Genomic DNA, 57,671 nt, shown 5'->3' on the forward strand with positions numbered 1-57,671 from the left:
GCCAACTTGGGCTGGGCCGAAGCCTTGATCGTCATCGTCTCGCCGGTGCGCGGGTTGCGACCGGTCGACGCCTTGCGCTGCGAAACGGAAAATGTGCCAAAACCAACCAGGCGCACTTCGTCGCCCTTCTTCAACGCACCGGTGATGGCGTCGAATACACCTTCGACGGCCTTGCTGGCGTCGCTTTTGCTGAGACCGCTGCTGTCCGCGACAGCGCTGATAAGATCCTGCTTGTTCATGCCTTGGGAACCCCCTGTGCTATTTGGTTGTATAGGAATCGCGGCGTAGGCGGCGCAATAAGGCGCAGCTTCCAGCGCCTGTCAAAGAGAAAGCGACGAAGTCACCGGCTTCGATGCAAATTATCGCTCCCAGGCGTACAATCGATCGAAACCGGCGGATATGCGCCGCTTTTCCCTCCCATCAATGCCGCAGTGCAGCATCCCCATCCCGACTCGACCCGCTGCTTGGCTGCGCGGCAAGGTCATCCTCTTCGGTCCAGGCAATGGCTTCGGGCACCGAAACCAGCGCCCGCGAAAGCACTTCATCGACATGCGACACGGGCACGATTTCCAGCCCGTCACGGATGTTGGCCGGAATTTCCGCTAGGTCTTTCTCGTTTTCCTGCGGGATCAGCACCGTCTTGATGCCCCCGCGCAACGCCGCCAGCAGCTTCTCCTTCAGGCCGCCGATCGGCAGCACCCTGCCACGCAACGTCACCTCGCCGGTCATCGCCACGTCCTTGTGCACCGGGATGCCGGTCAGGGTGGACACGATGCAGGTGACCATGCCGATACCTGCCGAAGGCCCGTCCTTGGGCACCGCCCCTTCGGGCAGATGGATGTGGATGTCCTTGCGATTGAACAGGCTGGGCTTGATCCCATAGCCGGGCGACCGCGCGCGTACATAGGAGAAGGCCGCCTGGACCGATTCGTTCATCACCTCGCCCAGCTTGCCGGTGGTCTTGATCATGCCCTTGCCCGGCACGGTCACCGCCTCGATCGTCAGCAATTCGCCGCCAACCTCGGTCCAGGCCAGACCCGTCACCGCGCCGATCTGATGCTCGTCCTCACCCACGCCGTGGCGGAACTTACGCACCCCGGCATAGTCGGCCAGATTGTCGGGCGTAATTTCGACCTTCTCGTAGACGCCCTCCAATATCTTGCGCAGCGCCTTGCGGGCGAGACGCGCAATCTCGCGCTCCAGCGTGCGGACACCCGCTTCGCGCGTATAATAGCGAATGAGGTCGCGCACGGCCGCTTCTGTCACGACGAACTCGCCGTCCTTCAGGCCATGGGCATCGATTTGCTTGGCGATCAGATGGCGTTGCGCGATCTCGACCTTCTCATCCTCGGTATAGCCCTCCAGCCGGATGATCTCCATGCGGTCGAGCAAAGCTTGCGGCAAATTCAGCGAGTTGGCCGTCGTCACGAACATGATGTCTGAAAGATCGACGTCGATCTCCAGATAATGGTCCTGAAACTTGTTATTCTGTTCAGGGTCCAGCACTTCCAGCAGCGCCGACGCGGGATCACCCCGGAAATCCTGGCCCAGCTTGTCGATCTCGTCGAGCAGGAACAGCGGGTTCATCGTACCGGCCTTTTTCAGGTTGGTCACGATCTTGCCCGGCAGCGATCCGATATAGGTGCGGCGGTGGCCGCGAATTTCCGCCTCGTCGCGCACGCCGCCCAGCGACTGGCGCACGAATTCGCGCCCTGTCGCCTTGGCGATCGAACGGCCAAGCGATGTCTTGCCCACGCCCGGCGGGCCGACGAGGCACAGTATCGGCCCCTTCAGCTTGTTGGTGCGCGCCTGCACGGCCAGATATTCGATGATCCGGTCCTTGACCTTCTCCAGCGCGAAATGATCCTGGTCCAGGATATCCTGCGCCTTTTTCAGGTCATTCTTGACCTTGCCCTTCTTGCCCCAGGGCAGGCCCAGCAGCACGTCCAGATAGTTGCGCACGACCGTGGCTTCGGCCGACATGGGCTGCATGCCCTTCAGCTTTTTCAGCTCCGCCGTCGCCTTGGCGCGGGCTTCCTTGCTCAGCTTGGTCTTGGCGATCTTCTCGGTCAGTTCGGCAAGCTCGTCGCCTTCCTCACCATCGCCATTGCCCAGTTCGCGCTGGATCGCCTTCAACTGCTCGTTGAGATAATATTCGCGCTGGGTCTTTTCCATCTGGCGCTTCACGCGGCCACGTATCTTCTTTTCGACCTGCAGGACGCCCAGTTCGCCTTCCATGAAGGCAAATACCATCTCCAGCCGCTTGACCGGATCGGCCTCCACCAGCAACGACTGCTTGTCGGACACCTTGACGTTGATGTTGGCGGAAATCGCGTCCGCCAACCGCCCGGCATCCTCAATCTCGCGCAACTGCACCGGCGTTTCGGCAGGCAGCTTCTTGTTGAGCTTGGCGTAATTTTCAAACTGTTCGGCAACCGAGCGCATCAGCGCGGCCGCTTCCGGTCCCTCGGCCTCGATATCCTCTATCGTCTCGACATCTGAAACCAGATAGCCGTCCTTGCTCTCCATCGTCTGCAACCGGGCGCGATGCTTGCCCTCCACCAGCACGCGAACGGTGCCGTCAGGCAGCTTGAGCAGTTGCAGCACCATGGCGACGACGCCAGTGTCATAGAGGGAATCGCGGCCCGGATCATCCTCTGCCGGGTCAAGCTGCGACACCAGGAAGATTTCCTTGGAGCCTTCCATCGCCGCTTCCAGCGCGGCAACGCTCTTGTCGCGACCCACGAAGAGCGGGACGATCATCTGCGGAAAAACGACAATGTCACGCAGCGGCAGAAGGGGATATTGCACGGTCATTCACTCTCCGGGGCCAAAAGAAGCGGCCCTGTCCTACGGTTCACCGCCTTTATGGGGATGACCGTCGCACCAATCAATCGTCACATGTCATAATGCCGCAACGATGAACCGATGGTTATCGGAATTCGGCAGGGCAGACAGGCCCCTGATTCCATCAGAAAGGCAGCTTGAAGCCGGGGGGCAAAGGCAGGCCGGACGTCATCTTGCCCATCTCGGCATTGCTGACTTCATCCGCTTTCTTGCGCGCATCGTTGAACGCAGCGGTGATCAGATCCTCCAATATCTGCTTTTCGGACGGCGCGAGCAGCGTGTCGTCGATCGAAACGCCGATGATCCGGCCCTTGGCCGACGCCCGGACCTTGACCAGCCCGCCACCGGCCGCGCCTTCGACTTCCAGCTTGTCCAGATTATCCTGCGCGCGCTGCAATTCCTCCTGCACGCGGGTGGCCATGCCCAATATTTCGTTCAGATCCTTCATGCCTCATGCACTCCATTGTTCCGGCTGATCGGTTTCGACCAGCGCAGCATCGGGGAAAGCGGCCATTGCCGCCTTGACCACCGGAATTTCCAGAATTTCGGCGCGGGCGTCGGCCTTGGCCGCTTCCTCCCGTTCCAGCAAGGTCGGTTGCGCCGCCGCATCGCTCGCCGCCACGCGCCAGCCGATGCTCGTCATCTCCCGCAACGCCTGGGTCAGTCGCGCCGCGAAATCGGACGGCAATTGCGGCGTCGCGCGATAATCCAGTTCAGGCGGCGCATAACGGACCAACCCGACGCAGTCATGCAGTTCCTGCGCCAGTTGCCCCTTGCCCCTTTGCCACAGCGCCTCGATCAAATCCTCGAACGTCGCAGGCAGCTTCGCGGCAGGGCCAGCCGATGGCGCGGCGGCAACCGCGCCCGGCGTCGCGGCTGCGACAGGCCCGCCCTCGCGCAATAGCCGCGCCAGTTCGCCCGGATCGGGCATGGTCGCCGCGTGCATCACCCGCAACAGCGCCATTTCGCAGCTTTCGATCGGCAGGATCGCGCCCGCCACCTCGTCATGGCCTTTCAGCAGCAACTGCCACAAGCGATGCAGGGGCGCGAAGCCGAGGTGCGACGCCCAGTCGGCCAGCATCTCGCGCTCCTCAGCCGACTGGCCGGGGCTGGCAATGTCGCGCCCCGCCTTCACCAGCGTTACGGCATGCACCAGTTCCAGCAGCCCGCGCATCAGCGCCAGCGGCTCCACCCCCAGCGCATATTGATCGCGCACCCCGCCCAGCAAGGCGGCGGTGTCGCCCTCCAGCAACAGGCCCAGCAACCGGCGCACCGATCCGCGATCCGACAGGCCCAGCATGTCGCGCACCTGGGTCGCTGTGACCATCGGCTCGCCTTCGCCCATCTCGGCATGGGCAATCGCCTGGTCGAGTATCGACAGCCCGTCGCGGGCCGATCCTTCGGCCGCCTGCGCGATCAGCGACAGCGCATCCGCCTCCGCCGCGACGCCTTCAGCCTCCACCACATGCGCGAAATGCGCCGCCAGCAATTCAGCCGGAATCCGGCGCAGATCGAACCGCTGGCAGCGCGACAGCACCGTCACCGGCACCTTATTCACCTCGGTCGTGGCGAACAGGAATTTCACATGGGCAGGCGGCTCCTCCAGCGTTTTCAACAGCGCGTTGAACGCATTTTTGGAGAGCATGTGCACTTCGTCGATGATGTAGATCTTGTAGCGCGCCGATACGGCGGCATAGCGCACCGCCTCGATGATCTCGCGCACATCGTCGACGCCGGTATGGCTGGCTGCATCCATCTCGACCACGTCGATATGCCGCCCCTCGGCAATCGCGCGGCACGGCTCGCACACGCCGCACGGGTCGATCGTCGGCCCGCCCTGCCCGTCCTCGCCAATGCAGTTCAGGGCCTTGGCGATCAGCCGCGCGGTCGATGTCTTGCCGACCCCGCGCACCCCGGTCATCAGAAAGGCATGGGCCAGCCGTCCCCGCCTGATCGCATTGCCCAGCGTCTGGACCATCGCGTCCTGGCCGATCAACTCGCGAAAATTGCGCGGCCGATATTTGCGCGCAAGGACGCGATAGGGCTGGGGGGAATCGGACATGGGGCTTGTCTAGCCGTTCGGATGGCTATTGTCGAAGCTGGATGATGGCTGGAAGGTGGGAGCCGGAACGACCCGCGGCAAAATCACTGTGGCTGCTTCCGTCAGGACCTGACCAGGTTGGCGACGACCTCGTCCGCCCGACTCCCGGCGCGGCATATGGCGAAGAAGGATGGGGATGGCAAGGGGCCACACACCATGTCCGTTCGTGTCAAGCGAAGTCGAGACACAACAGCGCAACGGCTTCTCGACTTCGCTCGAAGCGAACGGACTGTGGTCAATCCAGCCCGCTCTTCTGCGCCTTGGCCAGAAAATCGAGCGCGGCCTGCGCCGCCTGCGCGATCGCGGCCTCCGCCGCCTTGGCATCCACGGTCGGTCGATCGAGATAGATGGCAAGGATATATTCCTCGCCCGACGGCGCCTTCACCAGCGCCACGTCATTATAGGCGGTGCCGCACGATCCGGTCTTGCTGCCCGACGTCCAGCCTTCGGGCAGCCCCGCCTTGATCCTGTTGTCGCCAGTGGTGCTGGCGTTGAGCCAGCCACGCAAGCGATCTGCGCTCTCGCCCTTCATGTCGCGGAACAACAACCGCCCCATCAATTCCGCCATGGCGGCGGGGGTGGTGGTGTCGCGCGGATCGTCCGGGGCATTTTCGTTCAATGCCGGTTCGTTGCGGTCCAGCCGGGTCACGCTGTCGCCATGGGCGCGCATGAAGGCGGTCAACCCCTGCGGCCCGCCCACCATCGGCAGCAGCAGGTTCGCCGCGCTGTTGTCGCTCACCTCGACCGCCGCCTGCGCCAGTTCGGCCATGCTCATCCGGCCGCGTTTCCTGTTCTTTTTCACCACCGGCGCATAATCAAGTATGTCGTCCTTGCCGAAGGGGATTTCCCCCTCCAGCCCGAATTTCCCGCCTTCCGCGCCGATCAGCACGGCAGCGGCCAGCGGCGCCTTGAAGGTCGAACAGAGCGCAAAGCGATCGTCCCGGTTGAACCCCAGGATCAAGGCGCCCTTGCTGTCGACCAGCGCAATGCCGAGCCGCCCGCCCGTTTCCTCTTCGATCGACCGGGGATTGCGCACCGACGCCAGCGCCGATTGCGGCACCAGATAGCGGGGTGGCGGCGGCAGCAGCGAATCGAGCCGCCCTGTTGGCACTGGCTCTGGCGCGGCCTTCTTCGGCGCGGCGGGCGCGGTTGTGGCCATGCACATAAGAGCGGCCAGCGCGGCGATGCGGAATGGTCGGCCCATGACGATGCTCACATGCCCTGCATGTTGTAGGATTCGGACGGGATACGGACGGTCAGGCTTTCCAGCCCTTCCGGCAGCACGATCTGGCAGGACAGGCGGCTGGTGCGCGTGGCGGATGCCGCCAGGTCCAGCATGTCCTCCTCATCCTCGCTCGCCCGGCTGAGTTGCGGAAAATCCGCCGCGTCGACGATGACATGGCAGGTGGAACACGCCATCTGCCCCTCGCACGTACCCTCCAGTGGCTGGCCCGCGGCCTGCGCTACATCCAGCAGGATCGACCCCGCCGGAGCATCGACTTCCTGCCGTCGCTCGCCATCGGCGCTGATGAAAATGATCCTGGTCATTGATGCGACGCTCCCTGTCACGGCGCCGCTTGTGCGGCTGCCGCCATGTTCAATGCTTCCGCAGCGCTCTCCAGTTCGGCCGGTGTCGTGTAGCGGCCAAAGCCGATCCGCACCGATCCACGCGCCTGTGCATCGGTCAAGCCCAGCGCGCGCAGCACATGGCTAGGACGCCCGGACCCGCTTGCGCAAGCGCTTCCCAACGAAAAAGCAACATTGCGGCAATATGACAACAACCGCGCGCCGTCGATCCCGTCCCTGCGCAGGTTGAGATTGCCGGGATAGCGCGCGTCCGCGCTGCCATTGAGCGTCCAGTCGGTAAACAGCCCGCGCGCCAGAGCGGCAAGCGCTTCGACATGCGCCCGGTCCGCCTCCGCCCGCTCCCGCATCAACCGCGCCGCCACCCCAAACCCCGCACACAGCGCAGGCGACAGCGTACCGGACCGCAATCCGCCCTCCTGCCCGCCGCCATGGATCAGTGGGACGGGCTTCACCCCGTCGCGCAGCCACAATGCGCCCACTCCCTTGGGACCATGAATCTTGTGCGCGCTGATCGCCACCATGTCGCATGTGTCGGGGATAGGCACCCGGCCATAGCCCTGCACCGCATCGCACAGGAACAGCGCGCCTGCCTCATGCGCAAGGTCGGCGAGCGCCGCGACCGGCTGGATCACGCCAATCTCGTTATTCACCAGCATCGCCGCCACCAGCGCGACACCCGGCCCGATCGCCTGCGCGGCGGCATCCATATCCACCAACCCATCGCGCCCAACCGGCAAAATAGTGACCGTCCGCCCCGCCCTGCCCAGTGCCTCCACCGTATCCAGCACGGCCGCATGTTCCGTCGCGATCGTCACAATGTCACCCGCTGGCGCACCCTGTATCGCGATATTGAGCGCCTCGGTCGCCCCGGACGTGAAGATCAGCCGTCCGCCGCCCGGCAGCAATCGACCTATCTCCTCCCGCGCCACCTCTACCTGCGCCGCCGCCGCCCGGCCCAGCCGGTGCGCGCTGTGCGGATTGGCGAACTGGTCACGCAGCAACGGCACCATCGCCTCGAACGCTTCGGGGGCCAGCGGCGTCGTCGCCTGATAATCCAGATAGATCATCGGCCTGCCCGCGCCGCCATGGCGGTCCATTGCCCCAGAAACCGATCGACATCGGCCTCATCCGTTTGCGGCCCGAAGCTGACCCGCACTACCTCGCCCGCCGCCGCCTCGTCCCAGCCCATGGCGTGCAACACATGGCTGGTCTTGAGCGACCCGGACGAGCAGGCGCTGCCCGCCGACACCGATATGCCCGCCAGATCGAACTGTATCAGTTGCGCCCGCGCCGACAGGCCCGGCATGCGGTAACTGGCTATGGCGGGAATGCGCGGCGCGGCGCGCGCGACCACCTGCCCGCCCGCGGCCTCGACACCCGCGTCCAGCCGTGCGCGCAGCCGCTTCGCATCGGGCAACCAGTCCGTGCGCGCCTCCAAGGCGGCTGCCATCGCCAATATGGCAGGCAAATTCTCCGTCCCCGCCCGATAGCCCTGCTCCTGCCCGCCCCCGGCGTGCAGCAGCCCCAGATCACGCACCAGCAAGGCGCCGATACCCGGCGGTCCGCCAAATTTATGCGCGCTGATCGCGATCATGTCCGCATTCGGCATTGGCAATTTTCCAGCACTCTGGGCGCAATCGGCAAACAATAACGCGCCGTCACGGTCCAGCGCTTCGAGCGGCTGTATCACCCCGGTTTCATTATTGACGTGCTGGATGGCGACAATAACCCCGTCATCCCCGCCTTCGGGAGAATGACGAAACCTACAAACGCACCCGTCCGCGTCCACAACCAGCCGCTCCGCGCCCGGCGTCACCCGCAATACCGAATCATGCTCGACCGGCGACGTCATCACCCGCGCCGCCTTTGCCCGCGTCAGCCCAATCGCAATCGCCTCGCTGGCCCCGGACGTAAAGATCACATGCCCCCGCCATCCCAGCGCCCCGGCGATCCGCGCGCGCGCCGTTTCCAGCGTCGCGCGCGCCGCGCGTCCGTCGGCATGGGGGCTGGACGGGTTGGCCCAGCGGTCCATCGCATCCACCATCGCCGCCTTGGCGGCGGGCAACATCGGCGTGGTCGCGGCATGGTCAAGATAGAGGCGTTGGGCAGCCACGATGCGATGCTACTCATTGATTGCGGAAATGGCGGCGGCTTCTATATAGGCGGTCTGCCGCGCAGCGCCAGCTTATGGCGTGGCGCGCGTCCTTTTGCCACCGACCGCCGGCCTGACAATGGTGTTCGGTGGCCATAACGATAACAGGTACCATGCCCGACGTAATCTTTACCGGACCCGAAGGTCGTCTCGAAGGCCGCTTCAGCCCCCCGCCCCGCCCGCGTGCGCCGGTCGCCATGATCCTGCATCCGCACCCTCAGGGCGGCGGCACGATGAACGACCGCATCACCCAGGCGCTCTACAAGACGTTCGTAAAGCGCGGCTTCGCCGTGCTGCGCTTCAACTTCCGCGGCGTGGGCCGCAGCCAGGGGACGTTCGACAACGGCATTGGCGAACTGTCCGACGCCGCAGCGGCACTCGACTGGGTGCAGAGCTTCCATCCCGAAGCGCAGACCACCTGGATCGCGGGCTTCTCCTTTGGCGCATGGATCGGGATGCAACTGCTGATGCGCCGCCCGGAAATTCGCGGCTTCATCTCGGTTGCGCCCCCCGCCAACATGTATGACTTCTCCTTCCTCGCCCCCTGCCCCTCATCGGGCATCATCGTGCAGGGAACCTCGGACGAAGTCGTGACCGCCAGCGCCGTGCAAAAGCTGGTCGACAAGCTGCGCACGCAAAAGGGCATCACCATCCACCACGACGAAATCCGTGGCGCGAACCATTTCTTCGAACATGAACTCGACCAGCTGATGAAGTCGGTCGACAATTATCTCGACATGCGCCTGTCCCCGGATTCGCCGATCCGCTGAGGATAGTGGGAGGCAAGGGGCTTCCCCTCCCTATGCCCGTTCGCCCTGAGCGAAGTCGAAGGGCTTGGCTGAGCGCAGTCGAAGCCACTTCGCTTCGCTCAATGCAGGGCTTCGACTTCGCTCAGCCCGAACGGTGTTAACACGGGCCGTTTGCCCCTTGCTCGGCCTTGCCCGTATGGCTCAGCGCTGCTCCAGCCCCGGCAGGTCCGGCCCGGGAATCGCCGTGATCGCCACATTGCCGAACATAACCAGCCCCGCGACGATCATCAGCGCGCCGCGCTTGCGATCGCGCAGCTTGACCATCACATACAGCCCGCCGCCTGTCAGCAGCAGCCCGGCCAGCATCAATATGGATAAAATCGTGCCTGTCATGGCCCTTCCCATAAGCGCGGCGGTCCAAGGTGGCAATTGCCGCCCTCACCCCCTATGAGGCGCGGGAACGAATCACCCCCGTGGTGAAGGGACACATTCCATATGAAAATCGCCATCGCATCCGATCATGCCGCCGTCGATCTGAAAGCGGAACTAGCCCAATGGCTGCGTGATGAAGGGCATGATGTCGCCGATCTGGGTCCGGCCACTGCCGACCGGGTCGATTATCCCGATTATGGTTACAAACTGGCGACAGCCATAGCGTCTGGCGACGCCGAACGCGGCATTGCGCTCTGCGGCTCCGGCATCGGCATCTCGATCGCGGTCAATCGCAACCCGGCCTGCCGCGCCGCGCTGGTCGGCGAACCGCTGTCCGCCGCACTGAGCCGCGAACATAATGACGCCAATGTCCTCGCCATGGGCGCGCGCCTGACCGGCGTGGACATGGCCAAGGCCTGCGTCACCGCTTTCCTCACCACCGAATTTGGCGGAGGCCGCCACACCGGCCGCGTCGAAAAACTGTCCCAACCCGCAATCTGACCCGCGCTCTGAAAGGAATTTTCGATGAGCATCGACACCCTCGCCCCCGCCATCCGCCAGGACGGCTTTTTCAGCGAAAGCCTTGCCAGCGCGGACCCGGAAATCTTCGGCGCGATCGGCAATGAGTTGAAGCGTCAGCAGGACAAGATCGAGCTGATCGCGTCGGAAAACATCGTGTCGAAGGCGGTGCTGGAAGCCGCTGGCTCCATCTTCACCAACAAATATGCCGAAGGCTATCCAGGCAAGCGCTATTATGGCGGCTGCGAATATGCCGATGTGGTCGAAACGCTGGCGATCGAGCGCGCCAAGCAATTGTTCGGCGCCAATTTCGCCAATGTGCAGCCCAATAGCGGCAGCCAGATGAATCAGGCCGTGTTCCTGGCGCTGCTCCAGCCGGGCGATACCTTCATGGGTCTCGACCTGTCGTCGGGTGGCCACCTGACCCATGGGTCGCCGGTGAATATGAGCGGCAAATGGTTCAACCCGGTTCCCTATGGCGTGCGCGCCGACGATCATCTGATCGATATGGACGAAGTCGCCCGCATCGCGCGCGAGTGCAAGCCAAAGCTCATCATCTGCGGCGGCACGGCCTATTCGCGCGTATGGGATTTCCCGCGCTTCCGCGAGATTGCCGACGAAGTGGGCGCCTATCTGCTCGCCGACATGTCGCATTTCTCCGGCCTGGTCGCGGGCGGCGCGCATCCCTCGCCCGTCCCTCATGCCCATGTCACCACCACCACGACCCACAAGTCGCTGCGTGGCCCGCGCTCCGGCATTGTCCTGTGCAATGACGAAGCGATCGCCAAGAAGATCAACAGCGCCATCTTCCCCGGCATGCAGGGCGGCCCGCTGATGCACATCATCGCGGCCAAGGCGGTCGCATTCAAGGAAGCGCTCAGCCCTGAATTCAAGGCCTATGCCCACCAGATCGTCGCCAATGCGCGGACGCTGGCCGCCACGCTGGCCGATGCTGGCCTGTCGATCGTATCGGGCGGCACCGACAATCATCTGATGCTGGTCGATCTGCGCGCCAAGAACACCACCGGCAAGGCCGCTGAAAAGGCGCTCGACCGCGCTTTCATCACCTGCAACAAGAATAACGTGCCGTTCGACACCGCCAGCCCGTTCGTGACGTCGGGCGTCCGCCTTGGCACCCCCGCCGGCACCACCCGCGGTTTTGGTGAAGCGGAATTCCGCGAGATCGGCGAACTGATCGCGCAGGTCGTCGAAGGTCTCAAGCGCAACGGCGACGAAGGCGACGGCCAGGCCGAAGCCCATGTGCGCGACAAGGTGCTGGCCCTGACAAGCCGCTTCCCGATTTATTGAGCAACGTGAAGCCCCTCTCCTTCAGGGGAGGGGTTGGGGTGGGGACTGTCCGGCTTAGGCAGCGTTAGGACAGGCCCACCCTCTGGCCCCCTCCCGCAAGCGAGAGGGGGAACTTGTGGGAGAATGTGAATGCGCTGCCCCTTTTGCGCCCATGAGGACAGTCAGGTGAAGGACAGTCGGCCGACGGAAGATGGCAATGCCATCCGCCGTCGCCGCCAGTGCGAAGCCTGCGGCGCGCGCTTCACCACCTTCGAACGCATCCAGTTGCGCGACATCTGGGTAGTCAAGAGCGAGGGCCGCAAGGAAGCCTTTGAGCGCGACAAGCTGACCCGTTCGATCGGCATCGCCTGCCGCAAGCGCCCGATCGACCCCAGCCGGATCGAAAAACTCATCTCAGGCATCCAGCGCCAGCTCGAAACCAGCGGTGACAGCGAAGTCTCTGCCCGCACGATCGGCGAACTGGTGATGGAAGGCCTCAAACGCCTCGACAGCGTCGCCTATATCCGCTTCGCCAGCGTCTATAAGGACTTCACCGACGCCAAGGATTTCGAGGAATTTGCGAGCACGGTGAAGGAAGTGGGGGGGTGAGTATGAGACGCGCAACCCCTCACCCGTTCGCCCTGAGCGAAGTCGAAGGGCTCGACCGAGCGCAGCGAGGTTCTGATAGGCAATGACTTTTCACGCCTATATGCTGCGCTGTTCAGACGGTTCTTATTATACTGGCCACACAGACAGTTTTGAGACCCGGATTGCCCAGCACCAGTCAGGCGCCATCAAAGGTTACACATTCGACCGTCGCCCTGTTGAACTTGTCTGGTGTGCCGAGTTTGGAACCCGCGCAGAAGCGCTTGCCAGTGAATTGCAAATAAAGGGCTGGTCTCGCAAGAAAAAGGAAGCCTTGATCGCGGAAAATTGGGATTCGTTGAAGAAGGCTTCTGTTTCCCGCACTTCGCCTTCGCTCAGTGACACCCTTCGACTTCGCTCAGGGCGAACGGAGGATAAGACTGATCCTTCTGACCAATCGGAACCCGTCATGTCCCCTCCCCCCGTCACCACCCCCCCCGTCATCGTCCTGGTCCGCCCCCAGCTTGGCGAAAATATCGGCAAGGCTGCGCGCGCCATGCTCAATTTCGGTCTTACCGAAATGCGGCTGGTCGCGCCGCGCGATGGCTGGCCCAATCCGGATGCCGGCCCTTCAGCCGCGGGCGCAGACTTCATTCTCGATCAGGCGCAGGTCTTTGAAACTCTTGCCGACGCCGTGTCCGATTGCGCCCATGTCTATGCGACCACCGTTCGCAAGCGTGGCGTGACCAAGCCGGTCGTCACGCCAGAGGAAGCCGCCCGCGAAATCCACGCCGCTCAGGGCCGCTGCGCCTATATTTTCGGGCCGGAGCGATCCGGTCTGGAAACCGAGGATGTGGCGCTTGCCCGCAAGATATTGACCGTGCCGATCAACCCGGAATTCGGTTCCCTGAACCTTGCCCAGGCGGTTATCCTCTGCGCCTATGAATGGTCGAAACAGGCCGATCTGTCGCAACCGACCGTCACCGACCTTGGCGAACCCGCGCCGCAGGTGGAGTTGGAAGGGATGATCGAGCAGCTCAACACGCTGCTGGAAAAGGTCGGCTATTTCTTCCCGCCCGATCGCGCGCCCGCAACCAAGCTGACGTTGCGCAACCTGCTGACCAAGCCGGGTTGGAACCATCTGGAGGTGCGGACGCTGCGTGGCGTCCTGTCCCACCTCAATCGCCCGCGCGAACGCTAAGGGTCTGACACCCCCTCCTGCGAACGGATCGGGATTCTATCCCCGCGTCCGGTCGAATTCGGCCATTTCATAGGCAATCGACGCTTCGACCAGCTGCTCCCAAAGATCGGCGACGATTGCCACCGGCACGCCCAGTTGCGCCGCCTGCGCGCAGGCCTGATCGATCACCTGACGCTTGCGCGCCTCGTCCCGCACGGCGCCGCGATCCGGCTTGATCCGGGCGGCGGCGCGCATATGGGCAAAGCGTTGGGCCAGCAACGCTACCAGATCGCGGTCAATCACATCGACGCCCGCCCGCACCTCTGCCATGCTGCTATAGTCATCAGGGTTCATGCCCCGCCAATTAGGCGCAGCCTGCGCCCCTGTCGAGGGTTGACATGCCGCCCCCTTGTGGCCATAGGCGCGCCTTCGCAATTGGCCTCGCATCCCGGTGAAGCGGCGGCCCTGCCCCTGAGCGTGCAAACGCAAAACGGACGTAGGCGATACCGGGAATGATGCTCACCCTTTCAGGGCGGGCTTAGTTGTTAGCATTTGTAAGGAATTATCTATGACGAAGCGCACAAGCGCCAAGTATAAACTCGACCGTCGCATGGGCGAGAATATCTGGGGCCGTCCCAAATCGCCTGTCAACAAGCGCGAATATGGTCCCGGTCAGCACGGCCAGCGCCGCAAGGGCAAGGTGTCCGACTATGGCATCCAGCTGCGCGCCAAGCAGAAGCTGAAGGGCTATTACGGCGACATCACCGAAAAGCAGTTCAAGAAGAACTATTTCGAAGCCAGCCGCATGAAGGGCGATACCGGCCAGAACCTCATCGGTCTGCTCGAACGCCGCCTGGACGCCGTCGTCTATCGCGCCAAGTTCGCGCCGACCATCTTCGCGTCGCGCCAGATCGTTTCGCACGGCCACATCTATGTGAACGGCGTGAAGTGCAACATTGCCTCGCGTCTGGTAAAGCCGGGCGACGAAATCACCCTGGGCAAGAAGGCGCAGGAAATGGCGCTGGTGATGGAAGCGCAGGCTCTGGCCGAACGCGACATCCCCGACTATGTCTCGCCCGATGGCGCTGCCAAGGTCACCTATGTCCGCGTTCCCACGCTGGACGAAGTGCCCTATCCGGTGAAGATGGAACCCAATCTGGTCGTCGAATTCTATTCGCGCTGATCGGCTTTCACCCAAGGCTTTACAAAAGGGCGGCCCCGCAAGGAGCCGCCCTTTTTCATGCACAAGGTTCCACCACAGACCATGACCGACACCGAAAGCGCGTCGCCGATCGGCAGGACGCAACGACGCCTGCTCAGGCGAATCTATAATGGCCGCACCGTGCCGATCATCGCCGATGGCAAGGATTTCCTGACCTACAAGGCCGCGATCAAATATCTGGAAGCGCTGGAGCCCGATGCGCGCGACGTTGTCTATGAAGAAATGAAGGCATCAGCGAAACATGGCAAAGCGCCACCCGCACAATCCTGAACGCGCCGCTTGCGCGCGCGCGCCACAGTTGTAAGCGCAGCCCATGGCGACCGCGATCCTCCATCTCTATGCCCTGGCGCTGGGATCGAACCGCGCCCTGTCCGCTCGCCTGACGCCGCGCAGGCTATTGGTCGAAGCGACTGCGCGAATCGCGCAGCACGGCCGGGTGATCGCAATTTCGCCGACGATCGAAACGCCGCCCATCGGTCCGTCCCGCCGCCGCTACGCCAACGCCGCGCTGCTGGTCCAAAGCCCGCTTGCCCCGCCCGCCATGCTGGCATGGCTCCAGTCGATCGAACAGGCGCTGGGCCGGCGCCGCTACCGCCGCTGGGGCGCGCGCAGCATCGACATCGACATCATCCTGTGGTCGGGCGGCGCATGGGACAGCCCTGCACTGACGATCCCCCATCCCGCCTTTGCCGCGCGCGATTTCGTTTTGACCCCGCTCTACAGCATCGCCCCCACCTGGCGCGATCCCCGCTCAGGGCTCAACGTCCGTCACCTCCGCACCCGCCTGCAAAAAGCCAGCCAAAGCATGCCACAAGAGGTTGACCATCCCCGCCGCCCCCTCTAGGGCGTCCGCACCTAAGCAGTTGGGGTCCATAGCTCAGTCGGTAGAGCAACTGACTTTTAATCAGTAGGTCGCTGGTTCGAACCCAGCTGGACTCACCACATCATTGCTGGCCGGGCAGCAGTTCCAGAAACAGCCCGTCGGCATCGGCGCACAGCCGCTCGCCATCCTTCAACTCCCCGCGTACGAACCGCTTTCTGCCTTCGATTGCATAAACGGTCGCGGTCACCGTCAATGGCCGGTTCATGGGTGTGATCGCGCGATAATTGATGTGCAGATAGGCAGTGCGCGCCACGCCACCCGGACCAGCATTGGCCGACATGCCCAGCAGTTCGTCGAACATGAGCGACACCGCGCCGCCATGAGCGGCCGCATTGCCCCCCAGAAAATAGTCGCCAAAGGTCACCTGCGCCCGAACAGACGTCTCATCCAGCTCTTCGATGTCGATGGCGGGACACATGACCTGACCATGGCCCGGCACATTGTCGACCCGCCCGAACATCCGATGTTCCTCGCTCGCCTTCAACGGTGCCAGTCGCCCGCGCCATTGCTGCAGCTCCGCTGCCAGCGCCTCGATCGTCGTTTCATCAAGCTTGGCAGCGGCGAGATCGTCCAGAAAATCGCGCAGCGTGTCGATCATCGCTGGATAGGCCGAACCCGGCATGGCCCCCCTGATCTTTCCGCGCCGATAGCCTCGAAATATGGGGGGCTGTTCTTCCGGCATCAGGTCAACTTTCTCTTGCTCGTTCCAATCCCGACCGTCGGGAGACTCACGCCCCTTAGCGGGGTAATGGATCGAGCAACAACAGGCTTCGGCTGGCAACAGTTACGCAACGATCATCGCCCAGGTGAAATTCGCAGGGCGCTGCGCTGCCATTCACGCACAATGTCCATCCCGATCGCAGGAAATGCAGCGCAACGCAGCTTCGCTCCGGCTGCTCCCATTGGGCAACGTCCATGGCGCGGCCGCTTTCGTCGGCCCATGCCACATCCTCCTCACGCAGCATGGCAATATCCTTAAAATCAGGACATCGTGCCCGCAGCGCTGCCAGGGTGAAGGCGTGGGCTTCAATCTCCCGGTCACGCCCGGTCCAGTCGATCCAGCCAATCGCATTATCCTGCGCATAGGCATTATTATTGCCCTGCTGGCTGCGGCCAAATTCATCGCCCGCGCTCAGCATGATCGCGCCACGCGAACAGAAGAGGGTGGAGAGCAGCGCCATCACGTCGCGCCGCCGGGCAGCCATGATGACGGGATCGTCGCTCACCCCCTCGACGCCATTGTTCCAGCTCAGATTTTCGCCATGGCCATCGCGATTCTCCTCGCCATTGGCGTGATTATGCCGCTGCTCATAGGCGGTGAGGTCCGCCAGCGTGAAACCATCATGGGCGGCCAGAAAATTGACGGTCCGGGTAGCATCCCCGCCGAATATGTCGGACGATCCCGTCAGGCGCGTGGCAAATCCACCCAGCATCCCGGCGTCCCCCCGCCAGAAGCGCCGCATGTCGTCGCGATAGCGGTCGTTCCACTCCAGCCACCCCTGCCCGAACCGGCCCAGTTGATAACCGCCCGGTCCAATATCCCATGGCTCCGCGATCATCACCCGGTCGGCCAGCACCGGGTCGGCCCGCATCTCCTCCAGCAACGGCGCATGGGGATCGAACCCGTCCGTCATCCGCCCCAGCGCTGGCCCCAGATCGAAACGGAAGCCATCCACCCCCGCCTGCGTCACGAAATGGCGGAGTGAATCCAGGATCAGGCGGCGCACCATCGGCTGATTGCACGCGATGCTGTTGCCGGTCCCGGTATCGTTGATCAGTTCCCCACTCTTGGCATGGCGGAAATAGTCGCGGGCATTGAGGCCACGCAGCGACAGCGTCGGTCCCCGCATGTCGCTCTCGCCATTATGATTATAGACCATGTCCAGGATCACGCCGATCCCTGCGTCCTGCAAAGCCGCAACCGTGGCGCGCAGTTCCGCCATGCCGCCCGGCGCAAGACGCGGGTCGATCGCAAACCAGCTGACCGGATTATAGCCCCAATAGTTGGTCAGGCCGATCGGCCCCAGATGCCGCTCGTCGATCCAGGCGTTGATCGGCATCAGCTCCACGGCGGACACATGCAACTGCTTCAAATGCGCGATGATCGCCGGATGGGCCAGCGCGGCGACGGTCCCGCGCAGCGCCTCCGGCACATCGGGATGCAGCATCGTAAAGCCGCGCACATGCAGTTCGTAGATCAGGCCGCCCGGCGCAAAATGCGGCGGCCTGGCGGGGACAGGCATCGACGGCGCAACCACCACCCCCTTCGGGCAAAGCAGCGCCGTGTCCTCGCCCTCCCCCCGCTTGGCCGTCAGCGCCGGGTCATAGACGAAGGCCCGGTCGACTGCCGGAGCATAGGGATCGAGCAGCAGCTTGTCGGGATCGAACCACAGCCCCGCCGCCGGATCATAAGGGCCATCCGCGCGCACGCCGTACCGCGCGCCCGCCCCGACACCGGACAGCTCGACATGCCACACGCCATCGACGTCGCGCAGCATCGGCACGCGCCGCTCCCGATCCGCGTCATCGAACAGGCACAGCCATAGCTGTTCGGCCTCCGGCGCCCAGATCGAAAAGCGGGTGGCGGTGGCGCCGGTGACCGGCGCACATCCGCCCCCGCTCACGCCACCTCCGCCAGCAACGCCCGGTACAGCGCCGCATAGCGCGCCGCGCTATGATCCCACGACACTTCGCTGCGCATCCCCGCCCGCTGCATCGCCTGCCAGACCGGCCGTTGCCCATGCAATCGCACCGCCCTGCCGATCGCACCATGCAAGGCCAGCGGATCGGACGGGGCAAAGACGATGCCTGTCGCCGCCCCTGCCGCCAGCGCCGCCTCATTGGCGTCGATCACCGTATCGGCCAGCCCGCCGACCCGCGCCACCACCGGCACGCAGCCATAGCGCAGCGCATAAAGCTGGGTCAGTCCGCACGGCTCGAACCGCGACGGGATCAATATGGCGTCTCCCCCCGCCTGCATCAGGTGCGACAGCGGCTCATCATAGCCGATCTGCACGCCGATCCGTCCGCGATGCCGGTCCGCCGCGCCCAGAAATGCACCCTCCAGCGGATGGTCGCCCGATCCCAGCACGGCGAGCTTCGCGCCCAGCCCGACCAGATGATCGATCGCGTCCACCAGCAGGTCCATCCCCTTCTGCCAGGTCAACCGGCTGACGATGATGAAGATGGGCGCGCCGTCATGATCCAGGCCAAATCGGCTTTCCAGCGCCCGCCGGTTGGCCATCCGCCCGCCAAGCGACCGTGCGGAATAAGCCTTTGAAATCAAGTCATCATTTGCCGGATTCCAGATGTCGGTATCGACCCCGTTCAATATGCCATGCAGGCGGTCCACCCGCCCGTTGATCAGGCCGTCCAGCCCCATGCCGTGGACCGGCGAGCGAATTTCCTCCGCATATGTCGGGCTGACTGTCGTAATCGCATCCGCCGATACCAGCCCCGCCTTCAAATAACCGATGCCGCCATAATATTCGACGCCATCCACCCCCCACGCCTCCTGCGGCAGGCCCAGCGCGGCAAAGATGTCCGCACCGAACCGCCCCTGAAACGCCAGATTGTGGATCGTCACCACCTTGGGCACGCCATGGGCCGGGCCAAAGCGCATATAGGCCGCGGTCATCGCCGCCTGCCAGTCATGGACATGGACGACATCGGGCCGCCAGCCCTTCAGTCCCTCCGCTGCAATATCCGCCCCCACCCGCGACAGGGCCGCAAAACGCCGCCAGTTGTCAGGCCACTCATTGCCCGCAGGATCGCCATAGGGACCGCCTTCGCGCGCATAGAAATCGGTCGCATCCAGTACCAGCAGGTCCAGTCCGTCGACGCTCGCCGCCAGCACCGTCGCGGGAACGCCGAACAGCGCCTCATAACGACGCACCACCTTCGCCTTGCCCACACGCGCAATCACGCCGGGATAACCCGGCACCAACGTGCGCACCAGCACATCCTGCGCCGCCAGCGCCCCCGGCAGCGCACCTGCGACGTCGGCCAGACCGCCCGTCTTGACCAGCGGATAGATTTCGGACGCAATCGACAGCAATTTCATCGCCATGCGACCGCTCAAGCCACCAGCCGCTCGATCATCGGCTGCGTGACCAGACATATGCCGCTGTCGGTCCGGCGGAAGCGTTGCGCATCCTCCTCCGGATGTTCGCCGATGATCAGGCCGGGCGGGATGATGATGCCGGAATCGAGCACGCATTTGTGCAACCGCGCCCCGCGCCCGATCTCGCAATTGGGCATGATCACGCTGTCGGTGACCGACGAAAAGCTATGCGTCTTGACCCCGGAAAACAGCAGGCTGCGATGCAGCGATGAACCCGACACGATGCAACCGCCCGCCACCAGCGACGATGTCGCGGACCCGCGCCGTCCATCCTCATTGTGCACGAACTTGGCGGGCGGAGTGACTTCGGAATAGGTCCATAGCGGCCAGCTGCGGTCATATAGATCCAGCGAGGGTACCACGTCGGTCAGGTCGATGCTCGCCTGCCAATAGGCATCGATCGTCCCCACGTCGCGCCAATAGGGAACCAGCTCGCTTTCGGCACGCACGCAACTGCTCGAAAAACGGTGCGCCACCGCTTTGCCATGCTTGACGATATGGGGGATGATGTCGCCGCCAAAGTCGCGCTTGCTTGCCGGATCGTCCGCATCGCGGCGCAATTGCTCGATCAGGAACCGGGTCTGGAAAACATAGATACCCATCGACGCCAGGGCCATGTCGGGCTGGCCGGGAATGGCAGGCGGGTCTTTCGGCTTTTCGACGAAGGCAGTGATCCAGTCCTTTTCATCGACATGCATCACGCCAAAGCCGGACGCCTCGCTACGCGGCACTTCCATGCAGCCGACCGTCACATCCGCGCCGCTATCGACATGCTGCTGGAGCATTAGCTCATAGTCCATTTTATAGACATGATCGCCCGCCAGCAGCACCATATATTCGGGCGCATAACTTTCGATGATGTCGATATTCTGGAACACGGCGTCGGCGGTCCCTTCATACCATTGGCTTTCCGACACGCGCTGGCTGGCGGGCAGAATATCGAAGCTCTCATTGCGTTCGGGACGAAAGAAGTTCCAGCCGCGCTGCAAATGGCGGATCAACGAATGCGCCTTATACTGCGTCGCCACGCCGATGCGGCGAATACCGCTGTTAAGCGCATTGGACAGGGCAAAATCGATGATCCGCGCCTTGCCGCCAAAATGGACGGCAGGCTTGGCGCGCTTGTCGGTCAGTTCCGCCAGGCGACTGCCGCGCCCTCCCGCCAGCACATAGGCCATGGCGTCACGGGCGATCGGCTGGTTTCGTGGTTGCTGCATTTCGGGCCTCTCCTCGCATTGCCCCGTCCGTCGCCTGCACGCGCCCGTCGGCTTCCTTAAATATCCAGTTCCAGCATCAACGTCGCGAAGGGGGGAATGGTTACATTGGCCCATCCCTCCTCATCCGCCGTCACCATGCCCATATTTCCTGCATTGCTGCCGCCATAACTGGCCGCGTCGCTGTTCAATATTTCGCGCCACGTTCCGCCCGATGGCAAACGCATCCGGTAACCATGCCGCAGCAATGGCGTAAAATGGCTGATGACGACGATCGGACGCGCGCCGGGCGCCCGCCGCACCCAGGCAAAGACGGAGTCGGCGGCGGCATCCACCAGCACCCATTCGAACCCCTCCGGCTCGCAATCGCGCGCATGCAGCGCCGGACGGGAGCGATAGAGATGGTTGAGATCGCTCACCCATTGCTGCACCCCCTGGTGGGGGGCATGATCCACCAGATGCCAGTCGAGCGCCCGTTCCTCGCTCCACTCCCCGCGCTGGGCGAACTCCTGACCCATGAACAGCAGCTTCTTGCCCGGATACCCCCACATCAGGCCATAATAGGCCCGTAGCGTGGCGAATTTCTGCCAGTCATCGCCCGGCATCTTGTGCAGCAACGACGCCTTGCCATGCACCACCTCGTCATGGCTCAGCGCCAGCACGAAATTCTCGGTAAAGGCGTAGAGCAGGCCAAAGGTGATGTCGTCATGATGATGGCAGCGATGCACCGGATCGCGCTGCAAATAGCGCAGCGTGTCGTGCATGAACCCCATATTCCATTTGAAGCCAAAACCCAGGCCACCGCTATGCACCGGGCGCGACACGTCGGGCCAGCTGGTCGATTCCTCCGCGATCGTCATCACCCCGCCATGGGTGCCGTAGAGGACGGTGTTGAGTTGCTGGAGGAAGGCCACAGCCTCCACATTCTCCCGCCCGCCATGATCGTTGGGCACCCACTCGCCGGGCGCCCGCGAATAATCGAGATAGAGCATGGAAGCGACGGCATCGACGCGCAGCCCGTCGACATGATAGCGCTCGGCCCAGAACAGCGCGTTATTGACCAGATATTGCGATACCTCGCGCCGCCCGAAATTATAGATGGCGGTGTTCCAGTCGGGGTGGAATCCCTTGCGCGGATCGGCATGTTCATACAGCGCCGTGCCGTCGAAATAGGCCAGCCCATGTTCGTCGGTCGGGAAATGCGCCGGCACCCAATCCAGAATAACGCCGATCCCGGCCTGGTGCGCCCCGTCGACAAAACGCGCAAAGCCCGCCGGATCGCCAAAGCGCGCGGTCGGCGCATAGAGACCCAGCGTCTGGTATCCCCAACTGGGATCATAGGGATATTCGCTGATCGGCAGAAATTCGATATGGGTAAAGCCCATGCCGACGACATAGGGGATCAACCGCCGCGCCAGTTCATCCCAGCTCAGAAAATCGCCGGACTCGTCCCGCTGCCATGACCCGGCATGGACTTCATAGATCGACACCGGCTCACGCCGTGCATCAGCATGCCGCCAATGGTCCTTATGCCGTTCGTCGCCCCATTCATGGTCAAGCGGCGCGGCGACGATCGACGCGTTCGACGGGCGCAGTTCGGACTGAAAGGCAAAGGGGTCGGCCTTGAGCGGCAGGATGACGCCATCCGCGCCCATAATCTCATATTTATACGCGCTGCCCGGTCCGACATCGGGCAGGAAAATCTCCCACACGCCAGCATCCGCCCGGTGCCGCATCGGCGCGCGGCGGCCATCCCAGCGATTGAAGTCGCCCACCACCGACACGCGCTTTGCATTGGGCGCCCACACGGCAAAATGCGTGCCGGTCACCCCGTCATGGGTCATTGCATGCGCGCCCAGCTTGTCGAACAGGCGTCCGTGCGACCCTTGCGCGAAATAATAATCATCCATCGGCCCCAGGACCGGGCCGAAGCCATAGGGATCGATCATGACATGGTCGCCGCCATCGCCATAATGGGCGACGTAACGCAACGGCTGGCGCTTGCGGATCTTCACCTTGCCGAAAAACAGCCCGCCCGGGTGGATCGCCGCCAGTTCGCCGACCGGCTTGCCATCCAGCGTCTGGGCGCTGACGCCGACCGCTTCGGGCAACAGCACACAGGCGGTAAAGCCGCTTTCAGCCGGATGCACGCCAAGCGTGGCAAAGGGGTCGTCCTCGCGACCTTGTATCAGCCGGTCAATCTGTTCCGGCGTCAACACCGCTTATCCTCGCATTCCGCTCATGGCTTTATCTTCCAGATGTCGGTCGCATATTCGCGGATGGTCCGGTCCGACGAGAACCAGCCCATCCGGGCAACATTATGTATCGCCTTCTTCGCCCACAAAGCGCCATCCGTCCAGAGCGCATCGACATTGCGCTGCGCGGCGGAATAGCTGTCGAAATCCGCGGCCAGCATGAACCAGTCATGGTCATAGATGCCCTGGATCAGCCCCTTGTAACGATCGGGGTCGTCGGGCGAGAATACGCCGCTGGCAATCGCGTTTAACGCTTGGGACAATTCGCGGCTCTGGTCGATCACCTCACGCGGATTATAGCCATTGGCACGGCGCTCGTTCACCTCCTGCGCGGTCAGGCCGAAGATGATGATATTGTCCTCACCCACATGATCGCGCATTTCGACATTGGCGCCATCCAGCGTGCCGATGGTCAGCGCGCCATTGACCGCGAACTTCATATTGCCGGTGCCCGACGCCTCCATCCCTGCAGTCGAAATCTGTTCGGACAGGTCAGCCGCCGGAATCATGACTTCGGCCAGCGACACGTTATAATTGGGCACGAACTGCAATTTGAGCAGCCCCTGCACCGCCGGATCATGATTGACCGCGCGCGCCACGTCGCCCGCCAGCTTGATGATCAGCTTGGCATTATGATAGCTTGATGCCGCCTTGCCGCCGAACAATTTGACGCGCGGCACCCAGTTCTTTTCCGGGTGCGACCGGATCTGGTCATAGAGCGACACGGCCTCGACGATGTTGAGCAATTGCCGTTTATATTCGTGGATGCGCTTGATCTGGATGTCGAACATCGCGCCCGGATCGATCCGGGCATTCACCTTCTGGCGCAATATATTGGACAGAGCTTCCTTGTTGGCCCGCTTCACGCCCAGGAATTTTTCCTGAAAGGCGCTGTCGTCGACAAAGGGATCAAGGTCGCGCAGCGCTTCGGGATCGTCCATGAAACGGTCGCCAATCGCCTCGCGGATCAGCGCGAACAGCCCCGGATTGCACTGCATCAGCCAGCGGCGGAAGGTGACACCATTGGTCTTGTTGTTGATCCGCGTCGGATAGAGATTGTGCAGATCGGCAAAGACCGTGACCTTCATCAGATCGGTATGCAGCGCCGACACGCCATTGACGCTGTGCGATCCGGCAAAGGCCAGATTGCCCATCCGCACCCGCCGGTCGCCGCCCTCGTCGATCAGGGAGATTGCGCCAATCCCATGGTCGTCAAACTGACCGGATTTGCGCGCTTCGGCCAGCAGGCGGCTGTTGACGGCATAGACGATCTGCATGTGCCGGGGCAGCAATCGCTCGAACAGCGGCACCGGCCAGCTTTCCAGCGCTTCGGGCAGCAGCGTATGGTTGGTGTAGCTGAAGGTGCGCCGGGTGATGTCCCACGCCTCGCCGAAATCCAGCCCATGATCGTCGAGCAATATCCGCATCAGCTCCGCCACCGCAACCGCCGGATGGGTGTCGTTAAGCTGGATCGCGGCCTTGTCCGGCAGGGTCAGGATGCTGCCGAAATATTGCAGATGCCGCCGCACAATGTCCTGCAGTGACGCGGACGAGAAGAAATATTCCTGCCGCAGCCGCAATTCCTGCCCCGCGGCTGAACTGTCGGCGGGATAGAGAACACGGGTCAGCGCCTCGGCACGATTGCTCTCGGCCAGCGCGCCCAGATGGTCGCCCGCATTGAATTTTTCGAGCAGGATCGGATCGATCGGCTGCGCCTGCCACAGCCGCAGCGTATTGACTCGCTTGCCGCGCCAGCCGGCGATCGGCGTATCATAGGGCGTCGCGATCACCCGTTCGGACGGATGCCAGTGCATCTGATGCGGTCCGGCATCCTCGCTCTCGACCGGATCGACCCGCCCGCCAAAGCCGATCTCGTAACTGGCCTCGCGCCGCTCAAACTCCCACGGATTGCCGTGCGCCAGCCAGGTTTCGGGCAGTTCCACCTGCCAGCCGTCGGAAATTTCCTGCCGGAACATGCCGTTCACATAGCGGATGCCATAGCCATAGGCCGGCACGTCCGTCGTCGCCATGCTCTCCATGAAGCAGGCGGCCAGACGGCCAAGCCCGCCATTGCCCAGCGCCGCGTCTGGCTCCAGCGCGGCGATAATGTCTATATCGACGCCCAGCGAGGCAAGCGCAGCCTGCATGTCGTCCAGCATTTCCATATTGGACGCGGCATCGCGCATCAGGCGGCCGATCAGAAATTCCAGCGACAGATAATAGACCCGCCGCCCTTCTTCCTCATAGGTTTTCTGGGTCGACGTGATCCAGGCGTCGATCACCCGGTCGCGGATCGAGAGGATGACGGCGTGCAGCCAGTCGTGCGGCTTGGCGGCGGCGGCATTCTTGCCGATGCGATAGGTGAGCCGCTCGACAATCTCATGGGCCAGGACCTGGGGATCGACCCGGCGCGGTTCGGGGATAGGAAGTTTGGTCTGGCCCTTGAGGTTCATGCGGCTGGTCCCCCTATATTGTCGGGGCGATGATGGCACAGCGTCGCGCCCCAAGCCAAAGGGTTTTTGCGGCGCAGCAAAAAAATCAATGCGCCTGACCGCCCCGATGATCGACGATCGAAGCCCGGACACCAGCGCGCAGGTCGGCCCGCACCGGATAGGCGCTGGACGGGAGCAACTGGGTCATGAAAATGCCGATCAGTCGCTCGATCGGGTCGATCCAGAAAAAGGTCGAAAACACCCCGCCCCAATAATATTCCTGGCTTTTGAGATCCATTGCAAAGCCGAGGCCAAAGCCGACGCCATTATAGTCGGCCTCACTGAACATGCCGGTCGAATAGCGGGCCAGGTCGCTGCCACCCGGCAACTGATTGTCCCGCATCATCGCCACGGTTTCGGGCCGCAACAGCCGCGCGCCATCCAATTCTCCGCCGCGCAGCAACATGCGCGCAAAGCGATGATAATCCGAAACGCCCAATACCAGCCCGCCGCCGCCGGACAGGAAGCGGCCCTGCCGCCGCCATCCGCTACGCGCGCCCAGGTCGGCGATGACGCGTTCGCCATCCTCGTTCAGCCGCCAGGCATCGGTCATTCGCTCCACCTGATCGTCACGCAGGACGAAGCCGGTGTCGATCATGCCCAGCGGATCGAATATGCGGGTACGGAAAAACGCATCCAAATCCATGCCGCTCAGCCGTTCAACCACCACGCCCAGCACATCGGTCGACACGGAGTAGATCCACCGCTCACCGGGAGAATATTCCAGCGGCAGCCGGGCAAGATCGACAATGAATTCGTCTGACGTGCGTTTCTGCTGAAATTCGTCCAGCCCCAGTTGCCGGTATCGCGCGTCGATCGGCGTCTGGCGTTGCAGCCCATATGTCAGCCCCGACATGTGCCGCAGCAGGTCGATCATCCGCATCAGCTGCTTGGGCCGCGCGCGATTGCCCCGTCCGACGCGCAGGTTGGCGAATTCGGGGATGACGTCTGCCACCGGCGTATCCAGCGCGACCTTGCCCGCCTCCACCAGCATCATGAAGGCGACCGACGTGATCGGCTTGGTCATCGACGCAATGCGGAACAAGGCATCGTCCCGCAGCGGCTCGCCTGTCGCCCGCGCCGCGCCGCGCGCCACCGCCAACACGGGTTGTTCATCGCGCGAAATCAGCAATTGCATGTGCGCCAGCTTGCCCGACGCCAGATAGGTCGTGTCGAGATGGTCGATCAGCGCACCGAGCCGGTCGGGGTCCATCCCCGCCGCCTGCGCCGCCGCCTTATCCACGCCATCTGTCATGCCCAACGCTGCTCCCTACAAGGATTAAGAGATTTGAACCCATCCTCCCCTGCAAGGGAAGGTGGATGGCCGCAGGCCGGATGGAGGGGAGCAAGCTATCGATGGCTTGACACCCCTCCATCATTGCTCCGCGCTGACACATCCCCTTCCAGGGGAGGATGTTAAAGTCTGGATCAGGTCCGACCCTAAAACAGCAATGCACGCCCGTAAACAGCTTGCCGATTGCCAAGACCCCGCTCGGCCATCTATGGCAACCTGCCAAGACTTGCCTCGCATTGGACATAGACAGGCATGGCCACCGGCCTCTCCGCACTATTCATGGCAAACCGCGCCGCCTTGCTGCGCTTCCTGCGGGCGCGCGGCGCCGGGGAGAATGCGGAGGACTTGATTCAGGACATGTGGATGAAGCTGGAGTCGAAGGATATCGGCCCGGTCGCCGATCCGCTCCCCTATCTTTATCGCATGGCCAATAATCTGATGCTGGACAGATACCGATCCGCCACGCGGCGCGAACGGCGCGAACAGGATTGGGCGGAAGGGGCAGGCGGCGTGATGGCCGATCCGGTCGACGACATGCCGGTCGACGAACGACTGATCCTCAACCAGACGCTGGATGAAGCGCGCGAGGCGCTGCGCGCGCTCGGTCCGCGGGTCGAGTTGGTGTTCCGTCGCTTCCGTATCGAGGGGGTGGGGCAACGCGCCATCGCAGAGGAACTGGGGGTCAGCCTGACCACGGTGGAGAAGGATCTGCAAAAGGCCTATCGTGCCATGATCGCGCTCAAGCAGAAAATGGATACGGCATGAGCGGGTCGGCGGCGTCAGTCTCTGCAAGGGGCAAGAAATGAACAGGGCTGGAGCCATGATGCAAGAGGAAGCGCTGGGATGGGTCATCCGCACGCGCGATCCCGACTTTGTCGATTGGGAGGCGTTCACGCTGTGGCTGGAGGGCGACCCGGCGCGCGCCGCCGCCTATGACGCATTGATGGCGGCCGACGCCGACCTGGACGCAATCATCCCGTCCAGTCCCGCACCCCTGCCCGCTGCCTTGCCCATTGCCGCCAATGATCCGGGCGAACCCCGGCACCGGACATGGCGCTGGGTTGGCGGTGGCGCGATTGCAGCAGCGCTGGTCGCGACCATTTCGCTGAGCATGATGAACCGTGCCGATATCTACACCATCACCACCCGGCCCGGCGAAACGCAGACCATCGCGCTGGACGATGGCACGCGGATCGACGTCAATGGCGGCACGACGCTGCGGCTCGACCATAACAATACCCGCTTTGCCGCGCTCGACAGCGGCGAAGCGGCCTTCACCGTACGCCATGATGCAACCGATCCCTTCCGCGTGACCGTGGGCGATGCCGTGTTCGAGGATGCGGGCACCGTGTTCAACATCGTCCACACCGGCGGCGCGACCCGGATCGGCGTTTCCGAAGGCAAGGTGATCTACAATCCGCAGGCCGAAGCGATCAGCCTGCCCGCCGGACGCGCGCTGGCCGATGATGGCGATGGATTGCGGGTGATGGACGTTGCGCCTGCCGCCGTCGCCAGCTGGCGGCAGGGACGCCTGGTCTACGCCAATGCCGCCGTGGCCGAGATCAGCCAGGACATCGCCCGCTCGCTCGGCATCGCGCTGACCACCACGCCCGGCGCGCGGGCGATGCGCTTCACTGGCACGATCCGGCTGGACAAGGACCCTGCGCGCTTCTTCGCCGGGGCCGCGCCGCTCATGGGGCTGAGCGCGATACGCACGGGCGACGGCTGGATGCTGAAGGAAGGGAATGGGCCGCAAAGCTGAGCTCCTGATCGTCACCGCCCTAGCGATCGCAACGCCCGCGCACGCGGCGGACAGACAGACTATCAGCATCGCCCCCTCACGGCTGGGCGAGGCCGTGGTGGCGCTTGGCCGCCAAACCGGCGTCAGCGTCGGCATGTCGGACCAGTCGCTCGCCGGCATAGCCACCCCCGCCGTCAAGGGCCGCCTGTCGGTCGACGCGGCGCTCAAACGCCTGCTGCGGGGCAGCGGCGCCAGGGCCATGATGATCGACGCCTCGACCTGGCGCATCGTACGCGCGCGCCCTGTGGCAACCGCCCACGCCCCCGCCCGCGCACCGGCAGCCCCCCTGCCCGATCAACCCGTTGCGGAAATCATCGTCACCGCGTCCAAGCGCTACACGCCCCTGCCCCGCTATGCCGGCATGGTCGAAGCGATCGACGCCAATCTCTTTTCCAGCGGCGAAGCGTCGGGCGGCACGGCCACGCTGCTGGCGCGGGTCGCCAGCCTCAGCTCCACCCATGCGGGCAATGGCCGCAACAAGTTGTTCATCCGCGCCATCGCCGATTCCGGCGTCGCGGGACCAACCCAGGCGACCACTGGCCAATATCTGGGCGACATGCGCCTCAATTATGCCGCGCCTGACCCGGACCTCAAACTCTATGATGTCGGCCGGGTCGAGATATTGGAAGGACCGCAGGGGACGTTGTACGGCGCGGGATCGCTTGGCGGCATCATCCGCATCATGCCCAACGCCCCCAATCTGGGGGAATTTGGCGGGCAGGTATCGGCGGGCCTTTCCACCACACAGCATGGCGCGCCGGGCGGCGATCTGTCGGCGACGATCAACCTGCCGATCATGCCGGAAAAAATTGCGCTGCGCTTCGTTGGCTATGGCGTGCAGGAGGGCGGCTATATTGACGATGTCAGCCGTGACCTGAACGATGTCAATCGCACCCGCACCTATGGTGGCCGGGCGGCTTTGCGCTTTGCCCCGGACGAAAACTGGACCGTCGACCTGAACGGCGTGTATCAGCATATTCATGGTCGCGACGCGCAATATGCGACCCAGTCGCTCGACCGGCTCCAGCGCGCCTCCAGCGTCGCACAGCCTTATTCTTCCGACTATCTGCTTGGCAATATCAGGGTCGAGCGCCAGTGGGACAGCCTGCGCTTCGTCTCCTCCACCGGCTTCGTCCATCATGAACTCGCCGAAAGCTACGACGCCACGCAACAGGATGGACCCAGCGCGCTGTTCCGCCAGCGCAATGACATCGACATCTTCTCGACCGAAAATCGGCTGGTGCGCGATCTCGACAACGGCCTGGGCTGGATATTGGGCGCGTCCTATCTGCAAAGCCAGTCGAAGCTCCGGCGCTCGCTGACCTCCTATGGCACCGCCATGTTCCAGCCGCAGGTGATCCCCGGCGTGCCCATGATCGGCCGCGGCTTGCCCGCCACCGCCACCGGGGTCCGCAACAAGGTCAAGGAAGCGACCCTGTTCGGCGAAGCCTCTTTCGAGCCGGTCAGGGGCCTGATCGCGACCGTTGGCGGACGGCTGACCAACAGCCGCTTGTCGGGCGAGGCGCTCGATCCCATTGCCGCCCTGTCCTTTGCCGATATCGCCCGCGCCGAAGCGCAGGCGGACCGCAGCGAAACCATCTTCCTGCCCTCCTTCGCGCTGCTGACGGACGCGATCCCCGACGTCACCCTCTACGCCCGCTATCAGCAAGGCTTCCGGCCCGGCGGTCTGGCGGTGGATGACCAGCGCGTCCGCCGGTTCCAGAATGACCGCATATCGACGGCCGAGATCGGTTTTCGCAAAGGCGTGGCGGGGCGCGACGCCATCGCGATCAGCGCCAACCTCGCCTATACCGACTGGCGCAACATCCAGGCCGACGTGACCGACCGGATCGGCCTGCCGACCACCGCGAATATCGGCGATGGGCGTATATATACCGCCGAAGGACGCATCGTCGTGCGCGCGATGCAGCGCCTGACGCTGGACGCCAGCATCATCTATAATGACAGCCGCCTGACCCAGCCGGCGCAATTCCTGCGGGCGCTGTCCTTCGAAGGGCGCTCGCTGGACTTGCCCAACGTCGCCAATCTGGGCGGACGGCTGGCGTTCGACTATCGCACCGTGATGGGCAATGGGATGCGTCTGCATCTGTCAGGATCGGCCCGTTATGTCGGCAAGTCGCAACTCGGCGTCGGCCCGATATTGGGGCGGACGCAGGGCAATTATGTCGACACCAGCCTGTCGGCCAGCGTGACGCGCGGCCCGGTGCAAATATCCCTTTCGCTGGCCAACCTGCTGGACAGCGACGGCAACCGTTTCTCGCTCGGCACGCCGTTCGACCTCCATACCGACTATTACACCCCGCTACGCCCCCGCACCCTGCGGATCGGCATGGATTTCGCTTTCTGAACATCGGTTCAGACGGAAATGCCGATCCGGCACCGTCCTTCCTGCACGCGCGCATAAAAATCAGGCGCGGGACGCAGAGGAGACATCATGCGACATCTACTGGCCTGCACGGCCATCGCCCCGGCGCTGGTCGCGCTGACGCTGGCCAATGCAACGGCCGCCGCCACGATCGGCACGTCGACCACCACCCCAGTTAAGACATCGACCGTCGCGAATGGATCGGCGGACGACATCGTCATCAGTTCCGCAGGATCGGTCACCCTGACCAGCGGCACCGGGGTCACGCTCGACAGCAACCATGACGTCAGCAATGCCGGCACGATCACGATCAATGACGCGAACGATGTTACCGCCATCCTCGCCGCACCCGGCACAACGGGGGACATCACCAACAGCGGCACGATCACCCTGACCGAAAACTATACCGCGACCGACACCGACAGTGATGGCGACATAGACGGCCCCTTTGCCAAAGGATCGGGCAAGATCGGCATCCGGGTCCAGTCCGGTGCGCCGCATGTCGGCACTATCGGCCATAGTGGTACAATCACGATCGAGGGTAACCAGTCGGCGGCCCTTCGATTGGACGGTGCGCTGACCGGCAATCTGTCGACCAGCGGCATCACCAACGTCACCGGCGACAATAGCTACGGACTGGTCGCCAATGCCGTCACCGGCAACGTCACGCTGCGCGGTTCGACGTCGGTGCAGGGCGCCAACAGCATCGGCGCGGCTCTGCTGGGCGACATCAATGGCGCGCTCAAAATCCAGGGCAACATCGCCAGCACTGGCTATCGCTCCACCACCCGTCCGACCGACGTGACCAAGCTGGATGCTGACGATCTGTTGCAGGGCGGCTCCGCCGTCGTCATCGCGGGTAATGTGAGCGGCGGCGTGATCTTTGACGTACCGCCGACGCCCAGCAGCACGGATACCGACGTTGACGATGACGGCCTGCCCGACGCCAGCGAAGGCAGCGCCTCGATCGTCACCTATGGCTCCGCCGCTGCGGTGCAGGTCGGCGCTTCCAATGCCGACACCGTCATCGGCGCGGTCGCGGCCGACAGTTCGGGCTACGGCCTGATCGTCAAGGGCCAGATCGGCGGCTTTGGCGTGTATGACGGGGTTGCCGCCAATGGTTTGAGCATCGGCGGACTGGGCGGCAATGTCACCATCGCCAACGGCATCGGGATCGACGGGACGGTGTCCGCCGTCTCCTACGACAGCAACGCCACTGCATTGCGGCTTGGATCGGGCACGAGTACCGGCACGATCAAGATCGGCGGCACGGTCGGCGCGGCAGGATCGGCGCTGGCTGGCACATCGGCTCGCGCCATCGTCATCGACGCTGGCGCGTCGGCCAACGCCCTTACCATCGGCGGCACCGTCAGCGCGTCGGCGGCCAATAAGGAAAAAGGTACGGCGATCGCCATACTCGATTCCTCCGGCACGCTCGCCAGCCTGTCCAACACTGGCCGGATCAGCGCATCGGGCGGCCTGACCAACACCGCCATAGACCTGACCGCCAACAGCAGCGGCGTCACCCTGACGCAGGCGCTCGCGTCCTCGACAGCCGCTGCGCCGACCATTATCGGCGATATTCGACTGGGATCTGGCAATGACGCGCTCACCGTGTCGGCAGGCAGCATCACCGGCAATCTGACGCTGGGCGCAGGCAATGACAGCATCGCCCTGTCCGGCGCATCCAGCCTGACCGGCAATGTCGAGTTCGGTGTCGGCAATGCGAACCTCTCCCTGGCCGACAGCGCCAGATTGGACGGCGCGGTCGATTTCGGCAGCGGCAGCGGCACGCTGACCCTGGGCGGCACGTCGGCGCTGACCGGCGCGATCAGCAACAGCGGTAACATGGCGGTCGTACTGAACGGCGGCACGCTCAATGCCACCAACAGCGGCCCGGTGTCTCTTGCGTCGCTGTCCGCCAGCGGCACATCGACACTGGGCGTCACCATCAACGCGGCGACCAATGCCGCCACCGTCTATAATGTAGCGGGCGCGGCCAGCTTCGCCAGCGGATCGCAGGTGAAGGTCAACCTGACCCAGGTTGGCGGATCGGCGGGCGACTATGTCATCGTCCGTGCCGGATCGCTCAGCGGAGCCCCGGCGTTGGCGACCAGCACCCTGCTCCCCTATCTGTTCAAGGGCAATATCAGCGGCGACAGCAATGCCGGGACCGTCACCCTCTCGATTGCCGCCAAAAGCGTGACCGAACTGGGGCTGACCGGATCGCTCGCCCGTGCCTATCCGGCGATCTTCAATGCGCTCGATAATGATGCCGCCGTAGCCACCGCCTATCTCGGCATCAGCGATGGCACGACTCTGGCCACCAATCTGCGCCAGATGCTGCCCGATCATGCGGGCGGCACGTTCGAAGCAGTGACGTCGGGATCGCGCGCGACCGCGCGCATCCTGTCGGACCCCAATGGCGTCTATCGGACCAAGGACGGGCGGCTGGGCTTCTGGCTGCAACAGGTGGGATTTGGCGGCGCCAAAAGCGTGGGCGACACGGCCTCCTACGACATCAACGGCTGGGGCGCAGGCGGCGGGGTTGAATATCTGACCGATCTGGGCGCGTTCGGCGGCTCCTTCGCCTATATCCACGCCAGCGACAGCGGCGGCAGTTCCAACAATGCGGTCGATTCCGATCAATATGAACTGGCGGCGCACTGGCGCGGCCAATGGGGTCCGCTGCTGGCCTTTGCCCGTCTGTCCGCCGCCCATATCGGCTTTGACGGCACCCGCCGTTTCGACAATGGCGATGTCACCCGCACCGCGAACGGCAACTGGAACGGCAAACTCTATTCCGCTACGGCCGGTGCCTCCTACCAATGGCAGATGGGCCGCATCAGCCTGCGCCCGGCGATCGGCATCGACTATTATCGCCTGAAGGAGGATGGCTATAGCGAGAGCGGCGGCGGCGACGCCTTCAACCTCACCGTGCTGGGCCGGACCAGCAATGAAACCACGGCAAGCGGCACAGTGACGGCGGGCTATGACTTTGGCAGCCTGAAGCGTGAAGATGGCTGGGTCCGACTGGAACTGGAGGGCGGTCGTCGCCAGATCATTGGCGGATCGCTGGGCGACACGGTGGCCAATTTCAAGGATGGCGATCGTTTCACCCTAGTCGCCGACGATCGCACCAATGGCTGGACAGGCCGCGCGCGCCTCTATGGCGGCACCGACACATTCCGGGTCGGCGGCGAATTCGGCGCGGAAGAACAGCAAAATCACGTCGCCATCTCATTTCGGGCGACGGTTAACTTCGTGCTGTGACGTCTTGCCTATGAATGGACGGGCCACACCCCACAGACTTCCCGGCCCGTCCATTTCCGCCCCGGCATGATCCCTCCCCCAGGGGCCGGGCACAAAAGAGGGGCGTCGCCATCCCCCCCGGCGACGCCCCTTAAATTTGCCCCATCCTCGCCAGCCGGAGGATGAATTTTCCGCTTACCCGGCCAATGCCTTCTTCACCAGTTCGTTCACGACCTGTGGGTTGGCCTTGCCCTGCATGGCTTTCATGGTCTGCCCCACGAAGAAGCCGAACAGCGCTTCCTTGCCGCCGCGATATTGTTCGACCTTGTCGGCGTTGTTCGCCAGCACAGTGGCCACCGCCGCCTCGATCGCGCCAGTGTCGGACGTCTGCTTCAGCCCCTTTTCCTCGACGATCTTGCCAGGCTTGTCGCCGGTTTCCAGCATGATCTCGAACACCTGCTTGGCGATCGTGCCGCTGATCGTGCCGTCGGCGACCAGTGCCAGCAGTTCCGCGCCATCGGTCGGGCCGACCGGGCTGGTCTCCAGCGTCTTGCCCAGCCGATTGAGTGCGCCATAAAGTTCCGACAATAGCCAGTTGGCCGATGCTTTCGCGACATCGCTCTCGCTCTTGCCCTGGATGCGCGCGGCTTCGGCCACCAGCGTCTCGAACCAGCGCGCCGTGTCGGCGTCGGCGGTCAGGGTCGCGGCATTATAGGCGGACAGGCCCAGCGCCTGCTCATAGCGCTTGCGCTTGACGTCGGGCAGTTCGGGCAGCGAGGCGCGGCATTCGTCCAGAAACACATCGTCCAGCACCAGCGGCAACAGGTCGGGATCGGGGAAATAGCGATAGTCGTGCGCATCTTCCTTCGAGCGCATCGACCGCGTTTCGTTGCGATCGGGATCGTAGAGCCGCGTTTCCTGCACGATCTTGCCGCCGGCCTCCAGCACATCGACCTGCCGGTTGGCTTCATGTTCGACCACGGCCATGACGAAGCGGACCGAATTGACATTCTTCGTTTCGGTACGGGTGCCGAATTCTTCGCCGGGCTTGCGAACCGACACGTTCACGTCGGCACGCATCGACCCCTGGTCCATATTGCCGTCGCACGACCCGACATAGCGCAGGATCGTCCGCAGCTTGGACAGATAAGCCCCGGCTTCGGCGGGCGAGCGCATGTCGGGCTTCGACACGATCTCCATCAGCGCCACGCCCGACCGGTTGAGGTCGACATAGGAACTGGTGGGATGCTGGTCATGCATCAGCTTGCCCGCATCCTGCTCGACATGGATACGCTCGACGCCGATCACCTTGGTGCTGCTGTCCGGGTTCTTCTCGTCCAGCACGATCTCGATCTGCCCCTCCCCCACGATCGGGTGATAGAGCTGGCTGATCTGATAGCCCTGCGGCAGATCGGCGTAGAAATAATTTTTCCGGTCAAAGCGCGACCATTTGTTGATCTGCGCGTCAATCGCCATGCCGGTGCGCACCGCCTGACGGATGCATTGACGATTGGGCACGGGCAACATGCCGGGCATCGCCGCGTCGACCAGGCTGACCTGCGTGTTCGGCTCTGCCCCGAACGCGGTTGCCGCGCCGGAAAACAGCTTCGCGTTCGACGTCACCTGCGCATGGACTTCCAGGCCGATCACGACCTCCCACTCGCCGGTTGCGCCCTGGATGCGATAGTCACTCATAGTCTTGGTTCCGTTCGGGCTGAGCCTGTCGAAGCCCAGTCCTTTCTTGAAGAAAATAGCAGCCCTTCGACAAGCTCAGGGCGAACGGGAATATAGGTTACCACCACTTGTCCGGCCGCGCCGTGAAGCCCGAACGCTCCTCGATCGCCAGCGAAGCGTTCAGCACAGTCTGCTCGTCCAGCGCCTTGCCGATCACCTGCAATCCGATCGGCAGCCCTGCCGCGTCCAGCCCGCCCGGCACCGCCATCGCCGGCAGGCCTGCCAGCGAGGCCGGCACGGTGAAGACGTCATTCAGATACATGGCCAGTGGATCGGCCTGCTTCTCGCCCAGCGCGAAGGAGGAACTGGGCGCGGTCGGCGTCAGCAGCAGGTCGCATTTTTCAAACGCCAGTTCGAAGTCGCGTGCGATCAGTGCCCGGACCTTCTGCGCCTGGGTGTAATAGGCGTCGTAGAAGCCGGCAGACAGCACATAGGTGCCGATCATGATGCGGCGCTTGACCTCCGGCCCGAAGCCGGCGGCGCGGGTCGCGGCATACATGTCCTGCAAGCCTGCGCCATCGGGCAAGTCGCGCTGGCCATAGCGCACGCCGTCATATCGGGCGAGGTTGGACGACGCTTCGGCAGGTGCGATGATATAATAGGTCGGCAGCGCATATTGGGTATGCGGCAGCGACACCTCCACCACATTCGCGCCTGCGTCCTTCAGCCATTCGATGCCGCGATCCCACATGGCGGAGATTTCGGCGTTCAGGCCATCGGGACGATACTCCTTCGGGATGCCGACCGTCTTGCCCTTGAGGTCGCTCGACAGATTGGCTTCCCACTGCGGCACCGGCAGGTCGAGGCTGGTCGAATCCTTGGGGTCGAAGCCCGACATGACTTCCAGCAGGATCGCATTGTCACGAACCGTCCGCGCCATCGGGCCCGCCTGATCGAGCGAGGACGCAAAGGCCACGATGCCCCAGCGCGAGCAGCGGCCATAGGTCGGCTTGATCCCCGAAATGCCAGTGAAGGCGGCAGGCTGGCGGATCGAGCCGCCAGTATCCGTGCCGGTCGCCGCCGGGCACAGCCGCGCGGAAATGGCCGAGGAAGAACCGCCCGAAGAGCCGCCGGGCGCGAGTGCGGCATTGTCGCCACCGCCACGCTTCCATGGGGAGATGACATTGCCGAAATAGCTGGTCTCGTTGGACGATCCCATGGCGAACTGATCCAGGTTCAGCTTGCCCAGCATCCCCGCGCCCGCCGCCCACAGCTTGCCCGACACGGTGGATTCATAGGTCGGCACGAACCCTTCCAGCATGTGCGACGCCGCGGTGGTCTGCACGCCTTTGGTGCAGAACAAATCCTTCATGCCGATCGGCACACCGGCCAGCGCGCCCGGCGTTTCGCCAGCAGCCTTCGCCCTGTCGGCCGCGTCGGCGGCTTCCAGCGCCTTGTCCGGCGTCTCGACGATGAAGGCGTTGAGCGCCTTGGCCGCCGCGACATTGGCGTTGAACCCTTCGGCCACTTCGCGCGCGGAAAAATCGCCAGCGCGAAACCCGTCGCGGATTTCGGCTACGGTCAGGTCAGTCAGATTGGTCACTCGATCACCTTGGGAACGGCAAAAAAGCCATGTTCGGCCTGGGGGGCATTGGCCAGCACAAGTTCGCGGACATTGCCGTCGGTCACGACATCCTCACGCAGGCGCTGAACATTGGGAATGACGGCGGTCATCGGCTCTATGCCGGTGACGTCCACCTCGCCCAATTGCTCCACCCAGCCAAGGATGTTGTTGAGTTCGGGCACCATCGCTTGCGCTTCGGCGTCAGTCACCGAAATGCGCGAAAGGCTGGCGATCTTTTTTACGGTTTGAAGGTCTATCGACATGGCTTCGCCGCTAGCACTCGGTTCAACCTGCTTCAAGGGGCGACCTGTCGACCATGGTTCATCTTGCGCAGGCGCAGCGCTTGCGCCAGACAGGCGGGGAGAAGGGCGGGCCAGGGTCCGCCCGACATCGGAGAGCAGTCGTGGCGCGCAAATTCCTCTATGTCTTCGCTGGCCTGATTGTGTTGGTGATCGTGGGTAAGCTGGCTTATGGAATCTTGCAGCCCCAATTGATGCGTATTGCAATGGTCCCGCACGAAGCGTTTAGCGACCTTCAACCCCTGCCTGCCGACGCTTATGACAAGCAGGCGATGTGGATCGCCAGGCCCGACATCTTAAAGGATAATCCCGCGCTCTGGACGCCACAGGGGGTCAAGGATGCGCCTGTTCCGGAAAAGGCTGCGGTATTCTTCATCCACCCTACCAGCTACATCACCACCTTTAGCAACGCTCATTGGAACGCGCCGATTGGCGAGAAGGAAGCTGACGCAACCGCGCGCCGCTTCGTGACCGGCCAGGCCAGTGCGTTCAATGCGGCTGGCAATATCTGGGCGCCGCGCTATCGCCAGGCCAACTTTGGCGCCTTTCTGACCGACGGGCCGGAGGGGGACAAGGCGCTCGCTGTCGCCTATCGCGACGTGGCCCAGGCGTTCGCCGCTTTCCTGAAAGCCAATCCTACCGGGCCGCTGATACTGGCCGGGCATAGCCAGGGGTCGCGCCACCTGCTGCAATTGCTGCGCGAACAAGTCGCGGGCAAGCCGGTCGAAAAGCGGATCGCCGCGGTCTATGCCGTGGGCTGGCCGATTTCGGTCGAGGCAGACCTGCCCGCACTCGGCCTGCCTGCCTGCGCGCGCGCAGCGCAGGCACATTGCATCGTCAGTTGGCAAAGCTATGCCGAACCGGCCGATCCGTCAGCAGTGATCGAAACATTCGGCAAGAAAACCGGCTATACCGGCAAGCCGCGCAAGGGCACCCACATGCTCTGCACCAACCCCATCACCGGCGCGTTCAACGGCGCAGCGCCCGCCAGCGCCAATCGCGGCACGCTCGATAGCCGCGACGCAGGCAAGCCGCCGCGTCTCCTGTCAGGCATCGTGCCCGCCCGCTGCGACACCAGCGGCGTGCTGATGATCGGCGAACCGGTGGACATGGGCCCCTTCACCCTGCCCGGCAACAACTACCATGTGTATGATTACAGCCTGTTCTGGGCCAATGTCCGCAACGACGCCCGGCAACGGCTGGCCGCATTCCTGAAGTCATGAGCCTGCTGACCACGGATCGCGTCGCCTTTCGCGAATGCCTGCCCGAAGGCGGGCGACTGATCGGCATGGATGTCGGCACCAAGACGATCGGACTGGCGCTGTGCGACGATCGCTGGTCGATCGCCAGCCCGGCCCACACGATCAATCGCGGCAAGTTCACCAAGGACAAGATCGCGATCGCCGCCTTCATCGCGCAGCAGCAGGTCAAGGGCATCGTCATCGGCCTGCCGCTAAACCTGGACGGCACCGGCAGCCCGCGTAGCCAGTCCAGCCGGGCCTTTGCGCAAAATCTGACCGATCTGGGCCTGCCCATCCTGTTGTGGGACGAACGCTGGTCGACCCAGGCCGTCACCCGCACCCTGCTCGAAGCCGACGCCAGCCGTGCCCGGCGCGAGGTGCTGGTCGACAAGCTGGCGGCGAGTTACATCTTGCAGGGCGCGATTGATGGGCTGGTCGCGGGTCTTTAGGCCAGCGAATGCTCCATCCTCAACGTCATCCTGAATTTATTTCAGGATCCATCGTGCCCCAAAAGCCGCCGCTGGAGACGAGAAATGGATGCTGAAACAAGTTCAGCATGACGATGATGGCGGGGGCGGAGTCATATATGATAGCCCCGCATTTGATGCGCCCCTAATCCCCGTCCCGCCCATATACATCGGGCAGAAACTGCACCCCCTGCGCCGTGGGAACGGCGGTCAGATAAGTGAGATATACCGGCACTGGCTGGGGCAGTGGCCGATGCTGTTCCGGCGCGCTGCCGTCCGCCACCGGCTGCTTGCCGAAGAACCAGCGGCCAAGGCGCTGCGCATCCTCCAGACGGACACAGCCATTGCTGAAATGGCGCGCAGGCTTGGCGAACAGGTCGCGCGAGGGCGTGTCGTGCAGGTAGATGCCAAGGTCGTTGGGGAACATGAATTTCACCCGGCCCATGGCATTGTCGCCGCCCGGCAATTGCCGCACCCGCACTTCGCTGCGTCCCGCCGCGACCGACCCCCAGTCGACCGCGCTCTGGGCAAGAGGCGCGGGATTGGCGCTCCAGTCGGTCAATGCCTCATAATGCATGCCCTTGAGCGAGGCGCCTTTCAGGATTTTTGGCGCGACCCGGCTTTGCACCAGATCGGGCGGGATGTTCCAATAGGGGTTGAGCGTGGCGTAGCGGATCATGCCCGCCATCATCGGCGTCTGCGATTCCTTGGCGCCCGCCACGACCTTCATCGTGCCGTCGAGCGCGCCTTTGCTGTAATACCACAGGCGCGCCGATGCGGCATCCACCACGACATGCCGCACCCAGGGTCCGGGCAGCAGCCGGGCTCGCTCCATATTGAGCGCCAACTGCCGGTCATAATAGGCCGGTCCCCGGTTGAGCGCGCTGATCGTCTGCCCGCCCGCTATGCCGTCCGCGGACAGGCCATGATCGCTCTGGAACGCGCGCACACGCGCTGTCAGTGCCCGGTCATAGGCGGCGCCCTGGGCCAGGCCGAGCCGATGGCGCAGCAGCGCAATTTCCGGCGTACTGCCGCCGGGGCGCAGCTTCACCCCTTCCGGCACCGTAACGCCCGGCAGGTCGCCCCAGCGCGCCCGGTAATCGGCGCGGGCCGTGCGCAGGCGCATATAGAAGGGACTCATCCAGCCAGCAGTCTGGATATAGTCGGTGAGCGACGGGGTCACAGCAGCGGCACGCAGCAGGTCCGATGGATCGGGATCGCGCGGTTCGACTTCCGGGTCCAAATAGCGCATGCCTATGCCGCGTGCGGGACGACGCATGTCTGCGACCAGCGCGGCAAAGGCTTTTGACAGCGCCAGATCGGCGCGGGCCAGTGCCTTGGGCGTGGGGCTGGCGTCCGCTTCCTCGATCAGGCGCTGGAGGCCGCGCGGATCATAGTCACGCGGGTCGAGGCCATCGACATCGACGCTGGCGATCAGCGCCACCAATGCGTCCGCCTGCGGCCCGATCGCGTCCTTTTCCACCCAGAGCGGCCAATAGCCGCGCGGGCCATAGAAATCCTTGAGCTTGCCGCTCACGCCCGCGCGAATTTCGCTTGCGACGCTGGCTTTGGCTGCGTCCGCAGGCGCATCGGCGAGCTGGGCACGCGCGGACACAGGCGGCGTGACGGCGCAGGCCGCGATCAGCAGAGCGAGGGGAAAGGCGCGGGCGCGGCGGTGGTGCCGCGCCCGGTTCATCTTACGGATCAGCCGCGTTCTCCGCGACGGGGCGGCGGCGGCGGGGGCGGCGGCGGGCAAGGCGGCCCCTGCACGGCATGATACATGCCGTCCGACGTGTAATAGCCATCGACATAGCCGTCGCCATCGCGATCGGCCGCAACCGTGCCGGCAATCGCGCCCGGCCCGACGGGCGGCGCAACGGTGACGGGCGGTTCATTCTTGGCGCAGGCGCTCAGCGCGAACAGCCCGGCGGCAGCCAAAGCCATATGGTTGATTTTCATATCTTCTCCCTGGGCGCGATGGCGGGGATCGCCGGACGCCGCATTGACCTCTAGCCGCAGCAGGTGCGACGCGAGGGCAACGTGCGAACCGCGCAAAATAATCCATTACCGGAGCGAAATGACGGCGAACAGTGGCTTAACCACGATAATGTGACGAAATGGCCGACAATCAGTCCTGCACCCAGTCGGCCGAGGCGATGCCCTGCGCATAGAGCAGCACCGACAGGTCGCCATGGACGATTTCCGCAGCGGCCGCCGCGCGGGTCTTGGGCTTGGCATGATAGGCGACGCCCAGCCCAGCCCCCTCGATCATCGGAATATCATTGGCACCATCGCCCACAGCCAGCGTCAGCGCGCGATCCATGCCGCCAGCGATCATGGCTTCCAGTTCCGCCCGTTTGCGCGCGGCATCGACGATCGGGCGGGTGACAGTGCCCAGAAGCGCGCCGTCGGCAATCTCCAGCACATTGGCGACAGCAGCATCGAAGCCGATTTCCTCAGCCACTGGTCCGGTGAAACGGGTGAAGCCGCCCGACACCAGCAGGGCTTTGGCACCCCGCGCCTTCATCGTGCGAACCAGTGCCCTGGCGCCGGGCATGATTGTTACCCGTTCGGCGCGGCAGCGGTCGATGGCGCTGTCCTCCAGCCCTTTGAGCAGCGCGACCCGCTCGTCCAGCGCGCCTTCAAAGTCCAGTTCGCCGCGCATCGCCCGTTCGGTGATCTCGGCGATCTGCGGCTTGATCCCGGCATAGTCGGCCAGCTCGTCGATACATTCGACCGTGATCATGGTCGAATCCATGTCGGCGATGATCAGCTTTTTTTCGCGGGTGGCGGCGGGTTGGACGATCACGTCGATGCCCTGCCCCAGATCGGCAAGCGCGGCACGGGCTCCGACCGGGTCGGCGGCGAAAAGGATGTCGGCGGCTTTGCCCGCGTCCAGCCAGATCATATCGCCCGGCCTGCATCCCGCCTGGGCGAGTCTGTCCGCCCCTTGCGCAATATCCCCCTGCCCCATCGAGGCGCTTGCCACTAAGGTCGCGACGAACATGCACACTCCTGAACCACAAGAGGGCGAATCCCGCCCACGGGTCGCGCTTATTGCCGGGCCGACCGCCAGCGGCAAGAGCGCGCTTGCCATTGCGCTGGCCAAAGCCGCCAATGGCATCGTCATCAATGCCGATGCCAGCCAGGTCTATGCCGATCTGGCGATCCTGTCCGCCCGGCCTTCGCCAGAGGAAATGGGCGACGTGCCGCACAAGCTGTTCGGCCATATCGACGGGGCGGAGGCCTGCACCGCACCGCGCTGGGCGGCGGAGGCCAAGGCAGAGATTGCTGCCGTCCATGGCGCCGGACGTCTGCCCGTGCTGGTCGGCGGGACCGGCCTTTATATCCGCACGCTGCTGGACGGGATTGCCCCGGTGCCGGAAATCGACCCGGAGATTCGCGCGACTGTGCGGGCGCTACCGGTCGCTGATGCCCATGCGGCATTGCGCGTCGAAGATCCCGAAGCCGCCGCCCGGCTGGCCCCTGCCGACATGACGCGGGTGGCGCGGGCGCTGGAGGTCGTGCGATCGACCGGCAAGCCGCTCAAAGCCTGGCAGCAGCATAAAAGCGGCGGCATTGGCGACGCCATCACCCTGACCCCGATGATCCTGCTGCCACCGCGCGAGTGGCTGATGGAGCGGTGCGACCGGCGGTTCGGGCAGATGATGGAACAGGGCGCAGTGGCGGAGGTGGAGGCGCTGCTGGCGCGCAACCTGCACCCCGACCTGCCGGTGATGCGGGCGATCGGCGTGCCGGAAATCCGCGGCTGGATCAAAGGCGACACTGAGCTGGACATAGCAATTGAAAAAGGTCGGCTGGCGACGCGGCAATATGCCAAGCGGCAATATACCTGGTTTTCGAACCAGCCGCCGCCAGGCTGGACGCGCGAAAGGCGGCATATTGATGATAAAATTATCGGCGAATTAGCAATTAAATTACAACAATAGTATTTGACACGTCATTTTGTGTCAGATAGTGGCGGCTACCTTGCCATTTCGCGTCGCTTGACGCAAAGGGCCCGGCTTGAACAATGCGAAGGAATCTATCGTGGCCGAAAAGAGCGGCGCGGACATTTTGGTCGAATGCCTGCTGGATCTGGGTGTCGAAGTCGTGTTCGGCTATCCGGGCGGCGCAGTGCTGCCCATCTACGACGCACTCTTCAATCATCCCACGATCAAGCATGTGCTGGTCCGCCACGAACAGGGCGCGACCCATATGGCGGAGGGCTATGCCCGGTCGACCGGCAAGCCCGGCGTCGTCCTGGTCACGTCCGGCCCCGGCGCGACCAATGCCGTCACCGGCATCACCGACGCGCTGATGGATTCGATCCCCATGGTCGTCATCACCGGCCAGGTTCCAACCCAGCTGATCGGTACCGACGCTTTTCAGGAAGCGGATACGGTCGGCATCACGCGCCACTGCACCAAGCATAATTATCTGGTGAAAGACCCGGCCAAACTGGCGGGCGTCATTCATGAGGCGTTTCATATCGCCACGACTGGCCGCCCCGGCCCCGTCGTCATCGACATTCCCAAAAATGTCCAGATCGCCACCGCGCCCTACAAGCGTCCGGCGCCGGTCGCCCATGCGAGCTATCATCCGCAGACCAAGGCGGACGCCGCCGGGATCGACGTTGCGGTCGAGATGCTGGCCGCGGCGGAACGGCCGGTTTTCTATACGGGCGGCGGCGTCATCAACAGCGGGCCGGAAGCATCCACCCTGTTGCGCGAACTTGCAGCCCTGACCGGCGCGCCCGTCACGTCGACGCTGATGGGCCTGGGCGCCTATCCCGCGACCGGCCCGCAATGGCTGGGCATGCTGGGGATGCACGGCACCTACGAAGCCAATTTCGCGATGAACAAGGCGGACCTCATCATCTGCGTCGGCGCACGTTTCGACGACCGGGTTACCGGCCGTCTGGACGCTTTCGCGCCCAACAGTCGCAAGGTCCATATCGACATCGACCGCAGCAGCATCAACAAGATCGTCGATGTCGACGTCGCCATAGTCGCCGATGTCGGCAGCGCGATGGCGGACATGGTGGCGCTGTGGAAGGCGCGCGGTCATGAAGCCGCCGACCTGTCGGCCTGGTGGGCGCAGATTGAAGGCTGGCGTGCGAAAAAATCGCTCGGCTATGCCGAAGACGGCGCCGAAATCATGCCCCAGCGCGCGATCGCCGACCTGTACTCGGCCTGCACCGCGACCGGCAAGGACGTCATCATCACCACCGAAGTCGGCCAGCACCAGATGTGGGCGGCGCAGCATTTCGGCTTCGATGCGCCCAACAAATGGCTGACCTCCGGGGGCCTTGGCACGATGGGCTATGGTTTCCCGGCCGCCATCGGCGCGCAGATGGGCAATCCCGACAGCCTGGTCATCTGCGTCGCGGGCGATGCATCGATCCAGATGAACATTCAGGAAATGGGCACCGCCAGCCAGTATCGCCTGCCGGTCAAGATTTTCATCCTGAACAATGAATATATGGGCATGGTCCGCCAGTGGCAGGAACTGACCTATCAGAGCCGCTATTCCAACAGCTATTCCGACAGCCTGCCCGATTTCGTGAAGCTGGCCGAAGCCTATGGCTGGACCGGCATTCGTATCGAGGGGCCGGACGATCTGGAAAGCGGCATCCGCGCCATGATCGACACGCCCGGCCCGGTGATCGTCGACTGCCGCGTGGCCAAATTGTCCAACTGTTTCCCGATGATCCCGTCGGGTGCGGCGCATACCGACATGCTGCTCGACCCCAGCCAGGTGAAGGGCAGCATGACGGACGAAGCCAAGGCGCTGGTATGAGGATGACGGTGTGACGCAGCATCTGAAACTGCGCATTCACGTCACGGAACCATGGGATTTCGAGCGGAACGTGGGCAGCGCCGAGCTGACCGGCTGGACCATCGACCATGCCGACCCGGACAATGACGAATGGGAAGTGCATCTGGACCAGGGGTTCGACCATCATGAGCGCCATATCGGCACGCTGCTGATCGGCCCGCGCTATGTGGGCGAGCATCTGAGCCGGATGTTCGATGCGGTTACGGGCTTTCCCGTCCGCCTCGCCCACCGGCAGGATGGCGGCTGGCACTATGCCTTTACGGCGATGATTTCGCAGCGACCCGACAAGGCGGACGGGGACGCTGAGCAGGAAAACGGGACAAGCATCTGATGCATATTCAGGAAGAATTGAGCCAGCGACACGTCCTGTCGCTGACCGTCTCGAACGAGGCCGGCATATTGGCGCGCATCGCGGGCCTGTTCACCGCGCGCGGCTATAATATCGACAGCCTGACCGTGGCCGACATCACCCCGGATCATGGCGTAAGCCGCATCACCATCGTCACCAATGGCCCGCCCAAGGTGATCGACCAGATCATCGCCCAGCTCGACCGGCTGGTCCCGGTGCATAAGGTGACGGACCTGACTGAAAGCGGCCCCTTCGTCGAGCGCGAACTGGCGCTGGTCAAGGTGTCGGGCACAGGCGAGGACCGGATCGAGGCGCTGCGCCTGGCGGACGTGTTCCGCGCCAAGGTGGTCGACACGACGATCGAAAGCTTCATTTTCGAAATCACCGGCACGACCGACAAGGTGGACAATTTCGTCGGCCTGATGCGCCAGATCGGCCTGGTCGAGGTTGGCCGCACCGGCGTCGTCGGCCTGATCCGGGGGAAAGAAGCGATTTAACCTGAATTCTCCTTTCCCCGGCGGGGAGAGGAAGCGAGACCAGGCAGTCGATTGAGAGCACATGACTCTGATCGACTGCCTGGTCGCAGCTGGAGAGAGGGCTGACACAGCGGTCCTCCTCTCCAACTTCATCTAGGCACGGCTTGGCCGCGCCAAGATTTCGTATCCTCTCCCCTGAAGGGGCGAGGAAAATGGCACGGTTCGAGGGAAGAGACACTCATGAAGGTTTATTACGATCACGACGCGGACATCGGCCTGATCAAGGGCAAGAAGATCGCCATTCTGGGCTATGGTTCGCAGGGTCATGCCCATGCGCAGAACCTGCGCGACAGCGGCGTTGCGGAAGTCGCCATCGCGCTGCGCCCAGGTTCGGCGTCGGCCAAGAAGGCCGAAGGCGCAGGGTTCAAGGTGCTCCCGAACGCCGAAGCCGCCGCCTGGGCCGATGTCCTCATGATCCTGGCCCCCGACGAACATCAGGCCGCCATCTACGCCGACGACATCCACGCCAATCTGCGCCCCGGCGCGGCGCTGGCCTTTGCCCATGGCCTGAACGTCCATTTCGGCCTGATCGAGCCGCGCAAGGATGTGGACGTCATCATGATCGCGCCCAAGGGTCCGGGCCACACCGTCCGTTCCGAATATCAGCGCGGTGGCGGCGTCCCCTGCCTGATCGCCGTCTATCAGGACGCAACCGGCAACGCCCATGACATCGCTTTGTCCTACGCCAGCGGCGTTGGCGGCGGCCGCAGCGGCATCATCGAAACCAACTTCCGCGAGGAATGCGAAACTGACCTGTTCGGCGAGCAGGCCGTGCTGTGCGGCGGCGCGACTGCGCTGGTCCAGGCCGGTTTCGAAACGCTGGTGGAAGCCGGTTACGCACCCGAAATGGCCTATTTCGAATGTCTGCACGAACTGAAGCTGATCGTCGACCTGATGTATGAAGGCGGCATCGCCAACATGCGCTATTCGATCAGCAACACCGCCGAATATGGCGACATCAAGACCGGCCCGCGCATCATCACCGAAGAAACCAAGAAGGAAATGAAGCGCGTATTGGCCGACATTCAGTCGGGCCGCTTCGTCAAGGACTTCGTGCTCGACAACCGCGCCGGTCAGCCGGAACTCAAGGCCAGCCGCATCGCGGCCAAGCGTCACCCGATCGAGGAAACCGGCGCCAAGCTGCGCGCAATGATGCCCTGGATCGCCGCCAACAAGCTGGTGGATCAGGAAAAGAACTGAACCAAATCCTCCCCTGCAAGGGGAGGATTTTTGATCTCGTGACAGCGCCAGAAGGGGGAACGATCCGTTTCTGGTTACGGCTCTGGAACTTGTCGGGGGCGCTGCCTATTGTGGTAGCGCCCCTTGATCGTTGTGGAGAGTTTTCCCATGCAAAAATATCTCATCCCCGCCGCTGCCCTGATCGCCCTGACCGGCGGCACAGTCCTGATCGCGCAGGCGCCGATGACCGCGCCCGGCACCAAAGACGCTGCCAAGGTGACAGGCGGCACCTACACCGTCGATCCGGGCCATACCCAGGTGGTTTTCGCGTGGGACCATATGGGTTTCACCAGCAATATGGGGACCATCGCCGAACCGACCGGCACGTTGACGCTGGACAAGGCGAACCCGGCCGCGTCCAAAGTGTCCGTCACCTTCACGGTCGCCAATCTGCGCACCGGCGTACCCAAGCTGGACGAGCATCTGATAAAAGCGGATTTCTTTGACGCCGCCAAATTCCCGACCGCGACCTTCGTATCGACCAGCGTGAAGCCCGATGGCGCGACCGGCGCGGACATCACCGGCAATCTGACGATCAAGGGCGTGACCAAGCCCGTGACGCTGGACGCTGAACTTTATGGTGCGGGCAAGGCCCCGGCGATGGCGGGCGGCAAGGAAAATGTCGGCTTCGTCGCGACCACGACGATCAAGCGCAGCGATTTCGGCATGGCCTATGGCGTGCCGATGGTCGGCGACGCGATCGAACTGAAAATCGTCGCCGCGTTCCAGAAGTAAGGCCATCAATCCACCTCCGTCACCCGGACTTGCTCCGGGGTCCAGAGCGTCCGGCGCTGTGTGCCGGACCCTGGATCCTGACTTTCGTCAGGATGACGGATCCGGGTTGGGCAATAACCACTGGACGCCCCGCCACAAAAGCGGCTATGCCGTCCCCATCATGCAGAGCGCGACGCTTCTTCCCCTGCTACGACTTACACGCCCTTAGGCGTGGTTTTTGCGCTGCCTTTCGATTATGGGCAGCAACGATACGCCTAAGGGCTTCCTTTTCGCTGATCATCGTTAACCGGGCCGCGCGCCATCGAATAGCCGCGCGCCCGTTCGCAAAAGAAGTAGCTGACCCATGATGTTGACCGATCCGTCCCAGAAATATCGCGCCTTCCCCCAGATCGACCTGCCCAACCGCCAATGGCCGGGCAATGTCATCACCAGCCCCCCGCGCTGGCTCTCGACCGATCTGCGCGATGGCAATCAGGCGCTGATCGATCCGATGAATGCGGAGAAGAAAAGCCGCTTCTTCGACCTGCTGGTAAAAGTCGGCGTCAAGGAGATCGAGGTCGGTTTCCCGTCCGCGGGCGCGACCGAATTCGACTTCATCAGCGCGCTGGTGAAGGATGGCCGTATTCCCGACGATGTGATGGTGCAGGTGCTGACGCAGGCGCGTGAGGATCTGATCGCGACGACGTTCGAAAGCCTGCGCGGCGCGAAGAAGGCGATTGTCCATGTCTATAACGCGGTGTCGCCCGCCTGGCGGCGGATCGTGTTCGGCATGGAGCGGCCACAGATCAAGGAGATCGCCGTCACCGCTGCCAAGCTGCTGCGCGACAATGCGGCGGCCCAGCCCGATACCGACTGGCATTTTGAATATTCGCCTGAAACCTTCTCCACCGCTGAACTGGATTTCAGCTTGGAATGTTGCGAGGCGGTGATGGACATTTTGATGCCCACGCCGGACAAGCCGCTGATCCTGAACCTGCCCGCCACGGTCGAGTGCGCCACGCCCAACATCTATGCCGACCAGATCGAATGGATGTGCCGCCATATCAGCAAGCGCGACAGTGTCGTCATTTCGCTGCACCCGCATAATGATCGCGGTACTGGCGTTGCAGCGGCGGAACTGGGGCTGATGGCGGGCGCAGATCGCGTCGAAGGCTGTCTGTTCGGCAATGGCGAGCGCACCGGCAATTGCGACCTGGTGACGGTGGCGCTCAACATGTACACGCAGGGGATCAACCCCGGTCTGGACTTCAGCGACATTGACGAGGTCATTCAGACGGTCGAATATTGCAACCAGCTGCCCGTCCACCCGCGCCACCCCTATGCCGGCGAACTGGTGTTCACGGCCTTCTCCGGCAGCCATCAGGACGCGATCAAGAAGGGCTTTGCCGCGCAGGAAGCGCGCAACGACCTGATCTGGGACGTGCCTTACCTGCCGATCGACCCCAAGGATCTGGGCCGCGACTATGAGGCGGTGATCCGCGTCAATTCGCAGTCGGGCAAGGGCGGCGTCGCCTGGGTATTGCAGCAGGACAAGGGCTTCAAGCTGCCCAAGCGGATGCAGGCCGATTTCAGCCGCGTGGTGCAGGGCATGGCCGACCAGTCCAGCCGCGAGCTCAATGCCGCCGACATCTGGACCGCGTTCCAGGACCATTATCATCTGGGCGGCGAACAGGCCTATCGCCTGATCGACTATCAGGAAGGCGGCGCGGCGGGCGACCGCATCTTCACCGGCAAGATCGCGCACAAGGGCGGCGAACGCTCGATTTCGGGGCGCGGCAACGGCCTGCTGTCGTCCGTGCTGGCCGCGCTGCGCGAGGAACTGGGCGTCGAACTGGAAATCGCTGACTATAGCGAACATGCGATCGGATCGGGCAGCGACGTGAACGCCGCCGCCTATGTCGAATGCCGCACGCCCGACGGGCGCACCGTGTTCGGCGTGGGGACCGACGCCGACGTCGCGACGGCTTCGGTGCAGGCCGTGCTGTCGGCTGCCAATGCGGTGGCGCGGGGGTAATATCCTCACCGTTCGGGCTGAGCGCAGTCGAAGCCCTCCACTGAGCGAAGCGAAGTGCCCTCCCGCTGGTCGGGCGAGCCCTTCGACTTCGCTCAGGGCGAACGGAGGTTGCGCTCTACTTCGCCAATGCCCGCAGCACAGTGTCCCATTGCAGCAGCGACTCCCCGATCCCAGCGACCGGCACCCGCTCGTTCAGACCGTGGGCAAAACCATCCTCCGCCTTCATGAACAGGCTGGAGACGCCGTAGCTCGGCACCCCCAGCGCGCGGAAATAGAGGCTGTCGGTCGCGCCCGCCGACATGCCGGGCATGACTATGATGTCAGGCGAACGGGCGGTTACCGCGTCGCGCACCACCTTCATGACGTCGGTGCGAAGGGGTGACGCATCGCTGGCCAGCGGATCGCCCAGCGTTTTGACGGTCGCGCCACTGTCGGCCACCACTTTCACCAGTTCCGCCTTTACAGCGTCAATAGCCACGCCGGGGAAGATGCGACAATTGACCATCACCTTGGCGCTTTGCGGCAGGGCGTTGAGCGCATGGCCCGCCTGCGCCATGGTGGCGACGCACGTGGTGCGGACCTGCCCGACAAATTCCGGCCTGGTCGACAGCAATTCCGCCGCCGCCGCATCGCCCGTTTCGGCATAACGCCGCATCGCCGCGCCAACCTCCCCGCCGATCCGCTTTGCCGACAGCGTCAGCGATGCCCTGGTCAGTTCATTGCGCATCGCGGGGAATTGATAGGCGGCGATCCTGTCGATTGCTTTGGCCAGCCGATAGATGGGATTGCCCGGCGTCGGCGCGCTCGAATGCCCGCCCGGATCGGTGAAGGCGATTTCGAAATCGGCATAGGTCTTCTCGCCAGCCTGTAACTGATAGAGGACCGGCTTTCCCTCCTCATTCAGCAGTCCGCCGCCGCCATCGCCGTTCAGCAGCATTTCCGCGTCCTTATATTGCGCGGCCAGCGCCCTGGTCGTCACCATCGCGGTTTCTTCATCGCCTGACAGCAGCAGGATGACGGTGCGGCGCGGGGTCCAGCCCTGCTTTTTCAGTTGCGCCAGCGTCGCGACCATCATCGCAACGTCATATTTATTGTCCTCTGCGCCGCGCCCGAAAATATAGCCATTTTCCTCGACAGGGACGAAGGGGTCGCGGGTCCAGTCCGCCCGATCGGCCGCCACCACGTCCATATGGCCGATCATCAGCAGCGGTTTGAGCTTGGCGTCGCGCCCCTTGATTGTCGCGGCCAGCGTCGCCGTCTCGCCCATTGGCGTGATGACGATGTCCGCATCGGCAAAACCAGCGCTTTTCAGCACCGATGCATAATAGGCCGCCAGCTTTGGCACCTGCCCCGCCCCCTCGACCGTGCGGAAGGCGACCGAGCGCATCAATATCTCCTTCGCCGCCGCCGGGTCAGCCGCCGCCATCGCCCCTTGTGGCAGCATCGCCGCCGCGCCCACCAACAGCCCCAGTCGCCAGTTCATATATGCCCTTTCGATCCATTTACCCGGCAATGTGGCATAGTGGTGGGCAGCCGCCAATCTGATCGCACGAAAGAACTCTACGTCCGTTCGCCCTGAGCCTGTCGAGCCGAAGGCGACCGAAGATCAACGAACGTCCTTCTTCTCAAGGCAGAAAGGACGAGGCTTCGACAAGCTCAGCCCGAACGGTTGTTGGTGACTGAACGCGAACGGGGGATGCCAGACCCCCGACCCACCCCGGCAAAAACTAAACCCGGCGCAATTTTTGCTTGCGCGCAATTATATGTCGTCGTCCCATATTGATCGGCCTTAGCCCCGCAGGACGTTCAGCCATGGCCCTACCCTATCGCAGTTTCGGATTTCAGGTGATGGTCGGCATGGTCGCCGGACTGGCGCTGGGCGTTGTCGCCCGCCAGATCGGCGCGGGACCGGATGGCGACCTCAACTGGCTGGCGACCACGCTCCAGACGGTCGGGTCGATCTTCGTTTCTCTGCTCAAAGCCATCGTCCCGCCATTGGTATTCGCGGCCATCGTCGCGTCGATCGCCAATTTGCGCGCGCTCGACAATGGCGCGCGGCTGGCCGGACAGACTTTGCTATGGTTTGCCATCACGGCCTTGATCGCGGTCATCATCGGCCTTGCCATCGGCCTGATCGTCCAGCCGGGCGTGGGGCTGAGCACCGCTGCGCTTGCCGCCAAGCAGCCGGACTCCGTGGGCGGCTGGCTCGATTTCCTCAAAGGGTTGGTGCCGGGCAACAGCCTGGCGCTGAGCGGCAGCACCTCGGTCGGTGCGGATGGCACGGCCAGCACCAGCATCGGTTTCAACATCCTGCAATTGCTGGTCATCGCCATCGCCGTCGGGCTGGCGACGCTGAAGGTCGGGGAGAAGGCGGAGCCATTCCTTGCCTTCGTCCGGTCCCTGCTGGCGGTCGTGCGGGCACTGCTGGGCTGGGTCATCCGCATGACGCCGATCGGCTCGGCAGGCCTGATCGGCGCGGCGGTCGCGACCTATGGCTGGGACGCGCTGGCGCGGCTGGGTGTGTTCACCGGCGCCATCTATCTGGGTTTGGCGATCGTCCTGCTAATCGTTTACCCCACGCTGCTGATCGCCCATGGCCTGAAGCCCCTGCCCTTCTTTGCCAAGGCATGGCCCGCGATCCAGCTGGGTTTCGTCTCCCGCTCCTCGGTCGGCACCATGCCGGTCACCGAAGCCGTGACCGAACGGCTGGGCGTCGACAAAAGCTACGCCGCCTTCGCCATTCCGCTAGCGTCGACCACCAAGATGGACGGCTGCGCGTCGATCTACCCCGCGCTGTCGGCGATCTTCGTCGCGGGCTTTTACGGCATCCCGCTGGGCGCAGTCGATTATGCGCTGATCGCGCTGGTATCGGTGATCGGTTCGGCAGCAACGGCAGGCCTGACCGGCGCGACCGTGATGCTGACGCTGACGCTATCGACGCTCGGCCTGCCGCTGGAGGGCGCAGGGCTGCTGCTGGCGATCGACCCGATCCTCGACATGGGCCGCACGGCGGTCAACGTCACGGGACAGGTGCTGGTGGGCGTGGTCGTGGCCAAGCGCGAGGGGATATTGGACGAAAGCGCTTATTATGGCGAGCGCGCGTTGGTGGGGGCTTGAGCGCCCGCCGGTCCGCGCCATGACGATCGCATGGCAATGAAGCTGCATCACTGCCCTGTCCTGCCGCGTCACCTTGGTCTATAGGCCGTGGCCCGAACGGCAGAAGTGCGACATCAAGGCGGATCAGTGACAGAGTATCAGGTGCATATCATCGGCGGCGGTTTGGCCGGGTCCGAGGCGGCGTGGCAATTGGCGCAGGCGGGGGTGAAAGTGCGCCTGTCGGAAATGCGTGGCGCGGGGGATATGACCCCAGCCCACCAGACCGAGGGCCTCGCTGAACTGGTCTGCTCCAACAGTTTCCGATCCGATGATGCCGACAAGAATGCCGTAGGGCTGCTGCATCAGGAAATGCGGCGGCTCGATTCCGTCATCATGGCGCAGGCCGAGCCGGCCAAGGTGCCCGCCGGCTCCGCCCTGGCGGTGGATCGGCACGTCTTTTCGGGCGGCGTCACCCGCGCGCTGGCCGATCATCCCAATGTCGAGATCGTCCGCGAACGGATCGACACGCTGCCCACGTCCGGCATGACCATCGTGGCGACCGGGCCGCTGACCGCGCCTGCGCTGGCGGCCAGCATCGGCCAGGCGGCTGGCATGGAGCATCTGGCCTTTTTCGACGCGATCGCGCCGGTCGTCCACCATGACAGCATCGACATGGATCAATGCTGGATGGCCAATCGCTGGGACAAGATCGGCCCCGGCGGTGGCGAGGGCAAGGATTATATCAATTGCCCGATGAACCGGGAGCAATATGAGGCTTTCGTCCAGGGTCTGATCGACGGCGAAAAGACCGAGTATAAGGAGTGGGAGGCCAACACCCCCTATTTCGAGGGCTGCATGCCGATTGAGGTGATGGCGTCACGCGGCCCGGAAACGCTGCGCCATGGGCCAATGAAGCCGATGGGGCTGGACAATCCGCGCACCGGGCGATGGCCCTATGCCGTCGTGCAGCTGCGGCAGGACAATGCCAGCGGCACGTTGTGGAACATGGTCGGGTTCCAGACCAAGCTGAAACATGGCGCGCAGGTGGAGCTGTTCCGCACCATACCGGGGCTGGAGAAGGCCGAATTTGCGCGGCTGGGCGGGCTGCATCGCAATACGTTCATCCAGTCACCCAAGCTGCTCGATCCGACGCTGCGCCTCAAAAGCGCGCCGCATATCCGCTTTGCCGGGCAGATGACGGGGTGCGAGGGCTATGTTGAAAGTGCCGCGATCGGGCTGCTGGCGGGGCGGTTCGCAGCGGCGGAATTGCAGGGCCGCGTCATGACGCCACCGCCCGCCGACACCGCGCTGGGCGCGCTGCTCGGCCATGTGACGGGCAATGTCGTGAGTGCCGACTATCAGCCGATGAATGTCAATTTCGGCCTGTTTCCAACGCTGGACGAGGTGAAGAAAAAGCAGCGCAAGGAGGCCTATACGGCGCGCGCGCGCGCATCGCTGGGGGCGTGGCTGGGCGAGATGGAGATCGCCTGAACAACAAGGTGCTCCCGCGCAGGCGGGAGCCTAGTTCGGAGCGTGGGACTGGGTTCCCGCCTGCGCGGGAACACGAATCAGCATTTACACTTCGGCTTTGCGCTGCGTTTCGGCGCTGTCGCCGCGAACTCCGCCGGGGTGAGCTTGCCGTCCTTGTTCCCGTCCGCCGCGCCAAAACGATCCGATGTCGCGACCGCCCACTCCTCGAAAGAGAGGAGATTGTCGCCATCCTTGTCGAGCGCCTTGAACGCCTTGGTCCGGCTGCCCATCATCTCGATCCGGGTGATGACGCCATCGCGATTGCGGTCGTAACGGGCAAAGCGCCGCTGTTCGCGGCTTTGCGGGCTGGCCTCGGCGGGCATGGGCGGCGCGTCGCCGATGGCGTCAGGATCGCCCAGCGGCAGACTCTCGACCGGCGGTGGTGGCGGCGGGGCGAATGCGAGTTGCGGGACCGGCTGGTTGCTCGCTCGCCCCTGCCACCAGAACAGGCCGCCCGCGATCAGCAGCAGCATCGCCATCGCGCCTGCCAGCAATCGCCCCATGCCCTCATTCTCCCCGGCTGCTTCGCCAGCCTATCCTAGCGTCCGAACAGCGCAACCCGCAACAGCCGCAACGCCAAGGCGCGCGGCATGGCGGCGGGCGCGCGGCGTCCGGCCAGCACATCCTGCCGGGCGAGCGTATAGGCTATCCGCAGCGGCTTCCAGGCGCGCGGCCAGTCGGGTGGCGGGTCCGTCACGAGTTGCTTGGCCAGCGTCAACGCTTCATCGGCCAGCCGATCATCGCCGACATGGCCCGAAAGATCCCATAATGCCCACACCTGCCCCGCCTGTACCAGCCAGTCGGGGACGTCCGCCTGCCCCGCCAGGGCCCGGAACAGCCCCCCGCCGCGTCCCATCGCATAGCTGCGCAGACCCGCCACATCGATTTCCGGCTCCACCACCAATATTTCCCAGCCATCGATCATCGCGACCAGTCCCGGCGCGGCGGCGGCGCCCGTCGCGCGCATCGCGTCGATCACTGGCTCCCCCTGCCCCTTGATCCCCGACACATCGTCGATGACGTCATTCCACCATGCCAACCGCATCTGGCCGATCGTGGGTTCGCGGGTCGATCGCGCGATATGCGCCAGCCGCCCATCATAGGCCCAGATCGCCCGATGCCGCGCCCCGTCCGCCCCCGCATGAGCGCTGAGCAGCGTCGCCAGCGGGGAAAGGCCATCATCAGGCACGGTAGTTATCGGTCCTTTAACCATCTTCCTCATACACATTCTAACCAGAGTGCCTGCATAGGCGAACAGAATTGCCCCGCCCGGACATGGGGGGTGTTGGGCGCGACATGGGTGATTGCGGACAGATGGGCAAGCAGATCAATCGGACGAACGGGTTTATGGCCCGGTTGGCACATAACGAGGCTGGCAATGTCCTTGCCATCGTCGCCGCGGCGATTTTCCCGCTGGCGGGCCTGATCGGCGGGGGTATCGACGTCAGTCGGCTCTACCTGGCCAAGACCCGCCTTCAGCAGGCATGCGACGCCGGCGCGCTGGCGGGGCGCCGCTCCATGTCCGGCATTACCTGGACGACCGGCGCGAACAGCAATGAAGAAACCGCCAAGAATTTCTTCAATCTGAATTTTCCCGCCAACAAATATGGCGCTGGGGCACCCACGATCCACTATGCCGCATCAGACACCGGCGCCGTGACCGGCACCGCGTCCGTCGCGGTGCCCATGACGCTGATGAAATTGTTCGGCTTCAGCAGCCGTACCATTTCGGCTGAATGCACGGCGGATTTGCAACTGCCCAACACCGACGTCATGTTCGTGCTAGACACCACCCTGTCGATGAACGACGTCAACCCCGGCGACAGCGAAAGCCGCATCGCCGTGCTACGCACCGCCGTCCAGAATTTCTACAATGCCCTGCAACAGGTGAAGCCGGCGGGCAGTCATATCCGCTATGGTTTCGTGCCCTATTCCTCGACGGTCAATGTCGGCATGTTGCTCAAGCGCAACTGGATTCAGGACAATCCAGTCTATGATTCCCGCGTGCCGGACGGAACGTCGGTTATTCCTGGGTCAACACAGGGCGGAACCATCACTACCAACACATCTGTCGTGGATAGTGGCAATACGTCGACGGGCACCAAATATCAGGGCTCTTCGGAAACATGCTCCGCGCCGGCAAATTCGCTGAGCGATACCTACACCGCATGGTCGGCATGGTCGCCGTCCGCCACCGCCCTGCCCCGATCGCGGACACGCGTCCGGACGCGCAACGGCGTCACCTATTCGGCAGGCCTGAATAAAGGCGTGTGCTGGATAACGCCGACCAACTATAATAATTTGATCGAAACCTATACCCAGACCGTGTCAGAAAATCCCAATGCCGGTGACCAGAATGCGGATGGGACAGCCTATCACTGGATCTACAAGCCAGTGACATACCCCGCGGCCGATTTGAAGGGCGCCGGTTCGGGCGATGAACTGGTCAGCGGCGGCTTTTTCACAGCACCAGTATCCAATAATTTCACCGCGGCTCGAAAAATCAGTTGGACTCAGGCCAACGCCTGCATCGAGGAACGCGCCACCCGTCGCAACAATGAAGGGACTGATGTTCCCCGTTACGACATGGACATCGATCTGATTCCCGATCCGGCGAAGCCTGAAACGCAATGGAAGCCATTCCTCCCTGGGGTTGTCTATGGCC

Annotated in this window: 50 protein-coding genes, 1 tRNA gene and 1 other RNA gene (1 of these 52 running past the window's edge); 25 read left to right on the forward strand and 27 right to left on the reverse strand. The window is 63.6% G+C overall.

Annotation, left to right across the window (positions count from 1 at the left end; translation table 11 throughout):
- From SX1_RS07735 to SX1_RS07770, 9 genes are all read right to left on the reverse strand, one after another.
- Positions 1-239: HU family DNA-binding protein (locus SX1_RS07735; protein ID WP_019052522.1), on the reverse strand; the 239-nt coding region annotated here is incomplete at its 3' end.
- A 181-nt stretch (positions 240-420) separates the two neighbouring features.
- Positions 421-2,817 (reverse strand): endopeptidase La, encoded by a 2,397-nt coding sequence (gene lon / locus SX1_RS07740; protein ID WP_019052523.1) that lies wholly within the window; start codon positions 2,815-2,817, stop codon positions 421-423.
- Between the two features lie 154 nt (positions 2,818-2,971).
- Positions 2,972-3,295 carry a YbaB/EbfC family nucleoid-associated protein gene (locus SX1_RS07745; protein WP_017184621.1) on the reverse strand — a complete coding sequence of 108 codons (324 nt, stop codon included), beginning with the start codon at positions 3,293-3,295 and terminating at the stop codon, positions 2,972-2,974.
- Positions 3,296-3,298: 3 nt separating this feature from the next.
- A complete protein-coding gene (locus tag SX1_RS07750) occupies positions 3,299-4,909 on the reverse strand; it encodes a DNA polymerase III subunit gamma/tau (RefSeq protein ID WP_019052524.1) in 1,611 nt (536 codons plus the stop codon).
- A gap of 51 nt (positions 4,910-4,960) precedes the next feature.
- Positions 4,961-5,058, reverse strand: an RNA gene (gene ffs, locus SX1_RS23740) — signal recognition particle sRNA small type.
- Between the two features lie 125 nt (positions 5,059-5,183).
- On the reverse strand, positions 5,184-6,152 hold the full coding sequence (gene blaSGM, locus SX1_RS07755) for an SGM family class A beta-lactamase (RefSeq protein ID WP_043145427.1): 969 nt from the start codon (positions 6,150-6,152) through the stop codon (positions 5,184-5,186).
- Positions 6,153-6,160: 8 nt separating this feature from the next.
- Positions 6,161-6,496 carry a 2Fe-2S iron-sulfur cluster-binding protein gene (locus tag SX1_RS07760; RefSeq protein WP_026149576.1) on the reverse strand — a complete coding sequence of 112 codons (336 nt, stop codon included), beginning with the start codon at positions 6,494-6,496 and terminating at the stop codon, positions 6,161-6,163.
- A gap of 17 nt (positions 6,497-6,513) precedes the next feature.
- Positions 6,514-7,632 (reverse strand): cysteine desulfurase family protein, encoded by a 1,119-nt coding sequence (locus SX1_RS07765; protein WP_019052527.1) that lies wholly within the window; start codon positions 7,630-7,632, stop codon positions 6,514-6,516.
- Positions 7,599-8,648 (reverse strand): cysteine desulfurase family protein, encoded by a 1,050-nt coding sequence (locus tag SX1_RS07770; protein WP_019052528.1) that lies wholly within the window; start codon positions 8,646-8,648, stop codon positions 7,599-7,601. Before SX1_RS07770 ends, SX1_RS07765 begins: the two co-directional genes overlap by 34 nt.
- Before the next feature lie 152 nt (positions 8,649-8,800).
- Between SX1_RS07770 and SX1_RS07780 the strand changes: the two genes are divergently transcribed.
- Complete coding sequence (locus tag SX1_RS07780; protein ID WP_017184627.1) at positions 8,801-9,457, forward strand: alpha/beta hydrolase; 657 nt, start codon at positions 8,801-8,803, stop codon at positions 9,455-9,457.
- 180 nt (positions 9,458-9,637) lie between these two features.
- On the opposite strand, the gene SX1_RS07785 is transcribed toward SX1_RS07780, so the two are convergent.
- On the reverse strand, positions 9,638-9,829 hold the full coding sequence (locus SX1_RS07785) for a hypothetical protein (RefSeq protein WP_017184628.1): 192 nt from the start codon (positions 9,827-9,829) through the stop codon (positions 9,638-9,640).
- 102 nt (positions 9,830-9,931) lie between these two features.
- On the opposite strand from SX1_RS07785, the gene rpiB reads away from it, so the two are divergent.
- The 4 genes from rpiB (at position 9,932) to SX1_RS07805 (ending at position 13,460) form a co-directional block, all read left to right on the forward strand.
- Positions 9,932-10,369 carry a ribose 5-phosphate isomerase B gene (gene rpiB, locus SX1_RS07790; RefSeq protein WP_019052529.1) on the forward strand — a complete coding sequence of 146 codons (438 nt, stop codon included), beginning with the start codon at positions 9,932-9,934 and terminating at the stop codon, positions 10,367-10,369.
- 24 nt (positions 10,370-10,393) lie between these two features.
- Complete coding sequence (glyA, locus tag SX1_RS07795; protein ID WP_019052530.1) at positions 10,394-11,695, forward strand: serine hydroxymethyltransferase; 1,302 nt, start codon at positions 10,394-10,396, stop codon at positions 11,693-11,695.
- A gap of 129 nt (positions 11,696-11,824) precedes the next feature.
- Entirely contained in the window at positions 11,825-12,283 is a 459-nt protein-coding gene (gene nrdR / locus SX1_RS07800) for a transcriptional regulator NrdR (RefSeq protein WP_026002674.1), read from the forward strand.
- Between the two features lie 82 nt (positions 12,284-12,365).
- Positions 12,366-13,460 (forward strand): TrmJ/YjtD family RNA methyltransferase, encoded by a 1,095-nt coding sequence (locus tag SX1_RS07805; protein ID WP_081609936.1) that lies wholly within the window; start codon positions 12,366-12,368, stop codon positions 13,458-13,460.
- A 36-nt stretch (positions 13,461-13,496) separates the two neighbouring features.
- Here SX1_RS07805 and SX1_RS07810 read toward each other — a convergent pair whose 3' ends face one another.
- Complete coding sequence (locus SX1_RS07810) at positions 13,497-13,793, reverse strand: chorismate mutase (protein WP_019052532.1); 297 nt, start codon at positions 13,791-13,793, stop codon at positions 13,497-13,499.
- A gap of 214 nt (positions 13,794-14,007) precedes the next feature.
- Between SX1_RS07810 and rpsD the strand changes: the two genes are divergently transcribed.
- From rpsD to SX1_RS07830, 4 genes are all read left to right on the forward strand, one after another.
- Positions 14,008-14,622 (forward strand): 30S ribosomal protein S4, encoded by a 615-nt coding sequence (rpsD, locus tag SX1_RS07815; protein ID WP_017184634.1) that lies wholly within the window; start codon positions 14,008-14,010, stop codon positions 14,620-14,622.
- A 57-nt stretch (positions 14,623-14,679) separates the two neighbouring features.
- Entirely contained in the window at positions 14,680-14,931 is a 252-nt protein-coding gene (locus SX1_RS07820) for a hypothetical protein (protein ID WP_017184635.1), read from the forward strand.
- A gap of 43 nt (positions 14,932-14,974) precedes the next feature.
- Positions 14,975-15,505, forward strand: coding sequence for a 2-amino-4-hydroxy-6-hydroxymethyldihydropteridine diphosphokinase (folK, locus tag SX1_RS07825; protein ID WP_019052534.1), 531 nt, complete (start codon positions 14,975-14,977; stop codon positions 15,503-15,505).
- A gap of 22 nt (positions 15,506-15,527) precedes the next feature.
- Positions 15,528-15,603 (forward strand) — tRNA-Lys (locus tag SX1_RS07830).
- A 2-nt stretch (positions 15,604-15,605) separates the two neighbouring features.
- Here SX1_RS07830 and SX1_RS07835 read toward each other — a convergent pair.
- The 7 genes from SX1_RS07835 to SX1_RS07865 all read right to left on the reverse strand — a co-directional run bounded on the left by SX1_RS07835 (position 15,606) and on the right by SX1_RS07865 (position 26,883).
- A complete protein-coding gene (locus tag SX1_RS07835; protein WP_019052535.1) occupies positions 15,606-16,166 on the reverse strand; it encodes a PaaI family thioesterase in 561 nt (186 codons plus the stop codon).
- A gap of 115 nt (positions 16,167-16,281) precedes the next feature.
- Positions 16,282-18,168: a glycogen debranching protein GlgX gene (glgX, locus tag SX1_RS07840; protein WP_019052536.1), complete on the reverse strand. Its 1,887-nt coding sequence runs from the start codon at positions 18,166-18,168 to the stop codon at positions 16,282-16,284.
- Positions 18,165-19,613 (reverse strand): glycogen synthase GlgA, encoded by a 1,449-nt coding sequence (gene glgA / locus SX1_RS07845; protein WP_019052537.1) that lies wholly within the window; start codon positions 19,611-19,613, stop codon positions 18,165-18,167. Before glgA ends, glgX begins: the two co-directional genes overlap by 4 nt.
- Before the next feature lie 8 nt (positions 19,614-19,621).
- Positions 19,622-20,884, reverse strand: a complete 1,263-nt coding sequence (glgC, locus tag SX1_RS07850) for a glucose-1-phosphate adenylyltransferase (protein WP_026002676.1) — start codon at positions 20,882-20,884, stop codon at positions 19,622-19,624.
- A 56-nt stretch (positions 20,885-20,940) separates the two neighbouring features.
- Positions 20,941-23,100, reverse strand: coding sequence for a 1,4-alpha-glucan branching protein GlgB (glgB, locus tag SX1_RS07855; RefSeq protein ID WP_026149577.1), 2,160 nt, complete (start codon positions 23,098-23,100; stop codon positions 20,941-20,943).
- 20 nt (positions 23,101-23,120) lie between these two features.
- Complete coding sequence (locus tag SX1_RS07860) at positions 23,121-25,589, reverse strand: glycogen/starch/alpha-glucan phosphorylase (protein WP_019052539.1); 2,469 nt, start codon at positions 25,587-25,589, stop codon at positions 23,121-23,123.
- 85 nt (positions 25,590-25,674) lie between these two features.
- Entirely contained in the window at positions 25,675-26,883 is a 1,209-nt protein-coding gene (locus tag SX1_RS07865; RefSeq protein WP_019052540.1) for a serine hydrolase domain-containing protein, read from the reverse strand.
- A gap of 291 nt (positions 26,884-27,174) precedes the next feature.
- Between SX1_RS07865 and SX1_RS07870 the strand changes: the two genes are divergently transcribed.
- From SX1_RS07870 to SX1_RS07885, 4 genes are all read left to right on the forward strand, one after another.
- Entirely contained in the window at positions 27,175-27,687 is a 513-nt protein-coding gene (locus tag SX1_RS07870) for an RNA polymerase sigma factor (protein WP_019052541.1), read from the forward strand.
- 55 nt (positions 27,688-27,742) lie between these two features.
- The gene (locus SX1_RS07875) at positions 27,743-28,684 is read left to right on the forward strand and encodes a FecR family protein (protein WP_019052542.1); all 942 of its coding nucleotides are present in this window, start codon (positions 27,743-27,745) and stop codon (positions 28,682-28,684) included.
- On the forward strand, positions 28,668-31,091 hold the full coding sequence (locus SX1_RS07880; RefSeq protein ID WP_019052543.1) for a TonB-dependent receptor: 2,424 nt from the start codon (positions 28,668-28,670) through the stop codon (positions 31,089-31,091). The genes SX1_RS07875 and SX1_RS07880 overlap by 17 nt, the downstream gene beginning before the upstream one ends.
- An 87-nt stretch (positions 31,092-31,178) precedes the next feature.
- Positions 31,179-34,382: an autotransporter outer membrane beta-barrel domain-containing protein gene (locus SX1_RS07885; RefSeq protein WP_019052544.1), complete on the forward strand. Its 3,204-nt coding sequence runs from the start codon at positions 31,179-31,181 to the stop codon at positions 34,380-34,382.
- 174 nt (positions 34,383-34,556) lie between these two features.
- On the opposite strand, the gene gatB is transcribed toward SX1_RS07885, so the two are convergent.
- The 3 genes from gatB to gatC form a co-directional block, all read right to left on the reverse strand.
- Entirely contained in the window at positions 34,557-36,056 is a 1,500-nt protein-coding gene (gene gatB / locus SX1_RS07890; protein WP_019052545.1) for an Asp-tRNA(Asn)/Glu-tRNA(Gln) amidotransferase subunit GatB, read from the reverse strand.
- A gap of 97 nt (positions 36,057-36,153) precedes the next feature.
- The gene (gene gatA, locus SX1_RS07895) at positions 36,154-37,638 is read right to left on the reverse strand and encodes an Asp-tRNA(Asn)/Glu-tRNA(Gln) amidotransferase subunit GatA (RefSeq protein WP_019052546.1); all 1,485 of its coding nucleotides are present in this window, start codon (positions 37,636-37,638) and stop codon (positions 36,154-36,156) included.
- A complete protein-coding gene (gene gatC / locus SX1_RS07900) occupies positions 37,635-37,922 on the reverse strand; it encodes an Asp-tRNA(Asn)/Glu-tRNA(Gln) amidotransferase subunit GatC (RefSeq protein ID WP_017184650.1) in 288 nt (95 codons plus the stop codon). Before gatC ends, gatA begins: the two co-directional genes overlap by 4 nt.
- A gap of 140 nt (positions 37,923-38,062) precedes the next feature.
- Between gatC and SX1_RS07905 the strand changes: the two genes are divergently transcribed.
- On the forward strand, positions 38,063-39,181 hold the full coding sequence (locus tag SX1_RS07905) for a DUF3089 domain-containing protein (RefSeq protein WP_019052547.1): 1,119 nt from the start codon (positions 38,063-38,065) through the stop codon (positions 39,179-39,181).
- Positions 39,178-39,648: a Holliday junction resolvase RuvX gene (gene ruvX, locus SX1_RS07910; RefSeq protein ID WP_017184652.1), complete on the forward strand. Its 471-nt coding sequence runs from the start codon at positions 39,178-39,180 to the stop codon at positions 39,646-39,648. The genes SX1_RS07905 and ruvX overlap by 4 nt, the downstream gene beginning before the upstream one ends.
- Before the next feature lie 163 nt (positions 39,649-39,811).
- Here ruvX and SX1_RS07915 read toward each other — a convergent pair whose 3' ends face one another.
- The 3 genes from SX1_RS07915 to serB all read right to left on the reverse strand — a co-directional run bounded on the left by SX1_RS07915 (position 39,812) and on the right by serB (position 42,673).
- Positions 39,812-41,422, reverse strand: a complete 1,611-nt coding sequence (locus SX1_RS07915; RefSeq protein ID WP_019052548.1) for a L,D-transpeptidase scaffold domain-containing protein — start codon at positions 41,420-41,422, stop codon at positions 39,812-39,814.
- Positions 41,371-41,625 carry a hypothetical protein gene (locus tag SX1_RS07920; protein ID WP_017184654.1) on the reverse strand — a complete coding sequence of 85 codons (255 nt, stop codon included), beginning with the start codon at positions 41,623-41,625 and terminating at the stop codon, positions 41,371-41,373. Before SX1_RS07920 ends, SX1_RS07915 begins: the two co-directional genes overlap by 52 nt.
- Before the next feature lie 169 nt (positions 41,626-41,794).
- A complete protein-coding gene (gene serB / locus SX1_RS07925) occupies positions 41,795-42,673 on the reverse strand; it encodes a phosphoserine phosphatase SerB (protein WP_019052550.1) in 879 nt (292 codons plus the stop codon).
- Between serB and miaA the strand changes: the two genes are divergently transcribed.
- The 7 genes from miaA (at position 42,672) to leuA (ending at position 50,380) form a co-directional block, all read left to right on the forward strand.
- Positions 42,672-43,616, forward strand: a complete 945-nt coding sequence (gene miaA, locus SX1_RS07930; RefSeq protein WP_019052551.1) for a tRNA (adenosine(37)-N6)-dimethylallyltransferase MiaA — start codon at positions 42,672-42,674, stop codon at positions 43,614-43,616. The two genes, serB and miaA, sit on opposite strands and share 2 nt — an antisense overlap.
- Before the next feature lie 100 nt (positions 43,617-43,716).
- Positions 43,717-45,468: an acetolactate synthase 3 large subunit gene (locus SX1_RS07935; RefSeq protein WP_026149580.1), complete on the forward strand. Its 1,752-nt coding sequence runs from the start codon at positions 43,717-43,719 to the stop codon at positions 45,466-45,468.
- 10 nt (positions 45,469-45,478) lie between these two features.
- The gene (locus SX1_RS07940; RefSeq protein ID WP_017184658.1) at positions 45,479-45,838 is read left to right on the forward strand and encodes a hypothetical protein; all 360 of its coding nucleotides are present in this window, start codon (positions 45,479-45,481) and stop codon (positions 45,836-45,838) included.
- The gene (gene ilvN / locus SX1_RS07945; protein WP_017184659.1) at positions 45,838-46,353 is read left to right on the forward strand and encodes an acetolactate synthase small subunit; all 516 of its coding nucleotides are present in this window, start codon (positions 45,838-45,840) and stop codon (positions 46,351-46,353) included. Before SX1_RS07940 ends, ilvN begins: the two co-directional genes overlap by 1 nt.
- 219 nt (positions 46,354-46,572) lie before the next feature.
- Positions 46,573-47,592, forward strand: a complete 1,020-nt coding sequence (gene ilvC, locus SX1_RS07950; RefSeq protein ID WP_019052553.1) for a ketol-acid reductoisomerase — start codon at positions 46,573-46,575, stop codon at positions 47,590-47,592.
- Between the two features lie 147 nt (positions 47,593-47,739).
- Positions 47,740-48,366: a YceI family protein gene (locus tag SX1_RS07955; protein ID WP_019052554.1), complete on the forward strand. Its 627-nt coding sequence runs from the start codon at positions 47,740-47,742 to the stop codon at positions 48,364-48,366.
- A 343-nt stretch (positions 48,367-48,709) separates the two neighbouring features.
- Positions 48,710-50,380: a 2-isopropylmalate synthase gene (gene leuA / locus SX1_RS07960; protein WP_019052555.1), complete on the forward strand. Its 1,671-nt coding sequence runs from the start codon at positions 48,710-48,712 to the stop codon at positions 50,378-50,380.
- 115 nt (positions 50,381-50,495) lie between these two features.
- Here leuA and SX1_RS07965 read toward each other — a convergent pair whose 3' ends face one another.
- Positions 50,496-51,863: a M20/M25/M40 family metallo-hydrolase gene (locus SX1_RS07965; protein ID WP_019052556.1), complete on the reverse strand. Its 1,368-nt coding sequence runs from the start codon at positions 51,861-51,863 to the stop codon at positions 50,496-50,498.
- 329 nt (positions 51,864-52,192) lie between these two features.
- On the opposite strand from SX1_RS07965, the gene SX1_RS07970 reads away from it, so the two are divergent.
- Positions 52,193-53,497, forward strand: coding sequence for a dicarboxylate/amino acid:cation symporter (locus SX1_RS07970; protein ID WP_019052557.1), 1,305 nt, complete (start codon positions 52,193-52,195; stop codon positions 53,495-53,497).
- A 126-nt stretch (positions 53,498-53,623) separates the two neighbouring features.
- Positions 53,624-54,967 carry a methylenetetrahydrofolate--tRNA-(uracil(54)-C(5))-methyltransferase (FADH(2)-oxidizing) TrmFO gene (trmFO, locus tag SX1_RS07975; RefSeq protein ID WP_026149581.1) on the forward strand — a complete coding sequence of 448 codons (1,344 nt, stop codon included), beginning with the start codon at positions 53,624-53,626 and terminating at the stop codon, positions 54,965-54,967.
- A gap of 77 nt (positions 54,968-55,044) precedes the next feature.
- Here trmFO and SX1_RS07980 read toward each other — a convergent pair whose 3' ends face one another.
- Positions 55,045-55,509: an EF-hand domain-containing protein gene (locus SX1_RS07980; RefSeq protein ID WP_019052559.1), complete on the reverse strand. Its 465-nt coding sequence runs from the start codon at positions 55,507-55,509 to the stop codon at positions 55,045-55,047.
- Positions 55,510-55,544: 35 nt separating this feature from the next.
- Positions 55,545-56,195: a hypothetical protein gene (locus SX1_RS07985; protein WP_019052560.1), complete on the reverse strand. Its 651-nt coding sequence runs from the start codon at positions 56,193-56,195 to the stop codon at positions 55,545-55,547.
- Between the two features lie 158 nt (positions 56,196-56,353).
- Here SX1_RS07985 and SX1_RS07990 point away from each other — a divergent pair, with 158 nt between their 5' ends.
- On the forward strand, positions 56,354-57,671 hold the 5' portion of the coding sequence (locus tag SX1_RS07990) for a TadE/TadG family type IV pilus assembly protein (protein WP_255209720.1). Its footprint extends 665 nt past the window's final position; 1,318 of the gene's 1,983 nt are visible here — the first part of the coding sequence; its start codon is at positions 56,354-56,356; the stop codon falls past the right edge of the window.

It is taken from the genome of Sphingobium xenophagum NBRC 107872, assembly GCF_000367345.1.
GTDB lineage: Bacteria > Pseudomonadota > Alphaproteobacteria > Sphingomonadales > Sphingomonadaceae > Sphingobium > Sphingobium xenophagum.

Coding starts and splice junctions, on each gene's coding strand:
- lon (WP_019052523.1), bottom strand. CDS start 2,817: ATGACCGTGCAATATCCCCTTCTGCCGCTGCGTGACATTGTCGTTTTT.
- SX1_RS07745 (WP_017184621.1), bottom strand. CDS start 3,295: ATGAAGGATCTGAACGAAATATTGGGCATGGCCACCCGCGTGCAGGAG.
- SX1_RS07750 (WP_019052524.1), bottom strand. CDS start 4,909: ATGTCCGATTCCCCCCAGCCCTATCGCGTCCTTGCGCGCAAATATCGG.
- blaSGM (WP_043145427.1), bottom strand. CDS start 6,152: ATGGGCCGACCATTCCGCATCGCCGCGCTGGCCGCTCTTATGTGCATG.
- SX1_RS07760 (WP_026149576.1), bottom strand. CDS start 6,496: ATGACCAGGATCATTTTCATCAGCGCCGATGGCGAGCGACGGCAGGAA.
- SX1_RS07765 (WP_019052527.1), bottom strand. CDS start 7,632: ATGGACCGCCATGGCGGCGCGGGCAGGCCGATGATCTATCTGGATTAT.
- SX1_RS07780 (WP_017184627.1), top strand. CDS start 8,801: ATGCCCGACGTAATCTTTACCGGACCCGAAGGTCGTCTCGAAGGCCGC.
- SX1_RS07785 (WP_017184628.1), bottom strand. CDS start 9,829: ATGACAGGCACGATTTTATCCATATTGATGCTGGCCGGGCTGCTGCTG.
- rpiB (WP_019052529.1), top strand. CDS start 9,932: ATGAAAATCGCCATCGCATCCGATCATGCCGCCGTCGATCTGAAAGCG.
- glyA (WP_019052530.1), top strand. CDS start 10,394: ATGAGCATCGACACCCTCGCCCCCGCCATCCGCCAGGACGGCTTTTTC.
- nrdR (WP_026002674.1), top strand. CDS start 11,825: ATGCGCTGCCCCTTTTGCGCCCATGAGGACAGTCAGGTGAAGGACAGT.
- SX1_RS07805 (WP_081609936.1), top strand. CDS start 12,366: ATGACTTTTCACGCCTATATGCTGCGCTGTTCAGACGGTTCTTATTAT.
- SX1_RS07810 (WP_019052532.1), bottom strand. CDS start 13,793: ATGAACCCTGATGACTATAGCAGCATGGCAGAGGTGCGGGCGGGCGTC.
- rpsD (WP_017184634.1), top strand. CDS start 14,008: ATGACGAAGCGCACAAGCGCCAAGTATAAACTCGACCGTCGCATGGGC.
- SX1_RS07820 (WP_017184635.1), top strand. CDS start 14,680: ATGCACAAGGTTCCACCACAGACCATGACCGACACCGAAAGCGCGTCG.
- folK (WP_019052534.1), top strand. CDS start 14,975: ATGGCGACCGCGATCCTCCATCTCTATGCCCTGGCGCTGGGATCGAAC.
- SX1_RS07835 (WP_019052535.1), bottom strand. CDS start 16,166: ATGCCGGGTTCGGCCTATCCAGCGATGATCGACACGCTGCGCGATTTT.
- glgA (WP_019052537.1), bottom strand. CDS start 19,613: ATGGCGATGAAATTGCTGTCGATTGCGTCCGAAATCTATCCGCTGGTC.
- glgC (WP_026002676.1), bottom strand. CDS start 20,884: ATGCAGCAACCACGAAACCAGCCGATCGCCCGTGACGCCATGGCCTAT.
- SX1_RS07860 (WP_019052539.1), bottom strand. CDS start 25,589: ATGAACCTCAAGGGCCAGACCAAACTTCCTATCCCCGAACCGCGCCGG.
- SX1_RS07865 (WP_019052540.1), bottom strand. CDS start 26,883: ATGACAGATGGCGTGGATAAGGCGGCGGCGCAGGCGGCGGGGATGGAC.
- SX1_RS07870 (WP_019052541.1), top strand. CDS start 27,175: ATGGCCACCGGCCTCTCCGCACTATTCATGGCAAACCGCGCCGCCTTG.
- SX1_RS07875 (WP_019052542.1), top strand. CDS start 27,743: ATGATGCAAGAGGAAGCGCTGGGATGGGTCATCCGCACGCGCGATCCC.
- SX1_RS07880 (WP_019052543.1), top strand. CDS start 28,668: ATGGGCCGCAAAGCTGAGCTCCTGATCGTCACCGCCCTAGCGATCGCA.
- SX1_RS07885 (WP_019052544.1), top strand. CDS start 31,179: ATGCGACATCTACTGGCCTGCACGGCCATCGCCCCGGCGCTGGTCGCG.
- gatB (WP_019052545.1), bottom strand. CDS start 36,056: ATGAGTGACTATCGCATCCAGGGCGCAACCGGCGAGTGGGAGGTCGTG.
- gatC (WP_017184650.1), bottom strand. CDS start 37,922: ATGTCGATAGACCTTCAAACCGTAAAAAAGATCGCCAGCCTTTCGCGC.
- ruvX (WP_017184652.1), top strand. CDS start 39,178: ATGAGCCTGCTGACCACGGATCGCGTCGCCTTTCGCGAATGCCTGCCC.
- SX1_RS07920 (WP_017184654.1), bottom strand. CDS start 41,625: ATGAAAATCAACCATATGGCTTTGGCTGCCGCCGGGCTGTTCGCGCTG.
- miaA (WP_019052551.1), top strand. CDS start 42,672: ATGCACACTCCTGAACCACAAGAGGGCGAATCCCGCCCACGGGTCGCG.
- serB (WP_019052550.1), bottom strand. CDS start 42,673: ATGTTCGTCGCGACCTTAGTGGCAAGCGCCTCGATGGGGCAGGGGGAT.
- ilvN (WP_017184659.1), top strand. CDS start 45,838: ATGCATATTCAGGAAGAATTGAGCCAGCGACACGTCCTGTCGCTGACC.
- ilvC (WP_019052553.1), top strand. CDS start 46,573: ATGAAGGTTTATTACGATCACGACGCGGACATCGGCCTGATCAAGGGC.
- SX1_RS07955 (WP_019052554.1), top strand. CDS start 47,740: ATGCAAAAATATCTCATCCCCGCCGCTGCCCTGATCGCCCTGACCGGC.
- leuA (WP_019052555.1), top strand. CDS start 48,710: ATGATGTTGACCGATCCGTCCCAGAAATATCGCGCCTTCCCCCAGATC.
- SX1_RS07965 (WP_019052556.1), bottom strand. CDS start 51,863: ATGAACTGGCGACTGGGGCTGTTGGTGGGCGCGGCGGCGATGCTGCCA.
- SX1_RS07970 (WP_019052557.1), top strand. CDS start 52,193: ATGGCCCTACCCTATCGCAGTTTCGGATTTCAGGTGATGGTCGGCATG.
- SX1_RS07980 (WP_019052559.1), bottom strand. CDS start 55,509: ATGGGGCGATTGCTGGCAGGCGCGATGGCGATGCTGCTGCTGATCGCG.